Raw genomic sequence first — 54807 nt, forward strand, 5'->3', positions numbered from 1 at the left:
GGGAAAACGCCCGCGACGACATCGGCCACAGGGTGCCGCCGGGCGGTCCATCCCCCCGAGACACCGTCCTCCCGACGCCGCCGCATGGGACACGGCCACCTTCCCCGTCGGCGGCCGCGTCCCTTCTCTTTCGGAAGAACCCCGCCCCTCGCAACGGGGTTCGTTCCGTCCCATCCCTCTCCGGGAACCTCAACTTTAAGCTGCAATCCTCCTTGAGCCGGGCGATGCCTCGCCTGGATCTGTCCCTCAAACCTGACATGATGGCGCGGGGTAAGAGACCACCGCTACAAGGAAAAGCGACCGGACAAGACTGGACGCAGCGCATTCGATGAATGTGTTCGCAAAGTCCAGTTCCCTGCCTTCCGTGGGATCATTTAGGCAGGATCGGGAGGCAAGATCAATTGCGATTTTTACCCGCCCTTAAAGCGCCGCTGTTGACTCCGAACACGCCAAATGACTCATCCGCAAGGCGTTTTTGAGAATCGCTTTTGAATCAACGGCTTTGATTTTCAAGGGGATGGTTAGCTGGCGAAATGCGAGAAAAATAATAATTCGCTTGACTCGAAGTTGCCGCATTCCGCGACGGGCAGAGAGGCCGCCCGAGGGAGCCACCTTCCGCAAGATATTGATTTTAAATATTATTTTCTGTCATTGCCGCGTCACATGTCCCGGAATGGCGCTCGCGCCACAGATCACCGGCCGGTCAGCAGGCGCTCGAATCGGAAAAGCCCGGTCGCGATCGACCGGGCTCTCGAATTCGACTTTTGAAAGGCGGATCAGGCCGAAAGCGCGTTCACGCGGCTTGCGAGGCGCGACACCTTGCGCGAGGCCGTGTTGGCATGGAGAACACCCTTGCCGGCGGCACGCGCCAGTTCCGGCTGAGCGGCCTTGAGGGCGGCGGCGGCGGCGGCGTGATCGCCGGAGGCGATCGCCTCCTCGACCTTGCGGATGAAGCCGCGGACGCGCGAACGGCGGGACTTGTTGACGGCAGTGCGGCGGGCGATCTTGCGGGTCGCTTTTTTCGCCGAAGTTGTATTGGCCATGGATGCCTCTCTCGAAATCTAGCACGAATTGCTCCCCGCCGTGCCGGTCACCGCGACCTTGACTGCCAGCATGTCGGGAGCGAACCCGGAAGACCGTGCAAGGCCTTCCAAACTGTGGGGCGCGTATAGCGTCAAACGCCCGTTGCGTCAACGCGCTATTTTGACGAGTCCTGCCGTCGTCTCCTGGCAGCGGGGACAGAAGAAGGTCGAACGGCCGGACTGGACGAGGCGTCCGATCGTCGCGCCGCAGCCGGGCGTCGGGCAGGCGTCGCCCTCGCGGTCGTAGACGGAGAAACTGTGCTGGAAATAGCCGAGGGAACCATCGGCCTGGATATGGTCGCGCAGCGAGGAGCCGCCGGCGGCGATCGCCGCGTCGATCACCGCGCGGATCGCGGCGGTGAGGGCGTCCAGCGCCGGCAGGGGCCCGCCCGCCGCATCGACCAGCGTGCCGGCGGGGCGCAGCGGCGACAGCCGGGCGCGCCACAGCGCCTCGCAGACATAGATGTTGCCGAGGCCGGCGACGATGCGCTGGTCGAGCAGCGCCGCCTTCAGCGGCTGCGCCTTGCCGCGAAAGCGTGCCGCGAGATAGGCGGCGTCGAGCCGGTTGCCCGTCGGCTCCTCGCCGAGGCCTGCCAGGAAAGGATGCTCCGCCAGCCCGTCGCGCCGCGCCATCGTCATGAAGCCGAAGCGGCGCGGATCGTTGTAGACGACGCGTACCGGCCCGGCCGCCGTCTCGAGATGGAGGACGACATGGTCGTGCTTTCCGTCCTTCGAACGGGGATGGTGGAAATCGCCCGGAACATCCGCGCCGCCGCCGGCCTCGATGCGGAAGGAACCGGACATGCCGAGATGGGCGATGACGACGTCGCCGCCGGCAAGATCGATCAGAAGGTACTTCGCCCGGCGCGACAGCGCATCGATGCGCCGCCCCGAAAGGCGACCGGCGAAATCGTCGGGAAACGGAAAGCGCAGGTCCGCGCGCCGGATGTCGGCACGGGTGATCAGCGCCCCCTCCATGGTCGGCGCGAGGCCGCGCCGGACGGTCTCGACTTCGGGCAGTTCGGGCATCGGCGGATCTCCGGCGGCGGATGCGGCGTTTCCATCGGCCGCGTCCTGCAGTAAGAGGACGGTCGGCGAAGCAGGCGGGACCCATGCGGCCTTTCGCCCGTTTCCCGCGCCTGAGATAGCGTCTGGCCGCCGGCTTCGCTATGGTCGGGGCCAGGAAAAACGATGGAGCGAGCGAGATGACGGCACAGCGCAATTCCGCCGGAGACGGCATGGAGACCGCCTACGGCTTCCGTACCGTGGAGAGGGGCGAGAAGCAGCCGCTCGTCAACGAGGTGTTCCACAAGGTCGCCAAGCGCTATGACGTGATGAACGACGTGATGTCCGCGGGCCTGCACCGGCTCTGGAAGGACGCGATGGTGGCGAGCCTCGGCCCGCCGCGCCGCGCCGGCTACCGCACGCTCGATGTCGCCGGCGGCACCGGCGACATCGCCTTCCGCATCGTCGAGGCGTCCGGCCGCAACGCCCATGTCACCGTTCTCGACATCAACGGTTCGATGCTTTCGGTCGGCGCCGAGCGGGCGGAGAAGAAGGGGCTGTCCGACCATCTCGATTTCGTCGAGGCCAATGCCGAGGCGCTGCCCTTCGAGGCGGGCAGCTTCGACGCCTACACGATCGCCTTCGGCATCCGCAACGTGCCGCGCATCGACGTCGCGCTTGCGGAGGCCTATCGCGTGCTCAGGCGCGGCGGGCGGCTGCTCGTGCTCGAATTTTCCGAGGTCGACATGCCGCTCCTCGACAAGGTGTACGACGCCTGGTCGTTCAACGCGATCCCGCGCTTCGGCCGGATGATCACCGGCGACGGCGAGCCATACCGGTATCTGGTCGAGTCGATCCGCACCTTCCCGCGCCAGGAGGATTTCGCCGCGATGATCCGCGCCGCCGGCTTCTCGCGCGTCGGCTACACCAACTACACCGGCGGCATCGCGGCGCTGCATTCGGGCTGGAAACTGTAACCGCATGAGCACCTTCGGCGCCTATGTCCGCCTCTGGCGGATCGGCTACGTGCTGGTCCGCGAAGGGGTCGTCTCGGTCCTGCCGGCCGAGGAACTGCCGCCCTCCGCGCAGATCCTGCAGAAGGCGGCGGGCTTCCTGACGCGCGCGCGCGCCGGCGAGCGCAGCGACCGGCTGGCGCGCGCGGTCGAGCGGCTCGGGCCGTCCTATGTCAAGATCGGCCAGTTCCTTGCGACACGGCCCGATGTCGTCGGCGCCGAGATCGCCGTCGACCTTTCCGCGCTGCAGGACCGGATGGCGACCTTTCCCACCCTGCAGGCGCGCGCGATCGTCGAAAGCTCGCTCGGCCGCACCTGCGACGATCTCTATGAAAGCTTCGGCGAACCGATCGCCGCCGCCTCGATCGCGCAGGTGCATCCGGCGACGGTGCTTCGGGACGGGCGCCTGCAGAAGGTCGCCGTCAAGGTGGTGAGGCCCGGCGTGCGCCAGCGTTTCGCCAACGACATCGAGGCGATGTACCTCGTCGCCCGCACGCAGGAATGGCTGCTGCCGCACACGCGCCGCCTGCGGCCCGTCGAGGTGGTGCGCACGCTGGAGCAGACGACCAAGATCGAGATGGACCTCCGGCTGGAGGCGGCCGCCCTGTCCGAGCTTGCCGAGAATTCGGCCGACGATCCGGGTTTTCGCGTGCCGACGGTCGACTGGGAGCGCACCGGGCGCGACGTCATCACCATGGAGTGGATCGACGGCGTCAAGATGTCGGACATCGAAGGGCTGAAGCGGGCCGGCCACGACCTGACGGCGCTCGCCGACCAGCTCATCCAGTCCTTCCTCCGCCATACGCTGCGCGACGGCTTCTTCCATGCCGACATGCACCAGGGCAACCTCTTCGTCGACCCGCAGGGCACCATCGTCGCGGTCGACATGGGCATCGTCGGCAGGCTCGGCAAGAAGGAACGGCGCTTCCTCGCCGAGATCCTCTACGGCTTCATCACCCGCGATTACCTGCGCGTCGCCGAAGTGCATTTCGAGGCGGGCTACGTGCCCTCCCACCACGACATCGCCAGCTTCGCCCAGGCGATCCGCGCGATCGGGGAACCGATCCACGGCCAGCCGGCCGAGACGATCTCGATGGCGAAGCTGCTCACGCTGCTCTTCGAGGTCACCGAGCTCTTCGACATGGAGACGCGGCCCGAGCTCGTCATGCTGCAGAAGACCATGGTCGTGGTGGAAGGCGTGTCGCGCACGCTCAATCCGCGCTTCAACATGTGGAAGGCGTCCGAACCGGTGGTCGGAAGCTGGATCCGCGACAATCTCGGGCCGAAGCGCATCCTGACGGACCTGCGCGAGGGACTGACCGCAACGATGCGGCTGGCGGAAGCGGCTCCCGAGATCGCCATGAAGGCGGAGAAGGTCTCGCGCGAGCTGACGGCCATGTCCGAGACGGGCCTGCGCTTCGACCCGCAGACGGCCGAAGCGATCGGCCGCGCGGAAGCCCGCCACAGCCGCTCGGGCCGGTGGGCGCTCTGGATCATCGCGCTGACGCTTCTCTACATCGCCATCACGCTTTCCTGAGGGTCGACGCCATGACGCTTGCCGGCAAACGCATTTTGCTGATCCTCTCCGGCGGCATCGCGGCCTATAAGGGCCTCGACCTGATCCGCCGCCTGCGCGAGCGCGGCGCGAGCGTGCGGCCGGTGATGACGGCGGGGGCTCAGCAGTTCGTCACGCCGCTCGCCGTCGGAGCGCTCGCCGCGTCCCATGTCTATACCGACCTCTTCTCGCGCGAGGACGAGCAGGATGTCGGCCATATCCGCCTTGCGCGCGACTGCGACCTCGTGCTCATCGCGCCGGCGACCGCGGACCTGATGGCGAAGATGGCGACGGGTCTTGCCGACGACCTCGCCAGCGCCGTGCTTCTTGCGACGGACCGGCCGGTGCTCGCTGCGCCGGCGATGAATCCGCGCATGTGGTCGAACCCCGCGACGCGGCGCAACCATTTGACGCTTTCCGGCGACGGGATCCGCTTCGTCGGGCCGATGAGGGGGGAGATGGCGGAAAGCGGCGAGGCCGGCGAGGGCCGCATGGCCGAACCGATGGAGATCGTCGCCGCCGTCGAGGCGCTGCTTGCCGGCCCGTCCGCGCGGCCGCTCGCCGGGCGGCATGCGATCGTCACCTCCGGCCCGACGCACGAGCCGATCGACCCGGTGCGCTACATCGCCAACCGCTCGTCCGGCAAGCAGGGCCACGCGATCGCCGCGGCCCTCGCCGGGCTCGGCGCGCGCGTCACGCTGGTTTCCGGGCCGGTGACGATTGCCGATCCGCCGGGCGTCGCCGTCGTCCGGGTCGAGCGCGCGGTGGAGATGCGCGACGCCGTGCTCGCGGCGCTGCCCGCCGACATCGCGGTGATGGTCGCAGCCGTCGCCGACTGGCGCGTGGCGGACATGGCCGGCGGCAAGATCAAGAAGCGCCCGGGCGAGACCCCGCCGCCGCTGGCGCTGACGGAAAATCCCGACATCCTGAAGACGGTCGGGCACCATCCAGAGCGTCCCCGTCTCGTCATCGGCTTTGCCGCCGAGACCGACGACGTCGTCGCCAACGGACGGGCGAAGCTCGAACGCAAGGGCGCGGACTATATCGTCGCCAACGACGTCTCGCCCGAAACCGGCATCATGGGCGGCGACCGCACCGAGGTCACCGTGATCGGCCGGAACGGCGAGGAACACTGGCCAGCCATGGGCAAGGATGAAATGGCGCGCCGGCTTGCCGGCCTCGTCGCCGGCGTCTTCGACGGGACTTGAGCGCTTAGACGGAGCGGAGCGCGCTGCGCGCCTTCTCCCGCGCCTGGCCGCGCTCGGTGGCGAACAGGCGCACGTCGACGCCGTTCTCGCCGATGATCACGGCGGTTCCGTCGGGGATCTCGACCCAGGCGCCCTGGTCCTCGGTCAGCGGCTCCGAGACGAGGCAGTAGCCGCCGTCCGGTCCCATCGGCGCGGCATAGAGCGTCGGCGCCTTCCAGTCGGAGGCATAGCGGACCGCGTAGAGCTGCTCGCCGTCGGAAAAGGCGGAGGTGAAGCGCAGATGCACCGCACGGTCGAGCTGCGCCGCGAGCCGCTCGACGAAGGAGAGCGTTTCCGCGATCGCGCCGAGCGGATCGCTGTCGAGGCCGAACTGCAGCGCCAGCAGGAAGAGCAGCTCCGAATCGGTCGTGCCGACGCGCGAGGCATAGAGATCGTTGTCGAGCATGCTCTCCATCGGCCGGCGCAGATGCTCGAAATCGCCGATCTGGCCGTTGTGCATAAAGGACCAGCGGCCGTTGACGAAGGGATGGCAGTTGTCGCGCCGGGTGCTGCCGTTGGTGGCGGCGCGCACATGGGCGAGGAAGAGCGGCGAGCGGATCTGGCGGGCGAGGCTGCGCAGATTGCAGTCCGACCAGGCCGGCAGGATGTCGCGGTAAAGTCCCGGCTCGGGATGGTCGCCATACCAGGCGATGCCGAAGCCGTCGCCGTTGGTCGCCGTCTTCGCGTGGGTGGCGCAGTGGGACTGCTGGATCAGCGAATGGGCCGGCGAGGAAACGAGGTCCTCGAGATAGATCGGTTCTCCACGATAGGCGGCCCAGCGGCACATGACGTCGAACTCCGGCAGCAAAACGCATTCGCGGGATCGATCCGCGACGCACCCGCAAACAACGGCGATGGCGGCCGGACGGGTTCGGGAGCGAATCGAATGGGACCATCTTTACGAAAAATTGGGTAACAATGCGTTAATGCGCGCCGCTGACGCGAGGCTTGCCGCATGGAGGCGCCGACATGCGCGTCCCGCCGGCCGAAATGGAACGGACATTCTATCTCCCGGCGATGGAATCGCCTATGGTCGCCGGACGACCGAGGCATGGATCAGACGATGGGTGACGACGAGAGCGAGCTGCCGCAGGATTTCGACGCGCTGAAATCGGCGATCCTGACCCGCAGGCAGACCCTGCCCAAGCGGCTGCGGCAGGTCGCGGTCTATGCGCTCGACAATCCCGACGACGTCGCCTTCGGCACGGCGGCGAGCATCGCCGCCTCGGCCGATGTGCAGCCCTCGACGCTGGTGCGTTTCGCCCAGCATTTCGGCTTCGAGGGGTTTTCCAGCCTGCAGCAGCTGTTCCGCGCCCGGCTGCGTGACCGGACACCGGCTTATGACGAGCGGCTGAAGGCGCTTTCGGCCGACGGCGAAAGCGCCGACGAGAACGGCGCGATCCTCACCGGCTTCGTCGCCGCGGCCCACCGCTCGCTGGACGCCCTGTCGCAATCGGTGGACCCCGCCGATTTCGAGCGCGGCGTCGACATTCTCGCCCGGGCTGAAACGATCTACCTGATCGCCAAGCGCCGTTCCTATCCGATCGGCAGCTACATGGCCTATGCCTTCGGCAAGCTGAAGGTGAAGGCGCAGCTCGTCGGCACCGCCGCCGGCATCGACGACGACATGCTCGCGCTCGCCGGCAGGGGGGATGCCGCCTTCGCCGTCAGCTTCTCGCCTTACGCGCCGGAGAGCGCCCACCAGGCCCGCACGCTCGCCGCGCGGCGGATCCCGGTGGTCTCGCTGACGGACTCCGCCTTTTCGCCGCTCGCCGAATCCTCGAAGGTCTGGTTCGAGATCGCCGAGGCCGACCATGCCGGTTTCCGCTCGCTCTCGGCCAGCATGGCGTTTGCGATGGCGCTCACCGTGGCCGTGGCCGAGCGCCGGAGGCGGCTGCACGAGGCCATCGCGGCACAATAGAACATAAATTCCATATTGACATAAAACGGAATTTATGTTTCATATTCCCGCCACAACAAGACAGCAACGTCTGACGCGGGACGATGCCCGCCGGGAGGAATGCGTGAGCGACCATCACCCAACATCGCCGGAGAAGGCGCTCGACCTCGTCACCATCGGCCGCGCCTCCGTCGATCTCTACGGCCAGCAGATCGGCTCGCGGCTGGAGGACATCGCCAGCTTCGCCAAATCGGTCGGCGGCTGCCCGGCCAATATTTCCGTCGGCACGGCGCGTCTCGGGCTGAAATCGGCGCTCCTCACCCGCGTCGGCAAGGAGCAGATGGGCCGCTTCATCCTCGAGCAGCTCGCCCGCGAAGGCGTCGAGACGCGCGGCATCACCGTCGATCCCGAACGGCTGACGGCGCTCGCCATCCTGTCGGTCGAGAACGAGCATTCCTTTCCCCTGCTCTTCTATCGCGACAACTGCGCCGACAACGCCCTCGACGAGGGCGACGTCGATCCGGCCTTCATCGCCTCGGCACGGGCGGTGCTCGTCACCGGCACGCATTTCTCCAAGGCGAACACCGACCGTGCCCAGCGCAAGGCGATGCGGCTTGCCAGGGAGAATGGCGCCAGGATCATCCTCGACATCGACTATCGCCCAAACCTCTGGGGCCTTGCCGGCCATGACGCCGGCGACAACCGCTACATCGCCTCCGAGCGCGTCTCGGCCCATCTGAGGACCGTGCTTGCCGAATGCGACCTGATCGTCGGCACCGAGGAGGAGGTGCTGATCGCGTCGGGCGAGGCGGACCTGCTTGCCGCGCTGAAGACGATCCGCGCACTTTCGGCGGCGACGATCGTGCTGAAGCGCGGGCCGATGGGCTGCATCGTCTATGACGGGCCGATCTCCGACGATCTCGAGGACGGGATCGTCGGCAAGGGGTTCCCGATCGAGGTCTACAACGTGCTCGGCGCCGGCGACGCCTTCATGTCCGGGTTTCTCCGCGGCTGGCTGAAGGGCGAGCCACACGCGACGTCGGCCACCTGGGCCAATGCCTGCGGCGCCTTTGCCGTCTCCCGCCTGCTCTGCGCCCCGGAAATCCCGACCTGGACGGAACTGCAGTACTTCCTGACCCATGGCAGTCCGGAAAAGGCGCTGCGCAAGGACGCGGCGATCAACCACGTCCACTGGGCGACCACGCGCCGCCGGCAGATCCCGGAGCTGATGGCGCTCGCCATCGACCACCGCAGCCAGCTCGAGGAGCTTGCCGGCGGCGATCCGGCCGTGCTCGCCCGAATCCCTGCCTTCAAGGCGCTGGCGGTCAAGGCCGCGACGCGGATCGCCGCCGGGCGTCCCGGTTTCGGCATGCTGATCGACGACAAGTATGGCCGCGAGGCGCTCTATGTCGCCGGCGGCGAGAAGGATTTCTGGATCGGCAAGCCGATCGAGCTGCCGGGCTCGCGCCCGCTGCAGTTCGAATTCAGCCAGGATCTCGGCAGCAGGCTGATCGACTGGCCGGTCGACCACTGCATCAAGGTGCTGAGCTTCTTCCATCCGGACGACCCGGCCGACCTGAAGGCGACGCAGATCGCCAAGCTGCGCTCGGCCTATGAGGCGGCGCGCAAGGTCGGCCGCGAGATCCTGATCGAGATCATCGCCGGCAAGCACGGCCCCCTCGACGACGCGACGATTTCCCGTGCGCTGACTGAGCTTTACGATGCCGGCCTGAAACCCGACTGGTGGAAGCTGGAGCCGCAGGCAAGCCGCAAGGCGTGGGACGCGATCGACGCCGTCATCCTGGCGCGCGACCCCTTCTGCCGCGGCGTCGTGCTGCTCGGGCTGGAAGCCCCTTACGAAGCGCTGAAGGACGGCTTTGCCGCGGCGCGGACGTCGAAGACGGTGCGCGGCTTCGCCGTCGGCCGGACGATCTTCGCCGATGCCGCCAAGGCCTGGCTCGCCGGCGAGATCGGCGACGAGGCGGCGGTCGCCGACATGGCGCAGCGGTTCGGCGCGCTGGTCGAGCTGTGGCAGTCGCTCGGCGACGCGAAGGCCGCCTGAGGCGGGCGAGGAAAAAAACGGCGCGGGTGCCTTAAGCCTTGCGCATCGAGGAGGATGACATGTCGAAGCTGACCGTCCGCTTGACCATGGCGCAGGCCGTGGCGCGGTTCCTGACCCGCCAGATGACCGTGATCGACGGTAAGACCGTGCCGATCTTCGGCGGCGTCTTCGCCATCTTCGGCCATGGCAACGTCGCCGGTCTCGGCGAGGCGCTGCACGGCGTGCGCGACGAACTGCCGACCTATCGCGGCCAGAACGAGCAGGGCATGGCCAATGCGGCGATCGCCTTCGCCAAGGCGAGCTTCCGCCAGCGCTTCATGGCCTGCACCACCTCGATCGGCCCCGGGGCTCTGAACATGGTCACCTCGGCGGCGCTCGCCCATGTCAACCGCCTGCCGGTGCTGCTTTTGCCGGGCGACGTCTTCGCCAACCGCCGCCCGGACCCGGTGCTGCAGCAGATGGAGGATTTCGGCGACGGCACCATGACCGTCAACGACTGCTTCCGCCCCGTCTCTCGCTATTTCGACCGCATCACCCGGCCGGAGCAGATCATCCCGGCGCTGCGCCGCGCCATGCAGGTGCTGACCGACCCGGCTGAATGCGGACCGGTGACGCTGTCGCTCTGCCAGGACGTGCAGGCGGAGGCCTACGATTATCCGGAAAGCTTCTTCGAGGAGCGGCTCTGGACCGTGCGCCGGCCGGAGCCGGACGCGGGCGAACTGGCGCAGGCGATCGCGGCGATCCGCGCGGCCAGGCGCCCGGTCATCATCGCCGGCGGCGGCGTGCTTTATTCCCAGGCGAGCCCGGCGCTTGCCGCCTTCGCCGAGACGCACGGCATCCCGGTCATGGAGACCCAGGCCGGCAAGTCGTCCCTGCCCCACGACCATGCGCTGAACATGGGTTCGGTCGGCGTCACCGGCACGTCGGCCTCGAACCGGCTTGCGGAGGAGGCGGATCTCGTGCTCGCGGTCGGCACGCGCCTCCAGGATTTCACCACCGGTTCCTGGGCGCTGTTCAAGGACGAGGACGTGGCGATCGTCGGCCTCAACGTACAGGCCTTCGACGCCGGCAAGCACGAGGCCCTGCCGCTGGTCGCCGATGCGCGCGTCGGCCTCGAGGCGCTCAGTGCCGCGCTCGCCGGCCACAGGTTCGATCCGTCCTGGACGGGCAAGGCGACGGAGGGGAAGGCGGAGTGGATCGCCGCCGCCGACCGCGCCACCGCTGCCACCAATGCCGCCCTGCCCTCGGACGCGCAGGTGATCGGCGCCGTGCAGCGCGCCTGCGCCGGCCGCAAGACCACGCTCGTCTGCGCCTCGGGCGGCCTTCCGGGCGAGTTGCACAAGCTCTGGCAGGCCGTCGCGCCCGGCAGCTACCACATGGATTACGGCTTCTCGACCATGGGCTACGAGATCGCCGGCGGCCTCGGCGTCAAGCTGGCGAAGCCCGACGACGACGTCGTCGTCATGGTCGGCGACGGCAGCTACCTGATGCTGAATTCCGAGCTCGTCTCCGCCATCATGCTCGGCGCCAAGCTCACCGTGGTGCTGCTCGACAATTCCGGCTATGGCTGCATCAACCGGCTGCAGATGGCGACCGGCGGCGCCAACTTCAACAACCTGCTGAAGGACACGCAGAATGTGGAGCTGCCCGCGATCGACTATGCCGCCCATGCGGCGGCGCTCGGCGCGGTGACCCGCAAGGTTTCCTCGATCAGTGACCTGGAAGCGGCACTGCAGGAGATGGCCTCCGAGACGCGCAGCACCGTGATCGTCATCGACACGGACCCGCTGATCACCACCGATGCCGGCGGGCACTGGTGGGACGTCGCCGTGCCCGAAGTCTCGGTGCGACCCACCGTCAACGCGGCCCGCACGGCTTACGAGAAGGCGCTCGACGCGCAACGCTTCGGCTGAAACGACAACACGAAAACCGGAATGACGACCATGATCCGCTACGGCACCAACCCGATCGCCTGGAGCAATGACGACGACCAGACGATCGGCGCGCATCTGACGCTGGAGGACTGCCTGTCCGATTGCCGCACGATCGGCTTCGACGGTATCGAGAAAGGCCACAAGATGCCGACCGACCCGGAGACGCTGAAGCGGACACTCGCCGGCTACGGCCTCGTCTTCGTCTCCGGCTGGCATTCGACCAACCTTCTCGTCCATGACGTCGAGGCGGAGAAGAAGGCGATCCAGCCGCATCTCGACCTCCTCAAGCACAATGGCTGCACGGTCTGCATCGTCTGCGAGACCTCGAACGCCATCCACGGCAACGATGCCGCTTCACTTGTCGGCGACAAGCCGGTTCTGGAAGACGGGCGCTGGGAAAAATTCGGCGCCGACCTCGAGGCGATCGCCGCCTATTGCGCCGACCAGGGGATCGACCTCGTCTACCATCACCACATGGGCACGATCGTCGAGACCGGCGCGGAGATCGACCGGCTGATGGCCCATACCGGGCCTGCGACCAAGCTGCTGCTCGACACGGGCCATGCCTGGTTCGGCGGCTCGGACCCGGCGGAACTGGCGCAGAAATACATGCACCGCGTCCGCCACATCCATGCGAAGAACGTGCGGCCGGCGATCCGGAAGGAGGTCGAGGAGCAGGGCCTTTCCTTCCTCGAGGGAGTGCGCCGCGGCGTCTTTACCGTTCCGGGCGACAGCGAGGGCGGCGTCGATTTCCTGCCCGTGCTGACGGTCGCGGCCGAACACGGCTATGACGGCTGGCTGGTGATCGAGGCCGAGCAGGACCCAGCCGTGCGCAATCCGCTGAAGTACCAGTCGATGGGCCTCGCCGCGCTGAAGGCCTTCGCCCGCGAGGCCGGGCTCGACCGGGCCTGACGCCCGTCGACGACAACAGGAGACCCCGCCATGCCGAACCTTCTCGTCAAGCCCGCCGGCACGTCCGGCCGCGTGCACGACATCACGCCGGAGAGCGCCAGCTGGACCTATGTCGGCTTCGCCCTGGAACGGCTCGCCGCCGGTGCTGCGACCGGGGGATCGGAAGCGGCCCGCGAGACCTGCCTGGTGCTCGTCGCCGGCAAGGCGCGGATCGTGGTCGACGGCGTCGATCTCGGCGAACTCGGCGAGCGCATGACCCCGTTCGACGGCGCGCCGGCCGCGGTCTACGTGCCGCAGGGCAGCCGCTGGGAGGCGACCGCCGTGACCGATCTCGACCTCGCCGTCTGCACCGCGCCCGGCGCGGAGGGCTACGCGACCAAGGTGATCGCCCCCGGCACCCATCCGCAGATGACGCGCGGCAAGGCGACCAACACCCGCTACGTCACCAACATCATGCCGGAAGACGACGGCGCTGCCCATTCCCTCCTCGTCGTCGAGGTGATCACGCCCGGCGGGCACACCTCGTCCTATCCGCCGCACAAGCACGACGTCGACAACCTGCCGCATGAGAGCTTTCTCGAGGAGACCTATTACCACCGGCTGAACCCGCCGCAGGGTTTCGCCATGCAGCGCGTCTATACCGACGACCGGGCGCTCGACGAGACGATGGCGGTCGAGGACGGCGACGTGTCGCTGGTGCCAGAGGGATACCATCCCGTCGCCGCCATCCATGGCTACGACCTCTATTATCTCAACGTCATGGCCGGTCCCGCGCGCGCCTGGAAATTCCACAACGCCAAGGAACATGCCTGGCTTTTCACCGGCATCTGAGCCTGGCCTTGCGGCGGGCCGGGCGCCCGCCTAAAACCTGCCTGAAGAAACGGGAGGGCGAAGCCATGGCGACGGTCAGACTGTGGAGCGACAAGGACGCGGCGGCCGATCCGGCGGTCGCTTCCGTCTTCGAGGACATCCGCGCGACGCGGAAATCCGATTTCATCAACAATTTCTGGCGCGGTCTCGCCAACGATCCGGCGCTGCTGAAGCGCACCTGGGACGGGCTGAAGGCGGTGATGGCGACGGAAGGGGCGCTCGACCCGCTGGTGCGCGAGATGATCTATATCGCCGTGTCGACGGCAAACGGCTGCTCCTATTGCATCCACTCCCACACGGCGGCGGCCAAGGCACGCGGCATGACCGGGGCGCAGCATGCGGAGCTTCTCGCGGTGATCGGGCTCGCCGGCCAGACGAACCACCTGGTCACCGCGATGCAGATCCCCGTCGACCCGGAATTTGAGGTCTGACGGGGCAGAAGGTCTGGGTCAGTTGACCGGGTTCAGCGTCATCGAGGTGCCGGTCGCGGCAACGTTGAGGCCGAGCTGGCCGGTGACGCTCACCGTCTGGAGCTGGATCGAGCCGGCCGTGCCGCCGACGAGGATGTTGGCACCGATGCCGGCGCCGAGCGTCGCTTCCGCCGTTGCGCCCTGGTAGACGCCGCCGAGCGAGCCGCGATGGTAGCCGGCGGTCGGGGCGAGCACCGCCCAGAGCATACGGCCCTCGGTGGTGAAGCCGAGATCGACGCCCATCTTGCGGATCGCGCCGGTATAGGCGTCCTGAACGGGCCCGCGCGCGGTCTTGCGGAAGACGCAGTCCACTTCCTTGGCGGAGCCCAGCACATAGCCGGCACCGCCGCCGACGGCGCAATCGAGATAGCCGATGCGCACGCCATTGCGCTCGTCCGGCTCGCGGTCCCTGTAGGCGGGATCGGCGGCAAAGGCGTGGGTGGCGGCAAGGGTCATGGCGGCCGCGGCAAGGGCAAGGGTTTTCTTCATGATGCTCTCCTGATCGGGGCGGGCCTCGTGCGACGGGCCCTTGGGGTTCAACGACAGAGATAACGCATGGTGCGGCAAATCGATCCTGAGCGGGGGGCCTGCCGGCCGCGACGGAGGATCGACTGCCTGCCATTCCCGTCTCTTCACGGTCCTTTAAGACTTTTCAGCGGCGAGGCAGAACATCTCCGGCGGCCATTCCCGCCGCTCATGGGGCGATGACGAAACGCGATTTGCCTCGCGGTGCCCGAACCTCCATGATGCGGCGACGACAAGGGAGACGACCGTGAGCGACATGCAAGAATTTTCCTGGAGCGACCCGTTCCTGTTCGAGGACCAGCTTTCGGAGGAGGAGCGGATGATCCGCGACACGGCGGCCGCCTTCGCCGACGCCGAGCTGATGCCGCGGGTGGCCGATGCCTACATGGAGGAGGCGACCGATCCGGCACTCTTCCGGCTGATGGGCAAGGCCGGCCTCCTCGGCCTCACGCTGCCGGAGGACTACGGCGCGGCGGGCGCCAATTACGTCTCCTACGGGCTCGTCGCGCGCGAGATCGAACGGATCGATTCGGGCTACCGTTCGATGATGAGCGTGCAGAGCTCGCTGGTCGCCTATCCGATCTTCGCCTATGGCTCGGACGAACAGCGCAGGCGCTACCTGCCGGGCCTCGTCTCCGGCGAACTGATCGGCTGTTTCGGGCTCACCGAACCCGATGCCGGATCGGATCCCGGCGGCATGAAGACGCGGGCGGAAAAGATCGAGGGCGGCTACCGCCTGCGCGGCTCGAAAATGTGGATCTCCAACGCGCCGATCGCCGATGTCTTCGTCGTCTGGGCGAAATCCGAGGCGCATGACGGCAAGATCCGCGGCTTCGTGCTGGAAAAGGGCATGAAGGGGCTGAGCGCGCCGAAAATCGGCGGCAAGCTCAGCCTGCGCGCCTCGATCACCGGAGAGATCGTGCTCGACGGCGTCGAGGTGACGGAGGATGCGCTGCTGCCGGGCGTCTCCGGCCTCAAGGGTCCGTTCGGCTGCCTCAACCGGGCCCGCTACGGCATTTCCTGGGGGGTGATGGGAGCGGCGGAGGATTGCTGGCACCGTGCGCGGTCCTACGGCCTCGACCGCGTCCAGTTCGGCAAGCCGCTCGCCGGCACGCAGCTCTTCCAGAAGAAGCTCGCCGACATGCAGACGGAGATCGCGCTCGGCCTGCAGGCGTCGTTGCGCGTCGGCCGGCTGATGGACGAGCACCGCTTCGCCCCGGAGATGATCTCGCTCGTCAAGCGCAACAATTGCGGCAAGGCGCTCGACGTCGCGCGCCAGGCCCGCGACATGCATGGCGGCAACGGCATCCAGATCGAATACCACGTCATGCGCCACGCGCAGAACCTGGAGACGGTCAACACCTATGAGGGGACGCACGACGTGCACGCGCTGATCCTCGGCCGCGCCCAGACCGGGCTTCAGGCCTTCATGTAAGCGCGGGACGACCGTCAGACGAAAACGCCCGCGTCGACGACGCGGGCGTTTTCGAACTCGGTACCGGATATCGAATCAGCGCGCGGCGGCGAGACGAGCAACCGAATGGATGTCGGCGCGGGCAAGGCCGAGGTCGCTGAGTTCGCGGGCGGACATGCGGTTCAGCTCGTTGACGGTCTGACGATACTTGCGCCAGGCATTGAAAGAGCGGGCGACGTTCATGATGATCCCCTTTCCTGAGGGTGTCTGACGTCGGCTGCCTCTGTCGGCCCCGGCGTCGTTTCGATGGGTGGAAGATAGGGTTTTCCGCCCCGTCGCAACAGCGCCGATCCGTCAGGTCAGGCATGCGTTTCACGCAGCCGTCGCAGACGCCTTACTCGTCGTCGATGAGCACGCGGGCGGCCGCGCCGTCCATGTCCTCGTATTGCCCGGCCTTCAGCGCCCAGACGAAGGCGGCGAGCCCGAGACCGCCAAGGAAGAGGGCGATCGGCAGGAGATAGAGCAGCGTTTCCATCAGGGGGTCACCGGTCTCACGCGGAAAGGAAGGCGGAAGGGAAGACGGAAAATTCGCCGCCGTGCCGTGGCGCGTTCCATCGGGCCGAGGCGCAGCGCGTTGCCGATGACGATCAGCGACGAACCGGACATGGCGATCGCGGCGATCAGCGGCGTGACATGGCCGAGGATGGCGATCGGTACGGCGATGAGATTGTAGCCGATGGCAAGGGCGAAGTTCTGGCGGATCAGCCGGTCGGCCTGCCGCGCGATGCGGTGCGCGAAGGGAACGGCGGCGAGCCCCTCATGCAGGAAGATGAAATCGGCGGCGTTGCGGCCGATGTCGGCGGCGGAGGCCGGCGCCATCGACACATGCGCCGCCATCATCGCCGGCGCGTCGTTGAGCCCGTCGCCGACCATCAGCGGATGGCGGCCTTCTGCCTTCAGCGCGGCAAGGCGGGCGACCTTGTCGGCCGGCAGCACCCCCGCCCCCAGCCTCTCGATGCCAAGCGCCGCGGCCACGGCTTCGACGGCCGTCGCCCTGTCGCCCGAAAGGATCTCCACCGGCAGGCCCTGCCCGCGCAGCGCCGCCACCGCCTCGCCCGCCTGCGGCCGAAGCGCGTCGACGAAGTCGAAGCGCTGCATCACCACGCCGTCGCGCGACAGCACGGTGCCGCCCTCGCCCGCCTCCGACGGCGCCGCCCAGCTTGCGCGGCCGAGGCGCCAGAGGCTGCCGTCCTTCGCCGCCTCGACGCCGAGGCCTGAAAATTCCCGCGTCGCCTCCAGCGCCAGGCCGGCCGGCGCCTCCTCGGCGAAGGCGGTGGTGATCGCGCGCGAGAAGGGATGGCGCGAGGCGCGCGAAAGCGCGAGCGCCATGCCGCGGGTCCCGGCCGGGGCGGGGCTCGCCGCGGCGAGGACCGGATGGCCGGTGGTCAGCGTGCCGGTCTTGTCGAAGACGACGGCATCGATCTCGGCCAGCCGCTCCAGCGCCGATCCGTCCTTCATCATCACGCCCGCCTCGAACAGGCGCCTGGCGGCGACCACCTGCACGATCGGAACCGCGAGGCCGAGCGCGCAGGGGCAGGTGATGATCAGCACGGCGGTGGCGACTGTGATCGAATGATGCCAGTCGCCGGTGGCGACCATCCAGCCGACGAAGCTCGCCAGCGCCGTCAGGTGCACGACCGGCGAATAGAGCGCCGAGGCGCGGTCGGCGATCCGGCGATAGGTGCCCCGCCCCTCCTCGGCCGCGGCCATCAGTGCGACCATTTCGGCGAGGAAAGAGTCGCTTGCGGCGGCGGTGGCGCGAACGACGAGGGGCGCGGTCAGGTTGAGGGTGCCGGCCAGCACGGTGTTTCCCGGGCCGATCGCCTGCGGCGCGCTTTCACCGGTCGCAAGCGAGGCATCGAGATCGGAGACGCCCTCGACCACCGTCGCGTTCACGGGAATGCGGTCGCCGCGCGCGATGAACAGGTCCATGCCCGGCCGGATGTCGGGCAGCGGCAGGTAGTCGCGCGCGCCGTCCGGACCGATGCGCACGGCGCCGCGCGGCGACAGGCGCACGAGGCCGCTGACGGCGGCGCGCGCCCGGTCGCCCATCACATGGTCGAGGGTGCGCCCGATCAGCAGGAAGAAGAGCAGCGAGACGGAGGCATCGAAATAGGCATGCGCCCCATGAGTGATCGTCTCGTAGAGGCTGGTGAGATAGGCGAGCGACACACCGATGGCGATCGGCACGTCCATGTTCATCCGCCCGTTCTTCAGCGCGTTCCAGGCCGAGCGGAAATAGATGCGGCCGGCAAAGGCGATCACCGGGATCGCCACCAGCGCCGAGATCCAGTGGAAGAGATCGCGGGTGGCCCCGTCCGCCCCGGCCCAGACGGAGACGGAGAGCAGCATGATGTTGCCGGTGGCAAAGCCCGAGACGGCGACGGCGAGGATGAGCTCCGAGAGCGTCCGGTCCTTCGCGGATGCCGGATCGTCGGCAAGGTGCGAGGCATAGCCGAGGCTTGCCAGCCGCGCCACCATCGGGGGCACGGCCTCGCCGGTCCAGGCGACCCGCACCCGCTTCGTCGAAAGGTTGACGCGGGCCGAGCGGACGCCGTCGAGCGCGGCGAGCGCCCGCTCGATCGTGCGCATGCAGTCGGCGCAATGCATGGCGGGGACGGAAAGGTCGGTCTGGAGCAGCCCGTCGCCGAGCAGGCGGCTCGACAGGCGGACCTCCTCGGCCGAAGGGCCGGCCGGTTCCGCATCCGCGCCCAGGCCGGCAACGGCGGCACAGCAGCTCATTGCATCTCTCCATGGACGACGGTGATGCGCTTCACCTCGCGATAGGGGTCGGCGCGGCCGGCATCGGCGACGATCTCGACGCTCCAGGCACCGTCGCGCACCGGGTGATCGGCCTCGAACCGGCCGGCGCCGACGGGCGAGAGCGTCACCTGCCAGTCGGCCGCCTCGAAGGCGGGATGGCGGAAGGTCATGCTGACGCCGAGAAGCGGCACCGGCCGGCCGTCGCGATCGCTGAGGCCGTAGCCGATGCGGTCGCCGCCGAGCTCCAGCCTGCCGGTCCAGTCGAGGGCGATCTGGGCGTGTGCCCGCCGCATCTTCTCGTCGAAGGACTGGCCGGCGACATAGCTGTTGGCGACGACGAGGCCGCTCCAGGTCATGCCGGCCAGGCGCGCCATGGTCAGGTTGACGGCGATGACGACGCCGAAGAAGGCGATCATGATCATCAGCATATGCCGGCCGGTGAACGGGGCGGCGGGAGGGACGGATCGGGTCATGGCTGGGTCTCCGGGGCATTGAAGGTGGCGCGGTAGTCGGCCGCCTCGCCGGTCTTCGGGTCGCTGACATGGAAGGTGAGGTCGCGCGGGCTGCCGGCGAGGTTTTCCCGCGCGGTATGGACAAAGACCTTCAGCGTCTTCAGCCGGTCGGGTTCGAGCCGAAGCGTCACGGCGTTGTCGGCGTCGACGTCGCTGCCCGTCACCGCCATCCGCGCGCCGGGGAAGGCGGCGTCGAGGCGAAGCTCCACGTCGCGCGGCTCCGGCACCATGTTGAGCAGCTTGACGGTGTAGCCGTTGCGGATCGCCCCGTCGGACAGCACGACGAACTGGGGATTGCGATCATGCAGGATGCTGATTTCCAGCCGGTCGCGTAGCATCAGCGCCACGAGCATCGCGACGCCGATCGCCGCCCAGACGCCGAAATAGAGCGCCGTGCGGACGCGGAAGAGCTTCTTCAGGCTGAAATGGGCGAGCCTGCCGGAGAGGGTGCCGTCGGCATTGCGCACGCGCGCCGGATCGATCGGGACCGATCCGCCGCCGGTCGCGAGCGCCATGTTGGCGTTGTAGTCCGTCAGCGTCGCATAGCTGATCAGACCGCGCTCCCTGCCGATCTTTCCCATCACGTCGTCGCAGGCGTCGATGCAGAGCGCGCAGGTGATGCATTCGAGCTGCTGGCCGTCGCGGATGTCGATGCCCATCGGGCAGACGGCGACGCAGGCATTGCAGTCGACACAGTCGCCGACGCTCGCCCCGCTTGCCGCCGCGCGCTTGGCATGGCGGTTGCGCGGCTCGCCGCGCCAGTCGTTGTATGTGACGGTCAGCGAATTCTCGTCGAGCATCGCCGCCTGGATGCGCGGCCATGGGCACATGTAGGTGCAGACCTGCTCGCGCATCAGCCCGCCGAACGTGTAGGTGGTCGCCGTCAGGATGGCGATGGTGGCATAGGCGACGGGCGCGGCGCTCCCGGTGACGAGATCGGCGGCGAGCGTCGGGGCGTCGGCGAAATAGAAGACCCAGGCACCGCCGGTCAGCACCGCGATGACGAGCCAGATCGCGTGCTTTTCCAGCCGCAGGCGAAGCTTTTGCAGCGACCACGGCGCGGCATCCAGCTTGATGCGCGCATTGCGGTCGCCCTCGATGAAGCGCTCGACCACGAGGAACAGATCGACCCACACGGTCTGCGGACAGGTGTAGCCGCACCAGGCGCGGCCGACCGTCGAGGTGACGAGGAAGAGACCGATGCCGGCCATCACCAGAAGGCCGGCGACATAGATGAATTCCTGCGGCCAGATCTCGATGAAGAAGAAATAGAAGCGCCGGTTGGCGAGATCGACCAGCACCGCCTGGTCGGGGGCGAAGGGGCCGCGGTCGAAGCGCAGCCACGGCACGAGATAGTAGATGCCGAGCGTGATCGCCATGACGATCCACTTGAACCTGCGGAAGGCGCCTGCCGCCCGGCGGGGGAAGATCTTCCGGCGCTTTGCATAGAGCGGGCTGCGCCGCGCGGCGGAATTGACGGCCTCGGCGTCGAGCTTCGTGATCTCTGGTCCCGCGATCTCTGGCCCGGCGATCTCTGTTTGCTGCATGGGGAACTCCGGCGGCATTCGGCCGCGTTCGGACAGCGGCGATCATCTCGGCGCCACACTGCCGGACGGCGCGGGCCGCCGCCTTGATCGAGATCAAGCGACAACGCCGCCCTGGGCCTGATGGGCCCGGGCGGCGTCGCCCCCTCCCCGAACGCCGTTCCGGCACGGCCGCGCCGCGACCCTGGCTCTCGGAACGGCATCGGAACCGGATGCCTTTCGGTTCAGCGTTCGCCGCCGCCCAGCGAATGGACGAAGACGGCCAGCTCCTTGACGGTCGTCTCGCCGAGACGCTCCTGCCAGGCGGGCATGACGCCCATGTGCGGCGCCCGGATCTGCGCGGCGATCTCGGCCTCCGACGATCCGTAGAGCCAGATCGCATCGGTCAGGTCGGGAGCGCCGAACTCGCGGCTGCCCTTGCCGTCCTCGCCATGGCAGGCGGCACAGTTGGCGGCGAAGAGGTCCTTGCCGGGCGCGACCGACGCCGCGTTGGCGACGGTCCCGCTCAGGCTCTTGACGAAGGTCGCGACCTGGCGGATCTCCTCGCCCTTCAGCATGTCGGCAAAGGCCGGCATCACCGAATCGCGGGTCTCGGCGTCCTGCGCGAAGCGGATGCCGTGGGCGATCGTCTGGCGGATCTCCTCCGCCTTGCCGCCCCAGAGCCAGTCGTCGTCGTTGAGGTTCGGAAACCCCTTCGAGCCTTCGGCGCCGGAGCCGTGGCACTGGACGCAGTTGACCTTGAAGGCGGCGGAACCGGCCGAGACCGCCACGGTCCTCAGTCCCTCGTCCGCCAGGATCTCGTCGACCGGCCGGGCGGCGATCTCCGCCGAATAGGCCGCCCGCGCCGCATCCGCCGCCTTCATCTCCTCGCCGACGGCGGCACGGCTCGACCAGCCGAGCATGCCCGTGGTCGAGGAGGAGATCAACGGCCAGGCCGGATAGGCGATGCAGTAGCCGATCGCGAAGAGGATCGTGGCGTAGAAGGTCCACAGCCACCAGCGCGGCAGCGGATTGTTGAGCTCCCGGATGCCGTCCCATTCGTGTCCGGTGGTGGCCACGCCGGAGAGTTCGTCAATATGGTTCTCGCTCATCTCACTCGTCCTTCAACGGAATGCCGGCGGCATCGCGGCTCATGTCCTTGCTGCCGGGGCGGAAGGCGAAGGCGCAGGCGAGGACGAAGAAGATCGCCATGGCCAGAAGCCCCCAGCTGTCGGCGAAGGTGCGCATCATCTGGTAGTCCATTCCCGTCCTCCTACCGGTCGCCGCCGGTTTCGTCGTAGGTCTTGAAGTCGACCAGCGTGCCGAGCATCTGCAGGTAGGCGACGAGCGCATCCATCTCGGAGACCGTCTGCGGATTGCCGTCGAAATCGCCGGTCTTCACCTTGGCGTAGCGGGCCTCGAGGCCGCTCGTGTCGGCATCCGGGGTCGCCTGCGCCTCGAGGTCGGCCCTGGCATTGTCGATCATCTCCTGCGTGTAAGGCACGCCGACGCGGCTGTTCGCCGTCAGGTGGCCGGAGATGTTGGTGATCTCGAGCGGCGTCGTGGCGAGGAAGGCATAACTCGGCATGATCGATTCCGGCACGACGGAGCGCGGCTCGACGAGGTGCTGGACGTGCCAGGCGTTCGAATAGCGGTCGCCGACGCGGGCGAGGTCCGGGCCCGTCCGCTTCGAGCCCCACTGGAACGGATGGTCGTACATCGATTCCGCCGCGAGGCTGTAATGGCCGTAGCGCTCGACCTCGTCGCGGAAGGGCCGGATCATCTGGCTGTGGCAGACATAGCAGCCCTCACGGATATAGATGTTGCGGCCGGCGAGTTCGAGCGGCGTGTAGGGCCGCATGCCCTCCACCGTCTCGATTGTGTTCTGCAGGTAGAACAGCGGCGCGATCTCGACGATGCCGCCGACGGTGACGACGAGGAGGGAGCCGACGAGGAGCAGCGTGGCGTTGCGCTCGATGATGTGATGCTTGTCGAGGATCGACATGGGTTAAGCTCCTATTCGGCGGGCTGCAGGCGGGGGGCGGCCGGGGCGCCCATCGGCGCCTCGTCGCGTTGGTAGCCGAGGATGGTCATCGTGACGTTGAAGGCCATGACCAGGGCGCCGGCGAGGTAGAGGCCGCCGCCGAGCGCGCGGATCAGGTAGTAGGTATGCAGGGCCGCGACGCTTTCGGCGAAGGAATAGACGAGGAAGCCCTGCGCATCGTGCTCGCGCCACATCAGGCCCTGCTGGATGCCCGCGACCCACATCACCGCCGCGTAGACGACGATGCCGAGCGTCGCCAGCCAGAAGTGCCAGCCGACCATGCGCAGCGAATAGAGCCGCTCGCGGTTCCACAGTTTCGGCACGAGGAAGTAGAGCGCGCCGAAGGCGATCAGCCCGTTCCAGCCGAGCGCGCCCGAATGCACGTGGCCGATGGTCCAGTCGGTATAGTGGCTCAGCGAATTGACCGTCTTGATCGACATCATCGGGCCTTCGAAGGTCGACATGCCGTAAAACGCGATGGCCGCGACCATCATGCGCACGATCGGGTCGGTGCGCAGCTTGTCCCAGGCGCCCGACAGCGTCATCAGGCCGTTGATCATGCCGCCCCAGGAGGGCATCCACAGCATGATCGAGAACACCATGCCGAGCGTCTGCGCCCAGTCAGGCAGCGCGGTGAAGTGCAGGTGGTGGGGGCCTGCCCAGATGTAGAGGAAGATCAGCGCCCAGAAGTGGATGATCGAGAGGCGGTAGGAATAGATCGGCCGGTTCACCTGCTTCGGCACGAAATAATACATCATCCCGAGGAAGCCGGCCGTCAGGAAGAAGCCGACGGCGTTGTGGCCGTACCACCATTGCGTCAGCGCGTCCTGCACGCCCGAGAAGGCGGAGTAGCTTTTCGCACCGAAGAACGAGACGGGGACCGCCAGGTTGTTGACGACGTGCAGCATGGCGATGGTGACGATGAAGGACAGGTAGAACCAGTTCGCCACGTAGATGTGCGGTTCCTTGCGCTTCAGGATCGTGCCGAGGAAGACAACGAGATAGGCGACCCAGACGACGGTCAGCCACAGGTCGACATACCATTCGGGCTCGGCATATTCCCTGCCGGCCGTAACACCGAGCAGGTAGCCGGTCGCGGCCATGACGATGAAGAGCTGGTAGCCCCAGAAGACGAACCAGACGAGGTTGCCGCCGAAGAGCCGTGCCCGCGAGGTGTGCTGTACGACGTAGAAGGAGGTCGCCAGCAGCGCATTGCCGCAGAAGGCGAAGATCACGCCCGAGGTGTGCAGCGGCCGCATCCGGCCGAAATTGAACCAGGGCTCGATGTTGAGGTCGGGAAAGGCGAGCTGCAGCGCCACCACGACGCCGACGAGCAGGCCGACCACCGCCCAGACCATGGTCGCGATCACGCCGTAGCGGATCGGCTCGTCCATGTAGGCGGACGGATCGGCGACGGGGACGGTCGCGAAGTTCTCCCGGCGCAGGAGCACGACGACGGAGGCAAGCAGGACGAAGGCCAGCACCCACATATGGGCGGCGAAGACTTTTTCCGTCGCGAAACCGGCGGCGAGCACGGCAAGGAAACTGCCTATGCTCAAACTGATGATCGACTGTGCGTGTCGCATGAAGGAATCCCCGACTTTTCTGTGCCGGGAACACTTCGGCGATCAAGGCCGGTTCGGCCTTGATCTATGTCAAGGTTTTGCGCGCCGCTTTCGGACAGGCTGCCGTCATCGGATCTGTTTCGGGAGCGCGTTGATGGCGGTGGACGAGAGGAGAATGGAGGCCTGGCCGCATGGCTGCGAGATCGGGTGCCTCTCGCCGGAGGACCTCGCCGGGATGGACATCGGCGAGGCGATGGCGCTGATCCATGCCCGCAAGGTGTCACTGTGCGGCGAGCTCGAGAACATCGCCGATTCGCTGCCCGGCGGGATCGACGCGCTCGACTGCCTGGTGGCGGCAAGCCGCCTCCTGCCGCTGCTGCGCCGCGCCCATGCCTTCGAGGAGGCGCGGATCTTTCCGGCCTACGACGCGCTGACGGCCGGCGGGGGACCGGCCTCGACCGCGCGGCTGCGCGCCGAGCATATCGAGGACGAATGTTTCGCCGCAGACCTGACCGAGATCCTGCTCTCGGTCGGCCATGGCGGACGGGTGGAGAATGCCGAGACCTTCGGCTTCATGCTGCGCGGCTTCTTCGAAGGGCTTCGCCGGCACATCGCCTTCGAGAACGAGCACGTCGTGCCGATCATCCGCGACGCGGCGATCAGCCGCCGGAGCGCTGTCTGAGCCGATCGATGCTGTCGACGGTGATGTGGCGGTTCTGCGCAATGCCGATCACGCCCTCGACCTTGAGCTTGGTCAGCTGCCGGCTCACCGTCTCGATGGTCAGGCCGAGGAAATCGGCGATCTCCAGGCGCGACATCGGCAGGTCGAAGGAGGTGGCGCCCGAGGCGGCGCCCGCCTCCGGATCGATGTAGCTCGCGATCAGCAGGAGATAGCTCGCCACTTTCTCGAGCGCCGTCTTGCGCCCGAGCGTCAGCATCCAGCTGCGCGCCTCGTCGAGCTCCCGGAGCGTCTGCGCGTGCAGCCGGTGTTCGAGCTCGGGCGATTCGCGGATCAGCCGGTCGATCGTCCGCTTCGGGAAGGAACAGAGCACGACGCCGGTCGCCGCCTGCGCGGTGATCGCGCTTTCGGCCTGGAACGGCCGGCCGAGGAAATCGGGGGCGAACTGCAGGCCGACGATCTGCTCGCGCCCGTCCGGCAGGCTTTTCGTCAGCTTGACCACCCCGGAGAGGATGTTCGAATAGCCCTCAACCGTCTCCGCGTCGCCGACCAGTTCGCCGCCGCTGTCGACATGGTGCTTCGACGAGGTCTTGGCCAGCGCCACGAGCTGCTCGGGCGCCAGCGCCCCGCAGACGCCGCGATGGCGCGCCTCGCAGGCCATGCAGAGCACCGGTATGCCGGCCGTGTGAACGTCCTGTCTGCGGCTCATCACCATTCCACGTCTTTGCGCGACCGCGACCGGCAGGGGGCGCAGCCGCGGCGGGTTGATCGAAATCAAGGAGCAACCAGCACCTGTGCGCGACAATAGGCCAAATCCGCCGGAAGTGAAAAGCCCCATGAATGACGCACCCGCCCTGCCCCCGATCGAGACCGCGCCGCGCTACACCAGCTATCCGACCGCGCCGCACTTCCATTCGAGCGTCGGCCCGCAGACTTTGGCGGCCTGGATCGCGGCCATACCGCCGGTCGACGAGGTCAGCCTCTATCTCCACATCCCCTATTGCGACCAGCTCTGCTGGTTCTGTGCCTGCAACACCAAGCACACGACCCGCTACCATGTCGTCGAGACCTATCTCGCCAGCCTGAAGGCGGAAATCGCGGCGGTCGCGGCGCGGCTGCCGAAGCGCGTGCGCGTCTCCTCGGTCCATTACGGCGGCGGCTCGCCGACCATCCTGACGCCCGACGACCTCACGGACCTCGACCGGGCCCTGCGCGGCGCCTTCACCCTGACCGACGATGCCGAGGTCAGCATCGAGATCGACCCGCGCGACATGGACGAGGGCCGCTACGACGCGCTCGCCCGGATCGGCGCCACCCGCGCCAGCATCGGCGTTCAGGATTTCGACACGCGCGTGCAGGCGGCGATCAACCGCCACCAGAGCTTCGCGATGACGCGCGAGGCGGTCGTCGCCTGCCGGGCGCGCGGCATCGCCTCGGTCAATCTCGACCTCGTCTACGGCCTTCCCCTCCAGACGGTGACGAGCGTTTCGGCGACCGTCGCCGAGGCGCTGACGCTGAAGCCGGACCGCATCGCGCTTTTCGGCTATGCCCATGTTCCCTGGTTCAAGAAGCACCAGACGCAGATCCGCCCGGAATGGCTGCCCGGACCTGAGGACCGGCTCGACCAGTCGGCCGCGGCACGGACGCTGATCCTTGGCGAGGCCTACGATCCGGTCGGCCTCGACCATTTCGCCCTTCCGCCGGATTCGCTGTCGCTTGCCGCCCGCACCGGCCGGCTCAGGCGCAATTTCCAGGGCTATACGGCCGACCGGGCCACGACGCTGATCGGGCTCGGGGCATCCTCGGTCAGCCAGTTCCCGCAGGGCTACGCGCAGAACGCCACGGCGGCGGCCGTCTACGAGCGGATGATCGGCGCAGGCACGCTCGCGACCGCGCGCGGCATCGCGCTCACCGACGACGACCGCGTGCGCGGCTGGATCATCGAGCGGCTGATGTGCGATTTCGGCTTTTCAACGCGCGACGCGCTCGGGCAGTTCGGCGCGGCGGCGAAGTCCGTGCTCACGGAGGCCGAGAGGATCGCCGCCGCCGAGGGCGGCACCCGTTGCCTCTGGAACGACGGCGCCTTCCGCATCACCGCCGCGGGACGGCCCTTCGTGCGCCAGATCGCCGCCCGCTTCGACGCCTATCTCCGCGACGGACCCGCACGACATTCGCTCGCCGTCTGAGCCCTTGCCGCAAGAAACGGGGACGCCAGAGCCGTCATCGTTTCCCGCCGTTCTGCTGCTCGCGTTCGAGGCGCATGCGACGCAGCGCCTCGGTCTTGCGCGCCGTCTGCGCGCGGCTTTCCTCGATGGCGTCCTTTGCCGCCTTCTTGGAAAGGTCGAAATCGCCGCGCGGCGAGGCCCCGCGCGGCCTGCGGGCGGCCTTTTCGTCCTGATCCGTCACGATCCCTGACCCTCCTCACATCGTCGGCGTGCCGTTTTCGACATTCCGGATAGGCCGGCGGCTCGGGTCGGTCATTCAATTAGTTTAACGCGGCCTCGATTGCCGGCGCCGGACGGGAATACCGAACCAAACGGCCGCTCATGCGTTTCATAGGCGTCAAACAATTCCAACGAAGGAGGTCTCCCATGGACTGGAATCGCGTCGAAGGAAACTGGAAGCAGGTCAAGGGCAAGATCAAGGAACAGTGGGGCAAGCTCACCGACGACGATCTCGACCAGATCAACGGCCGCCGCGAGCAGCTCGAAGGCAAGATCCAGGAGCGCTACGGGATCGAGAAGGACCGCGTTACGCGCGATGTCGACAGCTGGTACGGCAATCAGTCCTGGCACTGACGCTCTCGGCTTTCCCCTTCATGGACCCCGCTTCGGCGGGGTTTTCTTTTGGCTTGATCTCTGCGGCGAAATAGAACAAAATAGGAACATTCGCAGGAGGCCGGGATGCGCAATCTGGAAGACGTGCTGAACAGGACCAAGGATATCGTGGCGCAGTCGCGCGCCTTTCGCGAGCGTCAGCGCCAGTTTCGCCTCGACGTGCAGCGGATCATCGATCCGCCGGTGACGAAGACCGGACAGTTCTATTTCGTCTTCGACCGCCCGGAAGAGCCGGTCCGGCATTGATGGCGGTCGTCGAGAGAAGGCCCTGCCGGCAGTCGGACGCGATGTGGCCCTGCCTCCCGGAGGCGTCCGCTGCCGGGTATGGCGAGGTGGATGCGCTCGTCCGCCGTCACGGGGGCGATTGGCGCGCGGCGATCGCACGCCTTGCCGACGAGCGCCGTCTGCTGCGCCAGCGGCTGGCGCTGGCAGAGATCGTCCTTGGGCTCGGGGATGCGGGCCTTGCAGGCCTTTCCGGACCCGCGGACAGACGCTGACGCAACACGGGCGTCAACGCGGTTCGCGCTGGAGGTTGAGGTAGGTTGGATCGAATTCGGCAATGTGCCGCAGCGCTGCCCAGTCGAGGATCTCGATCTGGTGGTTCGCCCAGGTGAGGACGCCGTCTCCGCGCAGGCTCTGCAGCGTCTTGTTGAGATGGACGACCGACATGCCGAGCACGTCGGCAAGCACGGTCTGGGACACCGGAAACTGGAAACTGTCGCCGACGACGCGCCCGACCACCGACAGGCGCATGAAGAGTTCGCAGACGAGATGGGCAAGCTGGGCCTTGCTCGAGCGCCGCCCCATCGCCACGATCCATTCCCGATGGATGGCGGCGTCCTTCAGCGTGTCGAGCCAGAGCATCCGCGTCAGGTGCGGCTCCGTTTCCGTCACCTTGCGCAGGTCGGCATGGTCGACGACGACGATGCTGCAGGCCGACAGGGCGAGGATGCCATGGTCCATGGTCTTAAGAAGAAAGGCATGGAGGTCGACGAAGTCGCCGGCGATCTGCAGGGCGGTGATCTGGCGCCGGCCGTCCTCCAGAAGCTTGTAGCGCGCGGCGAACCCGTCGATGATCAGCGTGCTGACGCCCGGGCGGGCGCCCTGCGAGACGATGTCGCTGCCGGAACCGATGGTCGAGGCACGGCAGCAGATCGCCCGCAGGATCGCCTTCTCCTCCTCCGAGAGAACGTCACGGCATTCGAGATTGGCGAACAGGCATTCGATCACGAAACGCTCCAGATCGTGCGGTTTGCGCCGCGCCGCCGCGAGGGGAGAGCGGCCGGCCGGGACGGGCCGACCACGGAAAGCCACGGCGGACGCGTCTAAAATCCCGATGAAATCTAGGAAGGGACGAGAGGAAGTCACGGACGGAGGCGCAAATTTTGTCGCCCGCGGCGTCAGGAGGGCATGGTGCCGTCATGATTGCAGAAGCAGAGATCGAAACGCAGCCGCACCACGACACGGGTGACGTGCGCCTCGTCGCGGACATGCACCTCGAGCGGCCGGTCGCTGCCCGGCGGTCCGTCATGGGCGATTTCGGTCAGCACGGTCTTGGCCTCGGCGATGGCGTCGCCGACATCGGCAAAGTCGAAGGGCTGCTCGATCGAGACGACGCCGTCCTGGTCGTGCACGTCGAAATAGAAGGTTGGCATACCGTCACCGCTCATTTCGGATTGCAGACACGAGACGCGCGCTCGCAGGCCATGCGCCCACAACGCTTGCGGGCGCAGATGGTTCAACGCCCCTGCCTCCCCCTCCAGCCGCGGCGAGGGCGTTCCGGCGACATAGGAGACGGGCGTGGCCGAAGAACACCGGCATGGCGGGAACAAAGTGCCGCCCGAGAAAGTTTTCAGGTCAACCGAAAGCCAAGGAAAGGAAGTGGACCATGCTTAAAGGTATTGCACTCTGGCTGATGGGCGTCCCGCTCGCCGTCATCGTTCTTCTTTACATGTTCGTTTTCTAATACGAACAGCAAAACGCGCCGGTCTTCGCATGAGGACGGCGCCGTTCCCGTCGGCTCTTCTCATTTAGGAAGAGCGACGGCTGCGTCACACGGTCGTCGCAGGCGCGTGACAGGGGTGGCGCACCTTATAAATTCGTCAATGCGGCCCGCGGCGTCGGTTGAACAACCTCCCCTGCCCGGACGAACGAGGGAGGTCATCCGGCCGGAGCACTGTCATGCAGAACCGATCATCCCTTCTGTCCCACCTTATCTGCGGCGCGCTCGGCTTCACCTTCACGCTGGCGGCGGCCAATGCCGGACTGGCGCGCCTGCTTGACGCCTGCATCATCGCCATGCAGTAGTGGATCCGCGCCTCCCCTTCGGGAAGGCCGGGCTTTCCGGAAACGCGCGACGGCATGCCATGATGCAGAATGCCGGTCCCTCATGCGGAACCGGAACACGGGTCGCGCATTCTTGCCGCTCCGAAATCCCTTCCATACGCAGCAAGGACGAACCCATGAAGATCAGGGCCGGTTTCACCATCGCCTATGAATGCCCGCAGGAGACCGTGATGATCCTGGCGCTGAACATCCATCCCTCGCGCCGGGCCGACCTGCTCACCGAGCAGGTGCTCACCTTTGACCCGCCGGTCGACGCGCGCGGTTATCTCGACGGTTTCGGCAACGCCTGCACCCGCATCATCGCCCCCGCCGGCATGACGACCATCTCGACGGAGTTCGAGATCTACGACGACGGCCTGCCGGAACCCTTGCCCGTCCACGCCGTGCAGCACGAGATCAAGGACCTGCCCGACGACATCCTCGTCTACCTGCTCGGCAGCCGCTACTGCGACACCGACCGGCTCGCCGATTTCGCCTGGAAGACGTTTGCCCATGTGACGCCCGGCTGGCCGCGCGTGCAGGCGATCCTCGATTTCGTCCACGGTCACATCACTTTCGACTACCAGAAGGCGAATGCGATGCGCTCCGCCCATGACGGCTTCCTGGAGAAGACGGGCGTCTGCCGGGACTTCGCCCATCTGGCGATCACGCTCTGCCGATGCATGAATATTCCGGCACGCTACTGCACCGGCTATCTTGGCGATATCGGCGTGCCGAAGGACCCCAATCCGATGGACTTCAGCGCCTGGTTCGAGGTCTATCTCGGCGGCAACTGGCACCAGGTCGATGCCCGCCACAACACGCCGCGCATCGGCCGCATCCTGATGGCGACCGGCCGCGACGCGACCGACGTTGCGCTGTCGACCGCCTTCGGCCCGGCGCTGCTCAAGCAGTTCGACATCGTCACCGACGAGATCGCCACAGAGGAAAGCGTCACGGCCTGAAGGGACGGCGGGAACAATGTCGTGATCGGCGCGTTGTTCGTCCCATCGGAGCCGTGACCCATCCCGGCCCCGGCGCCGCCCTGGCTCCCAAGGCAGGCGGCCCGATTGAGCCCGCCGGACCTCCTCCCCCGGCGGGCATCTTTTTGCCGGCGGGACGGCCATCGGAAGGGGATGCCCATGCAGGAAACGCTTGACGAGCTTGGCGCCCGGACGAATGCGCACAGGCAGCTCCTCGTCCACCTGGTTACGCTGCTCGCCGGCCAGCCCGGTGGCGCGCAGGCGCTCGAACGCCTCGCCGAAGAAACCGAATCCGTCGTCGATCACGAGGAAGACCCTGGCGTGACCACACCGTCCGCCTATGGCGTCCAGGCCCGGACGAACGCGGAAATGTGCCGCATCCTGAGAGACGGCCTCGAACGCAGCGCGCGCCAGGCCGACCCCACCTCCCCCCGCGAGGAATAACCGATCCCGGGGATGCCCCGGCAAAACGGCCGCCGGACCGATCGTCCGGCGGCCGTCGCTGTCGTGGCGATGTTCAGGCAGCCTTCTTCTTGCCCTTGGTGTTCGCGGATGTGCCGGCGAGATCGCTCAGGGCCATGTCCGTCGCCGATTCTTCGGCGAGCGTCGCCGCGAAGAGGTCGGCCGCCTCCTTCATGCCGAGCTGGGTGGCCCAGGCCTTCAGCGTTCCGTAGCGGGTGATCTCGTAATGCTCGACCGCCTGCGCCGAGGAAATCAGGCCGGCATCGAGCGCGGGAGACCCCTTGAATTCCTCGATGATCTCCTCGCCCTCGGCAATGATGCCCTGGATCGCCTCGCAGGTCTTGCCGCGCGCCGGCTTGCCGATCAGCTCGAACACCTGCTGCAGCCGCTCCACATGGGTTTCCGTCTCGCTCTTGTGCTTCTCGAAGGCGGCCTTCAGTTCCTGCGACTGGGCGGCCCGCGCCATTTTCGGCAGCGCCTTCAGGATCTGGCGCTCCGCGTAGTAGATGTCCTTGACCGTATCCAGGAAGAGGTCGTTCAACGTCTTTTCTGCCATGTCGCGTCTCCTTGGTTGCGAGGCAGGTTGAACCGGAGAAAGGACGATTCGTTCCGGCCGGCGCGTAAGAATCAGCACCCGCCCTGAAGCACGCCCGACGGGCGATCGTCTGGGACCGGACGTCAATCCGTGACGCGGCCGTCCTGCGGAGCAGCGAGCGGATCCTGTGAGGACCCGGCAACGGGAGGAGAGGCTCTCTCGATGGTCAGGACGCAGCCGTTCGCATCCCTGACCTCGGCGATGAACCCGATCGCGGCAGGACGGCAACGGCCTCCGCATCGGCCGGCAGCGTCTGCCGGGCATCGCCGCGACCGGGGACGCGCCGGTGACGGCCGGCCTGCGCGCCGAGGACATCGCCATGACCCTCTCGGCACGGACGGCACTGCCTTTGGTCTCGACCCTGTCGAGGAACCTGGACCGCAACGCCCGCTGCACGGCAGGATCGAGGACCAGTTCTTCCTGCTGGCGACCGGCGCGGAACAGGTGGACGGATCGAGCAGGCCCGGGCAAGCCGCACCGGTGCCGGCGCCCGCCCGCTGAGGAGGCCGGGCGAAAACCGCCTCAGCTCCGGAACGTATAGTCCTCGATCGACTGCGGCTTCATCTCGATCGAGAAGCCGGGAAGGGAGGGCGGCATGTAGGCGGCGTTCTCGATCCGGCAGGGGTCGAGGAAATGCTCGTGCAGGTGATCGACGAACTCGATGACGCGACCCTCCTTGGTGCCGGAGACGACGAGGTAGTCGATCATCGACAGGTGCTGCACATATTCGCACAAGCCCACGCCGCCGGCATGGGGCCAGACCGGCAACCCGTATTTCGCCGCCATCAGCAGCACCGCCAGCACCTCGTTCAGCCCGCCCATGCGGCAGGAATCGATCTGGACGATGTCGATCGCGCCATTGGCGATCATCTGCTTGAAGATGATGCGGTTCTGGCACATCTCGCCGGTCGCGACCTTGACCGGCGCGATCGCCTCGCGGATCGCGCGGTGGCCGAAGACGTCGTCCGGGCTCGTCGGCTCCTCGATGAAGAACGGCTTGTAGACGGAGAGTTCCTTCACCCAGTCGATCGCCTGGCTCACCTCCCAGACCTGGTTGGCGTCGATCATCATGTAGCGCTCGTCGCCGATCACCTCGCGGGCGATCCTGAGCCGGCGCTTGTCATCTTCCAGATCGCGCCCGACCTTCATCTTGATATGGGTGAAGCCCTCATCGACCGCTTCCTGGCAGAGCCGGCGCAGCTTCTCGTCGCCGTAACCGAGCCAGCCGGCCGAGGTCGTGTAGCAGGGATAGCCTTCCCGCTTCAGGATCTCGATCCGCTCCGCCTTGCCGGCCTCGGCCGCCTTCAGGATGGCGAGCGCCTCCTCGGGCGTCAGCGCGTCGGTCAGGTAGCGGAAGTCGACGATGGAGAGGATTTCTTCAGGGCTCATCTCGGCGACGAGCTGCCAGACCGGCTTGCCGGCCTCCTTGGCGAGCAGGTCCCAGACGGCGTTGACGACGGCGCCGACGGCGAGATGCATCGCGCCCTTGTCCGGGCCGATCCAGCGCAGCTGGCTGTCGCTCGTCACATGGCGCCAGAAGCGGCCGGGGTTTTCGCGCACCCAGCCGAGATCGAGCCCGACGACGAGATGGGCGAGCGCATCGATCGCGGCGCAGCAGATCTCGTTGCCGCGGCCGATGGTGAAGGTCAGGCCGTGGCCGGTGAGATCGGCCCGGTCGGTCGCAAGCACGACATAGGCCGCGGAATAATCCGGGTCGGGGTTCATCGCGTCCGAGCCGTCGAGGCTCTTCGAGGTCGGGAAGCGCAGGTCGATCGAGCGCAGGCCGGTGATCTTGGTCATGAATGCGTCCTCCTTGATCCTGTTCAGATGTCGGCGCGAAACGTCTGCTTCTGCGTGCCGAGCCCGTCGATGCCGAGCTCGACGACGTCTCCGGGCTTGAGATAGCGCGGCGGCTTGAAGCCCATGCCGACGCCGGGCGGCGTGCCGGTGGAGATGACGTCGCCCGGATGCAGCGACATGAACTGCGAGAGGTACGAGACGAGGAAGGCGACGCCGTAGACCATCGTCCTCGTCGTGCCGTCCTGCACCGTCTCGCCGTTGACCGTCAGCCACATCTTCAGGTTCTGCGGGTCGGCGACCTCGTCCTTCGTCACCAGCCAGGGACCGATCGGGCCGAAGGTGTCACAGGACTTGCCCTTGGTCCACTGGCCGGCCCGCTCGATCTGGAAGGCGCGCTCGGAGACGTCGTGCGAGACGCAATAGCCGGCGACATGGTCGAGCGCCTCGGCTTCCGTCACATATTTGGCTGTCTTGCCGATGACGACGCCGAGCTCGACCTCCCAGTCGGTCTTCTCCGAGCCGCGCGGGATCAGAACGTCGTCGTTCGGGCCGACAATCGCGGACGTCGCCTTCATGAAGATGACCGGCTCCGGCGGCACCGCCATGCCGCTCTCGGCGGCGTGGTCGGAATAATTGAGCCCGATGCAGATGAATTTTCCGGTACCGGCGACACAGGCACCGATGCGGCCATCCTCCAGCACCGGCAGGCTCGCGGGGTCGAGCGCCGCGAGTGTCACCAGTCCCTCGGGCGAGATCGCCGTGCCGCCGATATCGGACACGTGAGCGGAGAGGTCGCGGATCGTGCCGTCGCTGTGAAGGAGAGCGGGCTTTTCCTGGCCGGGTTGGCCGACGCGCATCAGTTTCATCGAAAACGTCCTGTTGGAATGTCAGATGGTCCAGCCGCCGTCGATGGCATAGGCCTGGCCGGTCGTATAGGTGGCGGTGGCGAGATAGACGGCGAGGTCGGCGATTTCCTCCGGCGTGCCGATGCGGCCGATCGGCTGGCGGGCGATGAAGGCAGCGCGCGCCGCCTCGAAATCGCCCTGGGCGCGCAACCGGTCCTGCAACGACGGGCTTTCGACCGTGCCGGGGCAGATGGCGTTGCAGCGGATGCCCTGCGCCACGTAATCGGCGGCGACCGACTTGGTCAGGCCGATCACGGCGGCCTTGGTGATCGTGTAGGCGGCCCGGTTCGGCACGCCCTTGATGCTGGAGGCGACGGAGGCCATGTTGACGATGGCGCCGTCCTTCTTCTCCAGCATCGTCGGCAGCACGGCGCGGATCATCCGTACCATGGCGCGCACATTGAGGTCGAAGGCGAAATCGAGATCGCGCTCGCTCATCTCGAGGATCGTGCCGGCGTGGACGAAGCCGGCGCAGTTGAACAGCACGTCGAACGGGCCGGTCTCGGCGACGACGGATGTCACGGCCTCGTCCTTCAGCACGTCGAGCACGCGCGTGGTGACTGCCACCTCGCCGTCGAGGCTTTTCAGCGCGTCGGCATTGATGTCGGTGGCGACGACGCTGGCACCGGCGCGGGCGAAGGCGAGCGCAGAGGCGCGGCCGATGCCCTGCGCGGCGGCGGTGACGAGGACATTTTTGCCGTGAAGCGGGAGGGACATGGAATGCTCCTTGTGACGTGCGTCAGGCGGCCGGGCGACGCTCGACGACATAGATGTGGTCCGCGGCGAGCACGACGGCGCCGGCCTGGTTGATCACTTCGGTGCGCTCGATCACCCGGCCGAAGCCGGCACGCTTCGGATCGTCCTCCTTGGCCGTGATCGTCACCCGCGTGCGGATCGTGTCGCCGATGAAGACCGGCCTGACGAAGCGCATGCGGTCATAGCCGTAGGAGAAGGCGACCGGGTTGACGACGCTCGCCGTCAGGCCGACGCCGATCGAAAACACCATCGTGCCATGGGCGATGCGCTGGCCGAAGGGCGTCGTCTTCATGAACTCGGCATCCATGTGATGGGGGAAGAAATCGCCGGTATGGCCGGCATGGACGACGAAATCCGTCTCGGTGATCGTCCGGCCGAACGTCTCCCGGCTGTCGCCGATCGCATAGTCCTCGAAATACTTCGTCTGTTCCATGGTTCGTCCTGTCAGGGGCGCTTCGCGAGCGGCGTTGCCGGAGACGCGCTGGAGGCATAGGCCGCCTCGACGAGCGCCATGGTCATCCACGCATCCTCGACGGAGGAGACGAGGGTCGTGTCCTCGCCGGAGGCAAAACGTTGAAGATTGGCCATACGGCCGGTGAAGGCATCGGGGAACCAGGTTCCCGTCAGCGGCACGGAAATCCAGCCGGCCCCGCCTCTCGGGTGGATCTCCAAGATGTCCGGCTCGCCGCGCGGATAATCGAGATTGACGCCGAGTTGCAGATAGGCAGCACCCTCCGTGCCGGAGATGGTGAAGCCGCAGGCCTGGTGCCGCCGACCGAAGCGGTGGTCGTGGTTGATCGAGAGGGCGCAGCGGACGCTTTCGCCATAGTCGAGGATCGCCGTCGTGCGGGTCTGGGCCATCGTGTGGGCGGGATGGCCGATTGACTTGGCATGCACGCCGTTCGGATCGCCGAGCAGTTCGCGGATGACATCGAGATAGTGGATCGAGTGCATGGCGATCTCGATGCGCGGCAGGCCTTCGAGGAAGGACCAGAGATGCCAGGGCGTATCAAGCACGAGATGCACGTCGACATCGACGACCTCGCCGAGCAGGCCTTTGCCGATCGCGTCCTTCAGCGCCAGCATCATCGGCGCGAAGCGGAGCTGGAAATTGACGGCGGCCTTGAGGTTTTTCCGCCGGCAGATGTCGAGAATCTCCGTGGCGGCGACAAGATCCGCGCCCATCGGCTTCTGGATCAGCACGGCGGCGCCGTCCGGTAGGCTTTCAAGCACTTTCGCGTGCGCCGCCGGCGGCGTTGCGAGATCGAAGACGGCGCCTTCGACGGCAACGGCCTCCTCGACGGACGCATAGGCCGTGACACCCCAGGTCTTCGCCAGCGCCTTCGCCTTGACATGGTCCGGATCGTAAAGCCCGGCGACCGGAAAGCCGCCCTTGCGATAGGCGGGGACATGCGCGTCGCCGACGATCGAACCGGCGCCGAAAATGACGATCGGGCGCGGGCGCGACGGCACAGGCCAGGACTGGATAAGGGAGGTGGGGTCGACATCAGGCATGGAAGAACACCTCTTCCATCGACGCCCACCATTCGCCCTCCTTCCGCGTCTCCAGCGGCGACTGGCAGGGCATGCAGACGGCCCACCATTCCTGCGTTTTCGGGTCGGCCGCCATCTTCGCCATATCGGCGGCGTAGTCCGCGCCGTGATATTCGAAGAAGGAGAAGAGCAGGTTTTCCGGCTCCTTCAGGAAGATGGAATAGTTTTTGATGTTGCAGGCGGAGATCATCGCCAGCACTTCGGGCCAGACGGCGGCGTGCAGGCGCTTGTAGTCCTCGATCTTTTCCGGCTTCAGGCCGATCACCATGCCGATGCGCTGCATCCTGCCCTCCCTCACCGGATCTCGCGGCTGAATTCGGCGATCGCGCGGCTGCCGATCGCGTCCCAGTCCCACTCGATGCCGAGGCCCGGCGTCATCGGCGCCAGCGCCATGCCGCCTTCTATCGCCAGCCGCGAGGTGGTGATGTCATCGAGCTGCGGAATATATTCGACATATTTTCCGTTCTGCACGGCGCAGGTGAGGCTGACATGCAGCTCCATCAGGAAATGCGGGCAGACGGGGATGTCGAAGGCTTCCGCCGCATGCGCCACCTTCAGCCAAGGGGTGATGCCGCCGATGCGGCCGGCATCGACCTGCACGATCGAGCACCCGCCCTTCTGCATGTATTCGCGAAAATGCCGGATCGAATAGAGCGATTCACCGATGGCGATCGGGGTCGAGGTCGATCGATTGAGCCGCACATGGCCGTCGATGTCATCGGCCGGCAGCGGTTCCTCCAGCCAGGCGAGGTCGAGCTCGCTGAGCCGCTCGGCCCGGCGGATCGCCTCGTCGACGGCAAAGCCCTGGTTGGCGTCGGTCATGATCTCGTAGCCGTCGCCGACCGCCTTCCTCACCGCCGACAGCCTGGCATAGTCCTCGGAGCCATGCGGCTTGCCGATCTTCACCTTGGAACCGCGAAACCCCTTCGATTGCGCGTCCAGCGCATCCTCGACCAGCGCTTCGGCCGGGATGTGCAGCCAGCCTCCCTCGGTGGTGTAGAGCGGGCAGCGGTCCTTCGCGCCGCCGGCAAGCTTCCACAGCGGCAGCGTCTGCTTTCGCGCACGCAAATCCCAAAGGGCCGTGTCGATGGCGGCAAGGGCGATGGCGGTGATCGCACCGATCGTCGTCGCGTGGGTCAGAAACTCCAGCTCGTGCCAGATCGCCTCGATGCAATCGGCGTCGCGGCCGATCAGGCGCGGCGCCAGATGATCGGCGAGAAGCCGCATCACGGAGGAGCCGCCGGTGCCGATCGTGTAGCTGTAGCCGGTGCCCACAGCCCCGTCCGAATCCGTAATGGTGACGAGCGGCGTTTCCTGGCTGACAAAGCTCTGGATGGCGTCGGTGCGCTCGACCTTCGGGCGAAGGTCGACCATGGCGAGCTCGATGCGTTCGATCCGTGCCATGTCAGGCCCTCAAGGTTGCGCCGCTGTCGCGGTCGAAGAGATGGGCCTGCGACAGATCGAAGCAGAACGGCAAGGTCTCGCCCGGGGTCAGCCGGCGCGGGTTGAGCATGCGGCCGACCCATTCGGCGCCGCCGAACGAGGAGAAGACGAGCGTCTCGTTGCCGAGCGGCTCGGTCAGGATCACCGGCAGGTCGAGTGTGTGGACGTCGGCCTCGTGGCCGGAATGGATGCCGTGGCCGGCGGGGTAAAGATCGTCGGGGCGCAGGCCGAAGGTGACCTTCCGTCCGGCGGAAACACGATCGCGGAAACGGGCCGGCAGCGGCAGGCGGTCGCCATTGGCAAAGACCAGTTCACCGCCCGAGACCTCGGCATCCTTCAGGTTCATCGGCGGCGAACCGATGAAGCCGGCGACGAATTTCGACTTCGGCCGCTGGAACACATCCTCCGGCGTGCCGACCTGCTCAATATGGCCGTCGCGCATGATGACGATGCGGTCGGCGAGCGTCATCGCCTCGACCTGGTCATGGGTGACGTAGATGACGGTCGACTGCACTTTTGCGTGGAGTTTCTTGATCTCGACGCGCATCTGCGTCCTGAGCTTGGCATCGAGGTTCGACAGCGGCTCGTCGAAGAGGAAGACGTCCGGATCGCGCACGATCGCCCGGCCCATGGCGACGCGCTGGCGCTGACCGCCGGAGAGCTGCGACGGGCGCCGGTCGAGGAGATGGGTGAGGTCGAGCGTCTTTGCCGCCTCCTCGACCTGCGGCGCGATCTGCTGCGGCGTCTGCCCGGCGATCTTCAGCGAGAAGCCCATGTTTTCGCGGACCGTCATGTGCGGATAGAGCGCATAGGACTGGAAGACCATGGCGAGGTTTCTCGCGCGCGGCGGCAGGTCGTTGACGATGCGACCGCCGATCCTCAGGTTTCCGCCGGAGATCGGCTCCAGCCCGGCGATCATCCGGAGCGTCGTCGACTTGCCGCAGCCGGACGGGCCGACCAGCGCGATGAACTCGCGGTCGGCGACCTCCAGATCGATGCCATGGACCACTTCGACCGCGCCGTAACGCTTGACCAGCTTTTCGAGGGTGACGGTTGCCATGGACTATCCTTTGACGGCGCCGGAAGTGAGCCCGGACACGAGATGCTTCTGCACGACGAAGGTGAGCACGAGGGCGGGGATGATCATGACCACGGCGAGCGCGCACATGCCGCGCCAGTCGATGGTGAACTCCGCCGTATAATCGAGCAGGCCCACGGGCAGGGTCTTGGAATTGACGGAACGGGTGAGCTGCGAAGCGAGCGCGAACTCGTTCCAGGAGGTGAGGAAGGCGAAGATGCCGGCGGACGCGATGCCGGGGCCGGCGAGCGGAAACTCCACCTGCCAGAAGGCCTGCCAGCGGGTGCAGCCGTCGATCTGCGCGGCCTCGGCGAGATCCTTCGGCACCTGGCGGAAGAAGCCGTCGATCAGCCAGATGGTGAAGGGCACGTTCAGCGCCACATAGGCCGCGATCAGGCCGAAATGCGTGTCGATGATGCCGAGCTTCGAATAGACGAAGAAGAGCGGCAGCGACAGGGCGATGCCGGGCACCGTGCGTGTCAGCATCAGGCCGAGGAAGATCGAGGACTTGGCGCGGAAGCGGAACCTTGCGAAGGCATAACCGCCGGCCATGCCGATCGCGAGCGCGATCGCCGTCGAGGTGACGGAGACGATCAGCGAATTGCGGAAATATTCGATGATCGGGATGCCGCCCTGGCCGACGCCGGAGAACATCGCGACATAGGCGTCGAGGGAGAGATCCTGCGGCACCCAGACCGGCGGCTTCGCCATGATCTCGACCGTCGGGCGGAAGGAGGCGAGCACGATCCAGAGCCCCGGCAGGCAGATGACGGTCATCGCCAGGAACAGGCCGATCTTGTGAGCGGCCGACAGGAGGATGCCGTTGATGCGGGCCTTCGCGTTCTCGTTCATCGTCGCTCTCCCCTTACCATTCGGCCGCGATCTGGGTCCGCGCCGCCGAGAGCTTGCGGAAGAAATAGACGGTGAAGAGGATGGAGAGCAGGATCGCCACATAGGCCATGGCATTGGCGAGCCCCATGCGGGCATCGGCATAGGCGGTGCGCGACACGAGCGTCCAGAGCAGCTCGGTGCGCTTGGCCGGGCCGCCATCGGTCATGATCTTGACGATGTCATAGGCGCGCGCCACGTCGAGCGAGCGGATGGTCATGGCGATATAGGCAAACGGCATGATGAACGGCCAGGTGACGTAGCGGAAGGTCTGAAAGGGCGTGCAGCCGTCGACGCGCGCCGCCTCGATCGGCTCCTTCGGCATGGCGAGCAGGCCGGCGAGGATGAGGATGGCGAAGACCGAGGTCGACGACCAGACTTCCGCGACGAGGATGGCGATGAAGGCGAGGGTGCCGTCGATCAGCCACGGGATCGCCTGCGTCATCAATCCCAGCGATTGCAGCGCGTTGTTCACCAGGCCGATATTGTCGTTGAACATGAATTTGAACTGGAAGCCGACGAGGATCGGCGAGAACATCATCGGGAACATCATGATGGTGCGCAGGATGCGCTGGCCGCGCGTCGCCTTCTCGACCAGCATCGCAAGGCCGAGGCCGAGCAGCATCTCCACGTTCAACGCCACGGTGAGCAGCAGCACGGTCCGGCCGAAGGCCGTCCAGAACTCGATGTCGGCGAGGATGCGCGCATAGTTGCGGAAGCCGACAAACGTGTAGAGCGAGGCCGGCTGCGTCAGCCGGAAGGGCGTGAAGCTCGAATAGAGCGACAGGATCAGCGGAATGATCACCACCGCCGCCAGCACCAGGATGGCGGGCAGCAGAAGCAGAAAGGGTGCCGGCGGTCTCCAGCCTTTCATATCGGCTTCTCCTGAACTTTCACGAATGCGGGGGACGATGGCGCCCGTCGGGGCAGGCCTCGTCCGGAACGCCAGACGGCGTGAAGGGCAGCGCCGGTCGGAACCGGCGCCGCCCGGGGGACAGTCTCAAAGCGCGCCGGCGTCCTCGAGGATCTGCGTCGCCTTGGCGGCGGCGGCATCCAGCGCTTCCTTCGAGGTCTTGTCGCCGAGGATGGCGGCCTGAAGCTCCGGATAGACGGCGTTGGAGATCTCGATCCAGGACGGCGTCTGCGGCACGGCGAAGGCGTGCTTGGCGGCTTCCTGGAACGCCGTCAGCACTTCCTTCTTGTAGGGATCGCCGGCGGCCTGCGCGACATCCCAGTCCCAGACGGCGGTGCGGGTCGGCAGCGGGCCGGCGGCGGCTTCCAGCTTCTGGCTGTCCTCGTTGGTGAGGAACCAGACGAGCGAGGCGGCCGCCTCCTTGGCGGCGCAGCTCTCGGTTACCGAGAAGCCGTGATGGCCGGACCAGCCGGTGCGCTTGCCCGACGATCCCGCCGGCTGCACCTTGACGCCGACATTGCCGGCGACCTTGGAGGACTTCGGGTCGTTGAAGAAGGTCGCCCATCCGGGCCAGTCGAGATTGAGCGCGATCGTGCCCGAAGCAAAACCCTGGCCGAGATCGTCCCAGAGATAGTTGGTGGTGCCGGCCGGAACCGCCTTCGCCTTGTAGAGGTTGACGAACCAGTCGAGCGCGCGCACGCCGGCTTCGGAGTTGAAGGCGGGCCTGCCGTCCGCGTCGAGATACTCGCCGCCCTCGGCGACCAGCATCTCGTAGAAGCGGCCATTGATCGCCTCTTCCTTGCCGGCGAACTGGGTGCCGTAGAAATCCGGCGGGCTGGCGAAGAAGGTCGCCTGGTCGGTCACCTGCTGCCAGGTGTCCGGCGGCGCGAGATCGTAGCCGTATTTCTCCTTGAAGGCGGCCTTCTTGGCGTCATCTTCGTAGAGGCTCTTCTGGTAGTAGAGCGCCGAGACGTCGAACTGGGCGCGCGGCAGCATGACGAGCTTGCCGTCGAGCGTCGAGGCCGCGATGTTGGCCGGCACGAAGGCGTCGATCTCCTCCTTCGGCAGCAGCGCCGAGAGGTCGGTGTAGATATCCGGGTATTGCGGCGCGAAGGACGAATGGTTCGAGGCGACGCACCAGGTGATGTTGCCGGTGGCGATGTCCGACTTGATCTCCTTGTCGAGCTCGAAGTGGTTCTTCTTCGACAGCACGTTCACCTTCGCCCCGGTCGCCTTCTCCCAGTCGGCGATGCGCGCGTAGAGCGCCTCATACTGCTGCCCGCCGATGAGTTTCGCATCGACGGTGACGCCTTCGAATTTTCCCGGCAGATCCGCAGCCATCGCGGACCCCGCCAGCACGCAGAGCACTGCACCGGCCGCGACGCCCGCTCGCAATCTCGACATGTTATCCTCCCGTTTCACAGCCCTCACCCATAAGAGCTTCATTCATATACAAACCAATTATTCATTCATCGTCAAGCCTTCCGCCGTATTTCCCGCCATTTCCCCATTGTCAGCCGCACATTCTGCGCCTATGAATTTCATCATTCACTGGAGGGGCCCACGTGTCGGAAGACGAAAGCGATCGCTACCGCGCGCCGGCGCTCGACAAGGGGCTCGACATCCTGGAGCTTCTCGCCGCCGTCGACGGCGGCCTGACCCAGGCGGAGATCGCCAAGCGGCTCGACCGCAGCCCGAACGAGTTCTATCGCATGCTCGACCGGCTGGTGAGACGCGGCTACGTCACCCGCATCGACGGCGATCGCTTCTCCCTGACATTGAAGCTCTTCGGGCTGGCGCAACTGCATGCGCCGGTCCGCCGGCTCGTCTCCTTCGCCGTGCCGCTGATGCGGGAACTGGCCGAATCCTCGCGCCAGGCCAACCAGCTCGTCGTCTTCGACCGGGGGAATGCCGTGGTCATCGCCCAGCAGGAAGCGCCGGGCTACTGGGGCATTTCCATCCGCGTCGGCTCGCGCATCAGCCTGTTCGACACCGGCTCCGGCCATGTCCTGCTCGCCTTCCGCTCGGCGCGCGAGCGCGAGCGCATGGTCGCGGAAAACGGCAACGGCCTGGAGAGCCGGATGACCCCGGATTTTCTCGCCCGGCTGGAACTGATCCGCTCGCGCGGCTACGAGATGATGCCGAGCGCCCAGACCGCCGGCGTCATCAACCTCTCCTCCCCCGTGCTCGGCGCCGACACCATGGCGATCGCGGCGCTGACGGTGCCCTACATCACCCTGATCAACACGCCCGTCGCCCCGGACATCTCGACGACGATCCAGCTCCTCGGCGAGACGACGCGGCGGCTTTCCGAAATGGCCGGCGCCGGACTGACGGACGAACGGACGTAAAAATTCGTATTTGAACGGGCGATTTTCCTGTGGCAGGGTCGTCGCCATCCCGAGGAGCGCTGATGATCATCGACACCCACCTGCATCTCATCTATCGCGACCGGCTCGCCTATCCCTGGCTTGCCGGCGTGCCGGCGCTTGATGCCGACTTCCCCTACGAGACCTATGCGGGCGAGGCGCGGCGCCTCGGCATCGGCGCGGCATTGCACATGGAGGTCGACGTGGCGGAGGCGGACATCGCTGGCGAGACGGCGATGGTGAAGGGTCTGGCCGGGGCTCCCGGCAGCCTGCTCGCCGGCGCGATCGTCGCCTGCCGGCCCGAATCGCCTGCCTTTGCCGGCGAACTCGACAGCGCCCTCGCCGATCCCTTCGTGCGCGGCTTTCGCCGGGTGCTGCATGTGATGCCCGACGACCTCTCGGAAGGCGCGCTCTTCCGCGAGAACATCCGCCGGCTCGCAGGAACCCGCCTCGCCTTCGATCTCTGCGTGCTGCCGCACCAGATCGACAGGGCGATCGCGCTCGCCGATCTCGCGCCGGACGTCTCCTTCGTCCTCGACCATTGCGGCGTGCCGGACATCAGGGGCGGCGGCTTCGGCGCCTGGGAGGGCCCGCTGGCCGCGATCGCAAAACGTCCGAACGTCACGGTCAAGCTGTCCGGCATCCCCGCCTATGGCGCGGACACCTGGACGCTCGAGGATCTGAAACCCTATTTCGCCCATGTGGCGGAGCGTTTCGGCTTTTCCCGCATGGTCTGGGGCAGCGACTGGCCGGTCTGCACGCTGGGCGGCGGACTGTCGACCTGGATCGGCGCGACGCACGCGTTGCTGTCCGGTGTCAGCCGGGAGGAGAAGGCGGGAATTCTCGCCGGCAACGCGGCGCGGCTCTGGCGGATCGACCGGCCGGCGTGACGGCGCCGCAGCCGCAGACGCGGCGGAAGCGCTTTCCGCCACGCTGCCCGGGGCAGCAGCCGACGGGAGGCGGATCGGCCCGCTCGAAAGCCCTTATCGAAAGCTTTCGAGGAACAGGTCGTTGAGATCGGCGATCGCCTGTCGCGCCGGCTCCCGGCCCGTGACGGCGCGGTTGATGCGCTGCGACGCCGCCTCCTGGAACGGCATGTAACCGTCATGGCGCGGCCGCAGCCAGGCGCCCTCCAGCGTGGCGCGGGTGTTGCGGTAGAAGCCGAGCGTGGCGGCGTTCGCGGCGTCGTCCTCCCAGCCCGCCGCATGGCCCGGCTGGCCGCCGGAGCGCCAGTAGCGATCCTTCTGCACGCCTGCGCCGGCGATCCAGTAGGCGACGTCGATCGCCGCGTCGCGATGGGCGGAGAAGGCGGAGACGGCGATCCCCGTGCCGCCGAGCGCGGAGCCGATCGGCCCGTGCGTGCCCGCCACCGGCATGTCGGCAAAGGCGATCCGGTGCGCGCGGAATCCGTCGAGCGCGTAGCTGACATAGCCGTAGACCAGCGGCGCCAGGATGGCGGACGAACCGGCCTCGCCCATCCGGTCGAGCACGGCGATCGGGTCCATGTCGAGGCAGGCGGGATCGCAGAGGCTTGCCAGTTCGCGGATCATCTCGATCGCCCGCGCACCGATATCGGCGTCGGCGAAGGGTGCATCCGGCGTGACCGAGCAGGGACGTCCGAGATTGCCGCAGAGCGTGAACAGGCACATCAGCGAATGGGGCGGGCGCAGCGGCAGGAGAACCGCGCCGGTCCCCGCCAGCGCCATGACCGCGTCCCACGTCGCCGGCGGTGCATCGAGCCGGTCGGGGCGAAAGGCGAGCACCTGGGTCGCCGCGTCGATCGGGAAGGCCCATTGCCGGCCCTGCCAGTTGTAGCTCGGGAAGGAGGCGCCGACGGTGCCCTGCGCCAGCGCGGCAAAGTCCGCCGCGCGCTCGGCGCGATCGAGCGGCGCGAGGCAGTTCTCCGCGGTGATCTGCCCGACATGCGGATGGTCGATGACGATCAGGTCGTAGCGGCGCGCCAGTTCCTCGACCGGAAAACTCTCGAAATCCTGCAGCGAGCGCTTGTCCCAGTCGATCGCAACCCCGGTCAACGCCCGCCAGTCCGCCGAGCAGGCGACCATCGGATCAAAGCCGCGCGGATGGCTCCAGGTCATGCCCTTCAGCGTGATCGACATCAGGCGAACTCCGCGCGGATCTTCGCCGTGTGCTCGCCGACCTTCGGCGCGGCCCGTCCGGAGACGGGCCGGCGGCCGTCGACGCGGACGGGGCAGCGGGTGGTGTCGATCGTCACGCCGTCGTCGCGGGTCACCGTCTGCAGCATGTCGAGCAGGCGGAAGCCCTCGCTCGCCATCAGGTCCGGCCATTCGAGCACGCGCGAACACCAGATGTCGGCGGGTTCGAGGATCGACAGCCAGTGATCGACGGTTTCCGAGGCGATCCTTTCGGCGATCAGGCGCTTGATCGCGTCGCGCTCGGTGAACCAGGCGCGGCTGTCGTCGCGATAGGGGGCGAGCGCGGCGATGCCCAGCAGATCCTGCAGCCGGCCGAGCGGGGTCATGGCGATCGCCAGATAGCCGTCCTTGGCCGGATAGACGCCGTAGGGCGCGGAGAGATAGGCATGCGCGCTGCGGAAATCCGAGCGCCTCGGCTTGCGCCCGCCGTCGTTCAGATGGGTGGTCAGCACCTCAAACTGGAAGTCGACGAGGCTTTCGAGCAGGCTCGTCTGGATATGGGCGCCGCGACCGGAAATGCCGCGCCGGACGAGCGCGGCGAGGATGCCCTGGCAGGCATTGGCGCCGGCGAGCATGTCGGCGACGGCGAGGCCGAAGGGCACCGGCCCCTGCCCCTCGTCGCCGTTCAGCCACATCAGGCCGGAGCGCGCCTGGGCGAGCAGGTCCTGCCCCGGCCGCGCCACCCAGGGGCCCTCCTCGCCGTAGCCGCTGATCGAGGCATAGACGATCGACGGATTGATCGCCGTCACCGCCTCGTAGCCAAGGCCGAGCCGCTCGATGACGCCGGGGCGGAAATTCTGGATCAGCACGTCGGCCTTGGCGATCAGCCGTCGCAGGAAGGAAAGGTCGTCGGCGCTCTTCAGATCGAGGCCGAGGCTCTCCTTGCCGCGGTTGATGGCGTGGAACAGGGTCGAATCGCCGCCAAGCTCGGTGTCGCTCAGATAGAGACGGCGGGACAGGTCGCCGCCATCCGGACGCTCGATCTTGATCACCCGGGCGCCGAGGTCGAGCAGCCGCAGCGAGCAATAGGGCCCGGACAGAAACTGGCTCATGTCGACCACGGTCAGGCCGGCGAGCAGCCCGGCATCATCCTGCATTCCGATATCCTCCCGAGGCCCTGCGGGCGGCCCCATCCTGCCGAAACATTCTTATTTAAATTACCCGTTCATATATGGGATGTTCGGCAGGGTCTTGTCAACGGCCGCGACGCGACGTTCGGGACGCGAGGGACCGATCGCGCGGGTGGCATGCGCGACGTCGCGGAACCGGACATGTCGGGAAGGACGGGGGCACGGCCAGACGGCGCGGCCCGCCGTCGAGAAGGCGGCGGGGCACGGCCGGCCCCGCCACCGCCCCGGGGGCTCTCAGAACAGCGTCTTCACCTTGTCGGCGATCGCATGGCCGAGGCGGATGTTTGTCTCGGCGGAGAAATGGATGCCGTCGACGCCATCCGTCTGGACGTGGTCGCCGGCGGCGAGGAACTCGACCTTCATGAAATCGGCCAGCGCCTTGTAGAGCCTTGCCAGTTCCTTCGACTTCTCGTAACCGCCGTCGAACATGCCCTCGAACCAGGGATCGGGCATGGGGGCGAGCGGCGGCGGTGCCACCACCAGCACCTTCGGCGCCGGATAGGGCGTGCCGATGCCGCCGGCCGAGCCCAGAACCTGGCCGACGAGCTTGCCCATGCCGTTGGCGATCTCGTAGGGCGTGCGGTGGAAATAGGATTTCGTGTCGTTGGTGCCGAGCAGGAGGATGACGAGGTCGAGCGGCAGATGGCTCGCGAGCGCCGCCGGCAGGTAGGCGCTGCCGTTGAGCCGCGGATCGTTCGGATCGTCGAGGCTGGTGGTGCGGGCGCTGAGCCCCTCCTCGACGATATGGTAGCCGTCGCCGAGCCGGGCCGCCATGGCGCCGGTCCAGCGCTGTTCGAAAGGATATCTGAGCGTCGGGGCGGATTCCGCAACCGGAATCCAGCCCCAGGTGAGCGAGTCGCCAAAACACATGATCGCGCGCTTGTCGGCCATTTCGGTCCTCCTTCTAATGGCTGGTGAAACTTATCGCTTGGCGCTGAGGCCGTAGAAGATCGCCGCGAACAGGATGATCAGTCCCTGCGCGACCAGCTTGCCCGCATCGCCGACACCGAACATCGTCATCACGACGAAGAGGAAGGCGAAGCAGAGCACGCCGAAGAACGGCCCCCAGACGCCGCCCTCGCCGCGGCCGAAGACCACGCCGCCGAGAATGGTGGCGGCAACGGAGAGGATCGGCAGGTCGAGGCCGACGCGCACGCTGCCGACCGCGATCGACGCGGTCTGGACCAGGGCGGCGACCGCCGCGATCAGCCCCGCCAGCGTGTGCGCGAGGATGACGGTGCGCTCGACCGGCACGCCGGAGACGTGGGCGGCCTGCATGTTCTCGCCGACCGCGGTGACGAAGCGGCCGAACACGGCCTGCGACAGGAACAGCGCCATCGCCGCCGTCAGCACCACCCAGAAGATCACCGGCGTCGGCAGGCCGAGGAGGCGCGTGTTGAACAGTTCGCCGAAGACGGCCGGCACGTCGCCCGGCGGCTTGCCGCTCGACAGGTACTGGACGAAGCCGACGAGCACGATGCTCAGCGCCAGCGTGACGATGACCGCCGAGACCCGGCGCTTCGCCACCATCACCCCGTTGAAGAGACCGATGACGAGGCCGATCAGAAGGGCGACCCCGACGAAGAAGGCGAGCGAGGCGCCGGCGAAGACGCCCGACGAGATGCAGTAGTTGATCAGGAGGATGACGCCGCCGCCGGAGAGATCGATCGACTTCACCCGCATCACCAGCAACTGCCCGAGCACGAGGATGCCGAGCGGCACGACTTGGCGGACGAAGACGCCGATGACGTTCAGATTGAACATCTGCGGCCGCGCGGCGAACAGGATGACGAGCAGCAGCGCCAGCAGGTAGTAGGAGGGCGGCACCCTGGCAAGACGCCGGAGGACGGGGGACTGGACGAGCAACGACATCGCTTACAACCCGATCTTCTTGCGCGACTGGAGGCCGACGACGGCCATCAGCAGCACGCCCTTGACCGCGGTCTGGACGAAGGGCGTGACATTGGTGAGGTTCATGCCGTTCGACAGGAGCGCCAGCACCACGACGCCGATCACCGTGCCGTGCAGGCTGCCGACGCCGCCGGAGAGCTGCGTGCCGCCGATCGCCACCGCCGTGATCGCGTCGAGCTCCATCAAAAGGCCGACATTCGGATCGCCCGAGACGATGCGGCCGGCGAGGAATACGCCGGCAAGGGCGGCGAAGAGCGAGGAGATCACATAGGCGAGCAGGATGTTGCGGCTCGCGGGGATGCCGAAATTGCGCGCCGCGTCGGAACTTCCCGAGGCGATGCCGCCGCCGATGGCGAAGAGATGCAGGCCGTAGCGCGAGCCGTAGAGCAGTTTCCACGCGACGAGCAGGGTGGCGATGCCCCAGAGGATCGGCAGGGGAATGCCAGCGACGGAGCCGTCGACCGACCAGCGCACCAGATCGGGCACCGAGCCTCCCGACACCGGCCGCAGCACCCTGGTGATGCCGAGCACGACATATTGCATCGAGAGCGTGGCGATGATCGGGTGGACGTTGAGGCGCGTAACGCAGAGGCCGTTGACGGCACCGATCAGCGCAGCGAGCGCGAAGACGCCGGGAAGCGTGACGATGCCGGGCAGATCGAGCGCCAGGATCGCCGTGGTGAAGCTGACGACCGAGCCGACCGACAGATCCAGCCCGCCGACGAGCACGACGAACATCTGGCCGACCGCCGTGATCAGCAGCGGCATGGCCTGGGCGACGAGATTGGCGAGGTTGCTCCACTGGCCGAACTGGCTCGTGGTGGCGCCGAGCCAGAGCGCCATCGCCAGGGCGACAGCGAGGGGCAGCGCCCAGAGGCCCTGGCGGTGGCCGCGCCCCGCGAGGAGCTTTTGAAACCTACCGGACTTCGCTGTGGTCATCGACCTTCCCCGTCTTCATGCGCCAAGCGCGGCGTCGAGGATGGCGTGCTCGCTCGCCTCCGCCGCCGGCATTTCCGAAACCACGGTGTTGCCGTGGACGACGTAGAGCCGGTCGCAGAGGCCGATCAGTTCCACGGTCTCGCGCGACAGCACGAGGACGGCGCCGCCGGCACGGGCGAAATCGCGCAGGATCCGGTAGATCTCCGCCTTGGCGCCGATGTCGACCCCGCGCGTCGGCTCCTCGATCAGCAGAAGATCCGCATCGGTGGCGAGCGCGCGGCCGAGCAGCACCTTCTGCTGGTTCCCGCCCGACAGCGCGCCGACCATCGTCGAGGGCCCCGCGGCCTTGACGCCGAGCCGGCGCATCGTGTCCGCGATCACGCCGCCGTAGCGGCACGCCCGGGCCGTCGCCGGCCTTGCGGCATGCAGCGCCATCGCGATGTTCTGGCCGACGGAGAGACCGAGGAACAGGCCCTCGTCCTTGCGGTCCTCCGGCACGAAGGCGCCGCCAAGCGCCTGAAGCCGCCGAACGCCGCTCTCCTTCGGAAAAGGCAGGTTCAGGACCATGCCGCGGCGCGAGACGCTGCCCTCGACCGGCGCGAACTGGCCGACGAGCGCGCGCAGCACCTTCTGCTGCCCCTGCCCCTCGAGCCCCGCCAGCCCGACGATCTCGCCCTTGCGCAGCTTAAGGGAGAGGGGCGTCGCGCCGGGCTCCAGCCGCAGCCCGTCGATCGAAAGCGCGATCTCGCCCGTTCCCTCGCCGCGACGCGGATAGAGGTCCTCCAGCTCCCGGCCGACCATCATCGCGATCAGCGAGGAGGGCGTCATCTCGGACAGCGGCCGGGTGCCGACCCGCTGGCCGTCCTTCAGCACGGTGACCACGTCGCAAATGGCGAAGATCTCGTCCATGCGATGCGAAATGTAGACGATCGCCTTGCCGGCATCGCGCAAGGCCCGGATGTGGCGGTTGAGGATCTCGACATCGGCGGCGTTCAGCGCCGCCGTCGGTTCGTCGAGGATGAAGACGCTCGCGTCCGCGTCGATGCCGTGGGCGATCTCGACGAACTGCCGCTCGGCGATCGAGAGTTCCGAGACGAGCGTGTCGGGATTAAGCGCTAGGCCCAGCTTTGCCAGCGCCCCTTGTGTCTCTTCACGCATGCGATGCCGGTCGATGGTGCCGAAGCGGCCGATCGGCTCGCGGCCGAGGAACATATTCTCGGCGATCGTCATGTTCGGCAGGAGCGACAGTTCCTGGAAGACCGTCGAGATGCCCGCCTCGAGCGCCGCCCGCGGATTGGCGAAGGAGACCGCCGCGCCGAGGCGGCAGATGTCGCCGCTGTCGGGCTGGTGCACGCCGGCGAGGATCTTCATCAGCGTCGATTTTCCTGCGCCGTTCTCGCCCATCAGCGCATGGACGGTGCCGGGGGACAGCGACAGCGAGACGTCCTTCAGCGCGACGCTCGCGCCGAAGGCCTTGGATATGCCGGACATGGTGACGAGATCGGTCATCGTTCCTCCGCGTGCCGCGGGAGGCGGACAGCGCCCGCCTCCTCACGACGATGCCCTACTGCTTGGCGTAGAACGTCTTCAGCTGCTCCTCGGAAAGCTCCGACGGCCACCAGACATTGGCGGAGAGATCGTCGCGGTAATAGGTCTTGACCTTTTCGAGATCCCAGCCCGGCGGGTTGTAGTCGTAGTGCTTCTTCAGTTCCTTGCCCTCGAGCAGGGCGACGGCGGCGCGCACGCCGGCGGCCCCTTGCGCGGGACTGTATTCCGAGGAGACCGACTTGAAGCCGTCGGCGATCCACTGGCCGAAGAAGCCGTTGTTGCCCTCGCCCGAGATCGGCGGGATCGCCGCGCCGAACTGCTTGAACACGTCGACGCAGGCACGCGTCATGTCGGCGCCGGAGGACCAGATTCCGTCGACGTTCGGATCGTTGAGGTAGAGCGTCTCGCAGACCTTCTTCGCCTTGTCGTACTGCCAGTCGCCATGCTCCTCGGCGACGATCTTGATCTCGCTGCCCTCGAGCGACTGCTGAAGCCCCTTGTAACGGTTGGTGTCCTCCGGATGGCCGGCAAGGCCGCGCAGCACCCAGATGTTGCCCTTGCCGCCCAGTTCCTTGACGAGGAAGTCGCCCATGACCTTGCCGAAATGCTCCGCGCCGCCCTGGATTTCGGTGGTGTAGGCGTCGGAATCGATGCGGCCGGTGTGCAGCACGACCGGAATGCCGGCGGCGACCGCCTTCTCGATGCTGGCATTGGCGGACGTCGTCGTCACCGGCTGGACGATGATCGCGTCGACCTTCTGGGCGATCAGGTCCTCGATGTCGGCGACCTGCTTCTTCTGGTCGAAGCCGGCGTCGAGCAGGACGAACTTGGAAATCCGCTGGTCGCGGTCGGCGGCGGCCTGCGCCTCATGGGCGACCTGGACGGTCCAGGTGTTGGCGTTGACGCCGAAACTGCTCATGCCGATGACCCAGGGCGCGTCCTTCCTGTACTTGCCCGCCTCGACCGAGGGATTGTCGCCCTCGCGCACAGTGAGCCCGTCCATGAGCTTGACGTCCTCGGCGCCGACCGGCGTGGCGAAGACCACGCCCGCGAGCAGCACCGAGATGCCGATGTTCCTGATGATGCTTCTCATACCTTCTCCTCCAAAAGCAGGCATCCGACCGGGAAGACGAGACGCGCAAGGCATGAAGCGGCGGCGGCCCGCGGCATCTGCCCGGCGCCCGAATGCGGCCTGAAACGGTCTCGAAACTCTCCTCCGGCCAACAGAAAATCACCGGCGATCCGGCCTGTCAATAGTTATTCAGACTGAATGAATAATCTGCCATCCTTGCAAATCGCACGGTCCGGTGCGACATCTCGGTGCGGAAGGGAGCCCTTCCGGCGATGGAGGATCATCAGCGTGCGGACCGTCCTGTGCTTCGGCGATTCCAATACCCACGGCCAGATTCCGGGGCGCGGGCCGCTGGAACGCTACCGCCGCGACGAGCGCTGGGGCGGCGTGCTGGAACGGGCGCTCGGGCCCGGCTGGCAGGTGATCGAGGAGGGGCTCAGCGGCCGCACCACCGTGCATGACGACCCGATCGAGGGCGCGCTGAAGAACGGCCGGACCTATCTGCGCCCCTGCCTGCAGAGCCACGCGCCGCTCGACCTGATCATCCTCATGCTTGGCACCAACGACCTGAAGCGCCGCTTCAACATGCCGCCCTCGGAGGTGGCGATGGGGATCGGCTGCCTCGTCCACGACATCCGCGAGCTGTCGCCGGGCCCGGCCGGCCACGATCCCGAGATCATGATCGTCGCGCCGCCGCCGATGCTGCCCGACCTCAAGGAATGGGAGCAGATCTTTTCCGGCGCGCAGGAGAAATCCCACCGCCTCGCCCTCGAATTCGAGGTGATGGCCGATTCGCTCGAGGTGCACTTCTTCGATGCCGGCACGGTCTGCCAGTGTTCGCCGGCCGACGGCTTTCACATCGATGCGCAGGCGCATGTCAGGCTCGGCGAGGCCCTGGCGCAGGAAGTGCTGGCGATCGGGTGGCCGGATGCGTGAGACCACGGCCATGGCACCCCTTTGCGGGAAGGATCGCCACCATGCCTGACATGCGCTTCGCCCCGCCGAACCCGCTGCGCATCGCCGATCGCGCCAGCGGCCTCAATTCGCTGAGCGTGCGCAGCTACAACGAGCGCCTCGTCCTGTCGCTGCTCCTCCAGACGGAGGCGACGACGCGGCTGGAGATCGGCGAGAAGACCGGGCTCTCCGCCCAGACGATCTCGGTCATCGTCCGCTCGCTGGAACAGGAGGGGCTGGTCATGCGCGGCGAGGCGCAGAAGGGCCGCGTCGGCCCGCCGACGACGCCCCTGAAGCTCAACCCGGACGGCGCCTGTTCACTCGGCGTCAGCGTCGGCCATCGCAACACCCATGTCGTGGTCGTCGATTTCGTCGGCACCGTGCAGTACCAGCGGGTGATCCCGCACCGCGCCGCCGGCGCCTTCGACCGGCCGGAGGACCTGGCACGCGCCCTGCACGGCGCGGTCGACAGCCTGCCGGAGGCGCGGCGCAGCCGCATCGCCGGGATTGGCCTCGCCCTGCCGACGCCACCGATGGCGAACGGCCCCGACCATGCGGCGCTGCACCGCTACCTCGAAGGGGAGCTGGCGCTTCCCGTCTTCGTGCAGAACGACATCACGGCCGCCGCTGGCGGCGAGAGCCTGTTCGGCGCGGCCAGGCGGCTTCAGGATTTCCTGTTCTTCTATCTCGGCGCCCGCCTGCACAGCCGGCTGGTGCTGAACCACCAGATCTACAACGGCAATTCACCGATCAGCTACGATGTCGGCGTGCTGGCGCTGGAGCGGCGTCTCCCCGACGCGGTCGCCGCCGGGGCGCAGCTCTGGACGCAGGCCGGCCGGTGGCCCGATCTCGGCCCGCCCTTCGAGGCGTGGCGCAGCGCCTGCGCCGAACAGCTCCTCGGCCTGATCCGCGCGCTGCTGCAGTTCATCGAACTGAAGACGGTGGTCCTCTCCTCCTTCGTTCCGGCCGCCATCTGCGCCGATCTCTGCAGGCTGATCCGTGCCGAGCTTCCAGCCCTCGACGCCGTCGTCGGCGG

At 67.1% G+C, this 54807-nt stretch carries 57 protein-coding genes (1 of these 57 only partly in view); 21 read left to right on the forward strand and 36 right to left on the reverse strand.

Annotated elements, in window-relative coordinates; translation table 11 throughout:
• Positions 1-776 precede the first annotated feature (776 nt).
• The gene (gene rpsT / locus ACEVQ6_RS02295) at positions 777-1043 is read right to left on the reverse strand and encodes a 30S ribosomal protein S20 (RefSeq protein WP_374887261.1); all 267 of its coding nucleotides are present in this window, start codon (positions 1041-1043) and stop codon (positions 777-779) included.
• Positions 1044-1190: 147 nt separating this feature from the next.
• On the reverse strand, positions 1191-2111 hold the full coding sequence (gene mutM, locus ACEVQ6_RS02300; RefSeq protein WP_374887262.1) for a bifunctional DNA-formamidopyrimidine glycosylase/DNA-(apurinic or apyrimidinic site) lyase: 921 nt from the start codon (positions 2109-2111) through the stop codon (positions 1191-1193).
• A gap of 176 nt (positions 2112-2287) precedes the next feature.
• Here mutM and ubiE point away from each other — a divergent pair, with 176 nt between their 5' ends.
• From ubiE to coaBC, 3 genes are read left to right on the forward strand one after another with little or no spacing between them, the layout of a single operon-like run.
• Positions 2288-3064, forward strand: coding sequence for a bifunctional demethylmenaquinone methyltransferase/2-methoxy-6-polyprenyl-1,4-benzoquinol methylase UbiE (gene ubiE / locus ACEVQ6_RS02305; protein ID WP_374887263.1), 777 nt, complete (start codon positions 2288-2290; stop codon positions 3062-3064).
• A gap of 4 nt (positions 3065-3068) precedes the next feature.
• A complete protein-coding gene (gene ubiB / locus ACEVQ6_RS02310; protein WP_374887264.1) occupies positions 3069-4637 on the forward strand; it encodes a 2-polyprenylphenol 6-hydroxylase in 1569 nt (522 codons plus the stop codon).
• 11 nt (positions 4638-4648) lie between these two features.
• Positions 4649-5863: a bifunctional phosphopantothenoylcysteine decarboxylase/phosphopantothenate--cysteine ligase CoaBC gene (coaBC, locus tag ACEVQ6_RS02315; RefSeq protein ID WP_374887265.1), complete on the forward strand. Its 1215-nt coding sequence runs from the start codon at positions 4649-4651 to the stop codon at positions 5861-5863.
• Positions 5864-5867: 4 nt separating this feature from the next.
• Here coaBC and ACEVQ6_RS02320 read toward each other — a convergent pair whose 3' ends face one another.
• Positions 5868-6689 (reverse strand): class II glutamine amidotransferase, encoded by an 822-nt coding sequence (locus tag ACEVQ6_RS02320; protein ID WP_374887266.1) that lies wholly within the window; start codon positions 6687-6689, stop codon positions 5868-5870.
• A gap of 264 nt (positions 6690-6953) precedes the next feature.
• On the opposite strand from ACEVQ6_RS02320, the gene ACEVQ6_RS02325 reads away from it, so the two are divergent.
• From ACEVQ6_RS02325 to ACEVQ6_RS02350, 6 genes are all read left to right on the forward strand, one after another.
• Complete coding sequence (locus ACEVQ6_RS02325) at positions 6954-7823, forward strand: MurR/RpiR family transcriptional regulator (RefSeq protein WP_374887267.1); 870 nt, start codon at positions 6954-6956, stop codon at positions 7821-7823.
• A 103-nt stretch (positions 7824-7926) separates the two neighbouring features.
• Entirely contained in the window at positions 7927-9864 is a 1938-nt protein-coding gene (locus ACEVQ6_RS02330; RefSeq protein WP_374887268.1) for a bifunctional 5-dehydro-2-deoxygluconokinase/5-dehydro-2-deoxyphosphogluconate aldolase, read from the forward strand.
• 59 nt (positions 9865-9923) lie between these two features.
• A complete protein-coding gene (gene iolD, locus ACEVQ6_RS02335) occupies positions 9924-11777 on the forward strand; it encodes a 3D-(3,5/4)-trihydroxycyclohexane-1,2-dione acylhydrolase (decyclizing) (RefSeq protein ID WP_374887269.1) in 1854 nt (617 codons plus the stop codon).
• 30 nt (positions 11778-11807) lie between these two features.
• Entirely contained in the window at positions 11808-12710 is a 903-nt protein-coding gene (gene iolE, locus ACEVQ6_RS02340) for a myo-inosose-2 dehydratase (protein WP_374887364.1), read from the forward strand.
• 30 nt (positions 12711-12740) lie between these two features.
• Positions 12741-13541 carry a 5-deoxy-glucuronate isomerase gene (gene iolB, locus ACEVQ6_RS02345; protein WP_374887270.1) on the forward strand — a complete coding sequence of 267 codons (801 nt, stop codon included), beginning with the start codon at positions 12741-12743 and terminating at the stop codon, positions 13539-13541.
• Positions 13542-13606: 65 nt separating this feature from the next.
• Positions 13607-14011, forward strand: a complete 405-nt coding sequence (locus tag ACEVQ6_RS02350) for a carboxymuconolactone decarboxylase family protein (protein ID WP_374887271.1) — start codon at positions 13607-13609, stop codon at positions 14009-14011.
• Between the two features lie 18 nt (positions 14012-14029).
• Here the strand turns inward: ACEVQ6_RS02350 and ACEVQ6_RS02355 are convergent, their stop codons facing one another.
• Positions 14030-14539: a DUF992 domain-containing protein gene (locus ACEVQ6_RS02355; RefSeq protein WP_374887272.1), complete on the reverse strand. Its 510-nt coding sequence runs from the start codon at positions 14537-14539 to the stop codon at positions 14030-14032.
• 292 nt (positions 14540-14831) lie between these two features.
• Here ACEVQ6_RS02355 and ACEVQ6_RS02360 point away from each other — a divergent pair, with 292 nt between their 5' ends.
• Complete coding sequence (locus ACEVQ6_RS02360; RefSeq protein ID WP_374887365.1) at positions 14832-16010, forward strand: acyl-CoA dehydrogenase; 1179 nt, start codon at positions 14832-14834, stop codon at positions 16008-16010.
• A gap of 75 nt (positions 16011-16085) precedes the next feature.
• On the opposite strand, the gene ACEVQ6_RS02365 is transcribed toward ACEVQ6_RS02360, so the two are convergent.
• The 9 genes from ACEVQ6_RS02365 to ccoN all read right to left on the reverse strand — a co-directional run bounded on the left by ACEVQ6_RS02365 (position 16086) and on the right by ccoN (position 24477).
• A complete protein-coding gene (locus ACEVQ6_RS02365) occupies positions 16086-16232 on the reverse strand; it encodes a DUF1127 domain-containing protein (RefSeq protein WP_374887273.1) in 147 nt (48 codons plus the stop codon).
• 151 nt (positions 16233-16383) lie between these two features.
• Positions 16384-16524, reverse strand: a complete 141-nt coding sequence (gene ccoS, locus ACEVQ6_RS02370) for a cbb3-type cytochrome oxidase assembly protein CcoS (RefSeq protein WP_374887274.1) — start codon at positions 16522-16524, stop codon at positions 16384-16386.
• The gene (locus tag ACEVQ6_RS02375) at positions 16524-18791 is read right to left on the reverse strand and encodes a heavy metal translocating P-type ATPase (protein ID WP_374887275.1); all 2268 of its coding nucleotides are present in this window, start codon (positions 18789-18791) and stop codon (positions 16524-16526) included. The genes ccoS and ACEVQ6_RS02375 overlap by 1 nt, the downstream gene beginning before the upstream one ends.
• The gene (locus ACEVQ6_RS02380) at positions 18788-19285 is read right to left on the reverse strand and encodes a FixH family protein (protein WP_374887276.1); all 498 of its coding nucleotides are present in this window, start codon (positions 19283-19285) and stop codon (positions 18788-18790) included. Before ACEVQ6_RS02380 ends, ACEVQ6_RS02375 begins: the two co-directional genes overlap by 4 nt.
• Positions 19282-20871: a cytochrome c oxidase accessory protein CcoG gene (gene ccoG / locus ACEVQ6_RS02385; RefSeq protein WP_374887277.1), complete on the reverse strand. Its 1590-nt coding sequence runs from the start codon at positions 20869-20871 to the stop codon at positions 19282-19284. The genes ACEVQ6_RS02380 and ccoG overlap by 4 nt, the downstream gene beginning before the upstream one ends.
• Before the next feature lie 221 nt (positions 20872-21092).
• Positions 21093-21959 (reverse strand): cytochrome-c oxidase, cbb3-type subunit III, encoded by an 867-nt coding sequence (gene ccoP, locus ACEVQ6_RS02390; protein ID WP_374887278.1) that lies wholly within the window; start codon positions 21957-21959, stop codon positions 21093-21095.
• A 1-nt stretch (position 21960) separates the two neighbouring features.
• Entirely contained in the window at positions 21961-22110 is a 150-nt protein-coding gene (locus ACEVQ6_RS02395; RefSeq protein WP_374887279.1) for a cbb3-type cytochrome c oxidase subunit 3, read from the reverse strand.
• Between the two features lie 10 nt (positions 22111-22120).
• Complete coding sequence (ccoO, locus tag ACEVQ6_RS02400; protein ID WP_374887280.1) at positions 22121-22852, reverse strand: cytochrome-c oxidase, cbb3-type subunit II; 732 nt, start codon at positions 22850-22852, stop codon at positions 22121-22123.
• An 11-nt stretch (positions 22853-22863) separates the two neighbouring features.
• Complete coding sequence (ccoN, locus tag ACEVQ6_RS02405; RefSeq protein ID WP_374887281.1) at positions 22864-24477, reverse strand: cytochrome-c oxidase, cbb3-type subunit I; 1614 nt, start codon at positions 24475-24477, stop codon at positions 22864-22866.
• Positions 24478-24610: 133 nt separating this feature from the next.
• Here ccoN and ACEVQ6_RS02410 point away from each other — a divergent pair, with 133 nt between their 5' ends.
• A complete protein-coding gene (locus tag ACEVQ6_RS02410; RefSeq protein ID WP_374887282.1) occupies positions 24611-25138 on the forward strand; it encodes a hemerythrin domain-containing protein in 528 nt (175 codons plus the stop codon).
• Here ACEVQ6_RS02410 and ACEVQ6_RS02415 read toward each other — a convergent pair.
• Entirely contained in the window at positions 25116-25844 is a 729-nt protein-coding gene (locus ACEVQ6_RS02415) for a Crp/Fnr family transcriptional regulator (protein ID WP_374887283.1), read from the reverse strand. The two genes, ACEVQ6_RS02410 and ACEVQ6_RS02415, sit on opposite strands and share 23 nt — an antisense overlap.
• Before the next feature lie 127 nt (positions 25845-25971).
• Here ACEVQ6_RS02415 and hemN point away from each other — a divergent pair, with 127 nt between their 5' ends.
• The gene (gene hemN / locus ACEVQ6_RS02420) at positions 25972-27321 is read left to right on the forward strand and encodes an oxygen-independent coproporphyrinogen III oxidase (protein WP_374887284.1); all 1350 of its coding nucleotides are present in this window, start codon (positions 25972-25974) and stop codon (positions 27319-27321) included.
• A 34-nt stretch (positions 27322-27355) separates the two neighbouring features.
• Here the strand turns inward: hemN and ACEVQ6_RS02425 are convergent, their stop codons facing one another.
• Positions 27356-27541 (reverse strand): hypothetical protein, encoded by a 186-nt coding sequence (locus ACEVQ6_RS02425; protein ID WP_374887285.1) that lies wholly within the window; start codon positions 27539-27541, stop codon positions 27356-27358.
• A gap of 185 nt (positions 27542-27726) precedes the next feature.
• Here ACEVQ6_RS02425 and ACEVQ6_RS02430 point away from each other — a divergent pair, with 185 nt between their 5' ends.
• Together ACEVQ6_RS02430 and ACEVQ6_RS02435 are read left to right on the forward strand one after the other, a co-directional pair.
• Positions 27727-27933, forward strand: a complete 207-nt coding sequence (locus ACEVQ6_RS02430; protein ID WP_374887286.1) for a CsbD family protein — start codon at positions 27727-27729, stop codon at positions 27931-27933.
• Between the two features lie 105 nt (positions 27934-28038).
• Positions 28039-28218 (forward strand): hypothetical protein, encoded by a 180-nt coding sequence (locus tag ACEVQ6_RS02435; protein ID WP_374887287.1) that lies wholly within the window; start codon positions 28039-28041, stop codon positions 28216-28218.
• Between the two features lie 264 nt (positions 28219-28482).
• Here the strand turns inward: ACEVQ6_RS02435 and ACEVQ6_RS02440 are convergent, their stop codons facing one another.
• Both ACEVQ6_RS02440 and ACEVQ6_RS02445 read right to left on the reverse strand, forming a co-directional pair.
• Complete coding sequence (locus ACEVQ6_RS02440) at positions 28483-29202, reverse strand: Crp/Fnr family transcriptional regulator (protein ID WP_374887288.1); 720 nt, start codon at positions 29200-29202, stop codon at positions 28483-28485.
• 170 nt (positions 29203-29372) lie between these two features.
• Positions 29373-29627, reverse strand: coding sequence for a DUF6894 family protein (locus tag ACEVQ6_RS02445; protein ID WP_374887289.1), 255 nt, complete (start codon positions 29625-29627; stop codon positions 29373-29375).
• 526 nt (positions 29628-30153) lie between these two features.
• Between ACEVQ6_RS02445 and ACEVQ6_RS02450 the strand changes: the two genes are divergently transcribed.
• The 3 genes from ACEVQ6_RS02450 to ACEVQ6_RS02460 all read left to right on the forward strand — a co-directional run bounded on the left by ACEVQ6_RS02450 (position 30154) and on the right by ACEVQ6_RS02460 (position 31724).
• On the forward strand, positions 30154-30279 hold the full coding sequence (locus ACEVQ6_RS02450) for a hypothetical protein (protein WP_374887290.1): 126 nt from the start codon (positions 30154-30156) through the stop codon (positions 30277-30279).
• A 155-nt stretch (positions 30280-30434) separates the two neighbouring features.
• Positions 30435-31262 (forward strand): transglutaminase-like domain-containing protein, encoded by an 828-nt coding sequence (locus ACEVQ6_RS02455; protein ID WP_374887291.1) that lies wholly within the window; start codon positions 30435-30437, stop codon positions 31260-31262.
• A 177-nt stretch (positions 31263-31439) separates the two neighbouring features.
• Positions 31440-31724: a hypothetical protein gene (locus ACEVQ6_RS02460; protein WP_374887292.1), complete on the forward strand. Its 285-nt coding sequence runs from the start codon at positions 31440-31442 to the stop codon at positions 31722-31724.
• 73 nt (positions 31725-31797) lie between these two features.
• Here ACEVQ6_RS02460 and ACEVQ6_RS02465 read toward each other — a convergent pair whose 3' ends face one another.
• From ACEVQ6_RS02465 to ACEVQ6_RS02520, 12 genes are all read right to left on the reverse strand, one after another.
• On the reverse strand, positions 31798-32298 hold the full coding sequence (locus ACEVQ6_RS02465; RefSeq protein WP_374887293.1) for a YciE/YciF ferroxidase family protein: 501 nt from the start codon (positions 32296-32298) through the stop codon (positions 31798-31800).
• Positions 32299-32859: 561 nt separating this feature from the next.
• Positions 32860-34137: an L-fuconate dehydratase gene (locus tag ACEVQ6_RS02470; RefSeq protein WP_374887294.1), complete on the reverse strand. Its 1278-nt coding sequence runs from the start codon at positions 34135-34137 to the stop codon at positions 32860-32862.
• 23 nt (positions 34138-34160) lie between these two features.
• Positions 34161-35003, reverse strand: a complete 843-nt coding sequence (locus ACEVQ6_RS02475) for a fumarylacetoacetate hydrolase family protein (RefSeq protein ID WP_374887295.1) — start codon at positions 35001-35003, stop codon at positions 34161-34163.
• 21 nt (positions 35004-35024) lie between these two features.
• Positions 35025-35759, reverse strand: coding sequence for an SDR family oxidoreductase (locus tag ACEVQ6_RS02480; protein WP_374887296.1), 735 nt, complete (start codon positions 35757-35759; stop codon positions 35025-35027).
• A 22-nt stretch (positions 35760-35781) separates the two neighbouring features.
• Complete coding sequence (locus ACEVQ6_RS02485; RefSeq protein ID WP_374887297.1) at positions 35782-36231, reverse strand: MaoC/PaaZ C-terminal domain-containing protein; 450 nt, start codon at positions 36229-36231, stop codon at positions 35782-35784.
• A gap of 11 nt (positions 36232-36242) precedes the next feature.
• Complete coding sequence (locus ACEVQ6_RS02490) at positions 36243-37313, reverse strand: Gfo/Idh/MocA family protein (protein WP_374887298.1); 1071 nt, start codon at positions 37311-37313, stop codon at positions 36243-36245.
• Complete coding sequence (locus ACEVQ6_RS02495; RefSeq protein WP_374887299.1) at positions 37306-37635, reverse strand: L-rhamnose mutarotase; 330 nt, start codon at positions 37633-37635, stop codon at positions 37306-37308. Before ACEVQ6_RS02495 ends, ACEVQ6_RS02490 begins: the two co-directional genes overlap by 8 nt.
• Positions 37636-37646: 11 nt before the next feature.
• On the reverse strand, positions 37647-38756 hold the full coding sequence (locus ACEVQ6_RS02500) for a mandelate racemase/muconate lactonizing enzyme family protein (protein ID WP_374887300.1): 1110 nt from the start codon (positions 38754-38756) through the stop codon (positions 37647-37649).
• A 1-nt stretch (position 38757) separates the two neighbouring features.
• Entirely contained in the window at positions 38758-39855 is a 1098-nt protein-coding gene (locus ACEVQ6_RS02505) for an ABC transporter ATP-binding protein (protein WP_374887301.1), read from the reverse strand.
• Between the two features lie 3 nt (positions 39856-39858).
• Positions 39859-40725, reverse strand: coding sequence for a carbohydrate ABC transporter permease (locus ACEVQ6_RS02510; RefSeq protein ID WP_374887302.1), 867 nt, complete (start codon positions 40723-40725; stop codon positions 39859-39861).
• A 13-nt stretch (positions 40726-40738) separates the two neighbouring features.
• On the reverse strand, positions 40739-41635 hold the full coding sequence (locus ACEVQ6_RS02515; RefSeq protein ID WP_374887303.1) for a carbohydrate ABC transporter permease: 897 nt from the start codon (positions 41633-41635) through the stop codon (positions 40739-40741).
• A gap of 126 nt (positions 41636-41761) precedes the next feature.
• Positions 41762-43078: a type 2 periplasmic-binding domain-containing protein gene (locus ACEVQ6_RS02520; protein WP_374887304.1), complete on the reverse strand. Its 1317-nt coding sequence runs from the start codon at positions 43076-43078 to the stop codon at positions 41762-41764.
• A gap of 161 nt (positions 43079-43239) precedes the next feature.
• Between ACEVQ6_RS02520 and ACEVQ6_RS02525 the strand changes: the two genes are divergently transcribed.
• Both ACEVQ6_RS02525 and ACEVQ6_RS02530 read left to right on the forward strand, forming a co-directional pair.
• On the forward strand, positions 43240-44025 hold the full coding sequence (locus tag ACEVQ6_RS02525; protein WP_374887305.1) for an IclR family transcriptional regulator: 786 nt from the start codon (positions 43240-43242) through the stop codon (positions 44023-44025).
• Between the two features lie 62 nt (positions 44026-44087).
• The gene (locus ACEVQ6_RS02530) at positions 44088-44933 is read left to right on the forward strand and encodes an amidohydrolase family protein (protein WP_374887306.1); all 846 of its coding nucleotides are present in this window, start codon (positions 44088-44090) and stop codon (positions 44931-44933) included.
• Between the two features lie 93 nt (positions 44934-45026).
• Here the strand turns inward: ACEVQ6_RS02530 and ACEVQ6_RS02535 are convergent, their stop codons facing one another.
• The 7 genes from ACEVQ6_RS02535 to ACEVQ6_RS02565 form a co-directional block, all read right to left on the reverse strand.
• The gene (locus ACEVQ6_RS02535; protein WP_374887307.1) at positions 45027-46160 is read right to left on the reverse strand and encodes a type 2 periplasmic-binding domain-containing protein; all 1134 of its coding nucleotides are present in this window, start codon (positions 46158-46160) and stop codon (positions 45027-45029) included.
• Positions 46160-47314, reverse strand: coding sequence for a CaiB/BaiF CoA transferase family protein (locus ACEVQ6_RS02540; protein ID WP_374887308.1), 1155 nt, complete (start codon positions 47312-47314; stop codon positions 46160-46162). Before ACEVQ6_RS02540 ends, ACEVQ6_RS02535 begins: the two co-directional genes overlap by 1 nt.
• A gap of 267 nt (positions 47315-47581) precedes the next feature.
• A complete protein-coding gene (locus ACEVQ6_RS02545; protein WP_374887309.1) occupies positions 47582-48238 on the reverse strand; it encodes an SGNH/GDSL hydrolase family protein in 657 nt (218 codons plus the stop codon).
• Between the two features lie 30 nt (positions 48239-48268).
• Entirely contained in the window at positions 48269-49219 is a 951-nt protein-coding gene (locus tag ACEVQ6_RS02550) for an ABC transporter permease (protein ID WP_374887310.1), read from the reverse strand.
• A 3-nt stretch (positions 49220-49222) separates the two neighbouring features.
• On the reverse strand, positions 49223-50197 hold the full coding sequence (locus ACEVQ6_RS02555; RefSeq protein ID WP_374887311.1) for an ABC transporter permease: 975 nt from the start codon (positions 50195-50197) through the stop codon (positions 49223-49225).
• 15 nt (positions 50198-50212) lie between these two features.
• Positions 50213-51706: a sugar ABC transporter ATP-binding protein gene (locus ACEVQ6_RS02560; RefSeq protein ID WP_374887312.1), complete on the reverse strand. Its 1494-nt coding sequence runs from the start codon at positions 51704-51706 to the stop codon at positions 50213-50215.
• Between the two features lie 55 nt (positions 51707-51761).
• Positions 51762-52838: an ABC transporter substrate-binding protein gene (locus tag ACEVQ6_RS02565; RefSeq protein ID WP_374887313.1), complete on the reverse strand. Its 1077-nt coding sequence runs from the start codon at positions 52836-52838 to the stop codon at positions 51762-51764.
• Between the two features lie 267 nt (positions 52839-53105).
• Between ACEVQ6_RS02565 and ACEVQ6_RS02570 the strand changes: the two genes are divergently transcribed.
• Both ACEVQ6_RS02570 and ACEVQ6_RS02575 read left to right on the forward strand, forming a co-directional pair.
• Positions 53106-53753: an SGNH/GDSL hydrolase family protein gene (locus tag ACEVQ6_RS02570; protein ID WP_374887314.1), complete on the forward strand. Its 648-nt coding sequence runs from the start codon at positions 53106-53108 to the stop codon at positions 53751-53753.
• Between the two features lie 50 nt (positions 53754-53803).
• On the forward strand, positions 53804-54807 hold the 5' portion of the coding sequence (locus ACEVQ6_RS02575) for an ROK family transcriptional regulator (RefSeq protein WP_374887366.1). It continues 70 nt past the right edge of the window; the window shows 1004 of its 1074 coding nt (coding positions 1-1004); it begins with the start codon at positions 53804-53806; its stop codon lies off the right edge, out of view.

This window comes from Ensifer soli (genome assembly GCF_041928815.1).
Classification (GTDB): Bacteria; Pseudomonadota; Alphaproteobacteria; order Rhizobiales; family Rhizobiaceae; genus JBHFEI01.

Bases quoted from the DNA above. Each gene is read 5' to 3' on its own strand.
- ACEVQ6_RS02395 (WP_374887279.1), bottom strand. From the start codon at position 22,110: ATGGACTACCAGATGATGCGCACCTTCGCCGACAGCTGGGGGCTTCTG.
- ACEVQ6_RS02555 (WP_374887311.1), bottom strand. From the start codon at position 50,197: ATGACCACAGCGAAGTCCGGTAGGTTTCAAAAGCTCCTCGCGGGGCGC.
- iolD (WP_374887269.1), top strand. From the start codon at position 9,924: ATGTCGAAGCTGACCGTCCGCTTGACCATGGCGCAGGCCGTGGCGCGG.
- ACEVQ6_RS02560 (WP_374887312.1), bottom strand. From the start codon at position 51,706: ATGACCGATCTCGTCACCATGTCCGGCATATCCAAGGCCTTCGGCGCG.
- ACEVQ6_RS02365 (WP_374887273.1), bottom strand. From the start codon at position 16,232: ATGAACGTCGCCCGCTCTTTCAATGCCTGGCGCAAGTATCGTCAGACC.
- ACEVQ6_RS02505 (WP_374887301.1), bottom strand. From the start codon at position 39,855: ATGGCAACCGTCACCCTCGAAAAGCTGGTCAAGCGTTACGGCGCGGTC.
- ACEVQ6_RS02320 (WP_374887266.1), bottom strand. From the start codon at position 6,689: ATGTGCCGCTGGGCCGCCTATCGTGGAGAACCGATCTATCTCGAGGAC.
- ACEVQ6_RS02510 (WP_374887302.1), bottom strand. From the start codon at position 40,725: ATGAACGAGAACGCGAAGGCCCGCATCAACGGCATCCTCCTGTCGGCC.
- ACEVQ6_RS02410 (WP_374887282.1), top strand. From the start codon at position 24,611: ATGGCGGTGGACGAGAGGAGAATGGAGGCCTGGCCGCATGGCTGCGAG.
- ACEVQ6_RS02545 (WP_374887309.1), bottom strand. From the start codon at position 48,238: ATGGCCGACAAGCGCGCGATCATGTGTTTTGGCGACTCGCTCACCTGG.
- ACEVQ6_RS02540 (WP_374887308.1), bottom strand. From the start codon at position 47,314: ATGCAGGATGATGCCGGGCTGCTCGCCGGCCTGACCGTGGTCGACATG.
- ACEVQ6_RS02460 (WP_374887292.1), top strand. From the start codon at position 31,440: ATGCAGGAAACGCTTGACGAGCTTGGCGCCCGGACGAATGCGCACAGG.
- ccoN (WP_374887281.1), bottom strand. From the start codon at position 24,477: ATGCGACACGCACAGTCGATCATCAGTTTGAGCATAGGCAGTTTCCTT.
- iolB (WP_374887270.1), top strand. From the start codon at position 12,741: ATGCCGAACCTTCTCGTCAAGCCCGCCGGCACGTCCGGCCGCGTGCAC.
- ccoP (WP_374887278.1), bottom strand. From the start codon at position 21,959: ATGAGCGAGAACCATATTGACGAACTCTCCGGCGTGGCCACCACCGGA.
- ACEVQ6_RS02550 (WP_374887310.1), bottom strand. From the start codon at position 49,219: ATGTCGTTGCTCGTCCAGTCCCCCGTCCTCCGGCGTCTTGCCAGGGTG.
- ACEVQ6_RS02475 (WP_374887295.1), bottom strand. From the start codon at position 35,003: ATGAAACTGATGCGCGTCGGCCAACCCGGCCAGGAAAAGCCCGCTCTC.
- ACEVQ6_RS02415 (WP_374887283.1), bottom strand. From the start codon at position 25,844: ATGAGCCGCAGACAGGACGTTCACACGGCCGGCATACCGGTGCTCTGC.
- ACEVQ6_RS02360 (WP_374887365.1), top strand. From the start codon at position 14,832: ATGCAAGAATTTTCCTGGAGCGACCCGTTCCTGTTCGAGGACCAGCTT.
- ubiE (WP_374887263.1), top strand. From the start codon at position 2,288: ATGACGGCACAGCGCAATTCCGCCGGAGACGGCATGGAGACCGCCTAC.
- ACEVQ6_RS02430 (WP_374887286.1), top strand. From the start codon at position 27,727: ATGGACTGGAATCGCGTCGAAGGAAACTGGAAGCAGGTCAAGGGCAAG.
- ACEVQ6_RS02480 (WP_374887296.1), bottom strand. From the start codon at position 35,759: ATGTCCCTCCCGCTTCACGGCAAAAATGTCCTCGTCACCGCCGCCGCG.
- ACEVQ6_RS02350 (WP_374887271.1), top strand. From the start codon at position 13,607: ATGGCGACGGTCAGACTGTGGAGCGACAAGGACGCGGCGGCCGATCCG.
- ccoS (WP_374887274.1), bottom strand. From the start codon at position 16,524: ATGGAAACGCTGCTCTATCTCCTGCCGATCGCCCTCTTCCTTGGCGGT.
- ccoO (WP_374887280.1), bottom strand. From the start codon at position 22,852: ATGTCGATCCTCGACAAGCATCACATCATCGAGCGCAACGCCACGCTG.
- ACEVQ6_RS02435 (WP_374887287.1), top strand. From the start codon at position 28,039: ATGCGCAATCTGGAAGACGTGCTGAACAGGACCAAGGATATCGTGGCG.
- ACEVQ6_RS02445 (WP_374887289.1), bottom strand. From the start codon at position 29,627: ATGCCAACCTTCTATTTCGACGTGCACGACCAGGACGGCGTCGTCTCG.
- iolE (WP_374887364.1), top strand. From the start codon at position 11,808: ATGATCCGCTACGGCACCAACCCGATCGCCTGGAGCAATGACGACGAC.
- ACEVQ6_RS02490 (WP_374887298.1), bottom strand. From the start codon at position 37,313: ATGCCTGATGTCGACCCCACCTCCCTTATCCAGTCCTGGCCTGTGCCG.
- ccoG (WP_374887277.1), bottom strand. From the start codon at position 20,871: ATGCAGCAAACAGAGATCGCCGGGCCAGAGATCGCGGGACCAGAGATC.
- ACEVQ6_RS02325 (WP_374887267.1), top strand. From the start codon at position 6,954: ATGGATCAGACGATGGGTGACGACGAGAGCGAGCTGCCGCAGGATTTC.
- ACEVQ6_RS02485 (WP_374887297.1), bottom strand. From the start codon at position 36,231: ATGGAACAGACGAAGTATTTCGAGGACTATGCGATCGGCGACAGCCGG.
- ACEVQ6_RS02380 (WP_374887276.1), bottom strand. From the start codon at position 19,285: ATGACCCGATCCGTCCCTCCCGCCGCCCCGTTCACCGGCCGGCATATG.
- ACEVQ6_RS02450 (WP_374887290.1), top strand. From the start codon at position 30,154: ATGCAGAACCGATCATCCCTTCTGTCCCACCTTATCTGCGGCGCGCTC.
- ACEVQ6_RS02375 (WP_374887275.1), bottom strand. From the start codon at position 18,791: ATGAGCTGCTGTGCCGCCGTTGCCGGCCTGGGCGCGGATGCGGAACCG.
- ACEVQ6_RS02520 (WP_374887304.1), bottom strand. From the start codon at position 43,078: ATGTCGAGATTGCGAGCGGGCGTCGCGGCCGGTGCAGTGCTCTGCGTG.
- ACEVQ6_RS02500 (WP_374887300.1), bottom strand. From the start codon at position 38,756: ATGGCACGGATCGAACGCATCGAGCTCGCCATGGTCGACCTTCGCCCG.
- ACEVQ6_RS02530 (WP_374887306.1), top strand. From the start codon at position 44,088: ATGATCATCGACACCCACCTGCATCTCATCTATCGCGACCGGCTCGCC.
- mutM (WP_374887262.1), bottom strand. From the start codon at position 2,111: ATGCCCGAACTGCCCGAAGTCGAGACCGTCCGGCGCGGCCTCGCGCCG.
- ACEVQ6_RS02455 (WP_374887291.1), top strand. From the start codon at position 30,435: ATGAAGATCAGGGCCGGTTTCACCATCGCCTATGAATGCCCGCAGGAG.
- coaBC (WP_374887265.1), top strand. From the start codon at position 4,649: ATGACGCTTGCCGGCAAACGCATTTTGCTGATCCTCTCCGGCGGCATC.
- ACEVQ6_RS02495 (WP_374887299.1), bottom strand. From the start codon at position 37,635: ATGCAGCGCATCGGCATGGTGATCGGCCTGAAGCCGGAAAAGATCGAG.
- ACEVQ6_RS02565 (WP_374887313.1), bottom strand. From the start codon at position 52,838: ATGAGAAGCATCATCAGGAACATCGGCATCTCGGTGCTGCTCGCGGGC.
- hemN (WP_374887284.1), top strand. From the start codon at position 25,972: ATGAATGACGCACCCGCCCTGCCCCCGATCGAGACCGCGCCGCGCTAC.
- ACEVQ6_RS02470 (WP_374887294.1), bottom strand. From the start codon at position 34,137: ATGACCAAGATCACCGGCCTGCGCTCGATCGACCTGCGCTTCCCGACC.
- ACEVQ6_RS02515 (WP_374887303.1), bottom strand. From the start codon at position 41,635: ATGAAAGGCTGGAGACCGCCGGCACCCTTTCTGCTTCTGCTGCCCGCC.
- ACEVQ6_RS02465 (WP_374887293.1), bottom strand. From the start codon at position 32,298: ATGGCAGAAAAGACGTTGAACGACCTCTTCCTGGATACGGTCAAGGAC.
- ACEVQ6_RS02355 (WP_374887272.1), bottom strand. From the start codon at position 14,539: ATGAAGAAAACCCTTGCCCTTGCCGCGGCCGCCATGACCCTTGCCGCC.
- ubiB (WP_374887264.1), top strand. From the start codon at position 3,069: ATGAGCACCTTCGGCGCCTATGTCCGCCTCTGGCGGATCGGCTACGTG.
- rpsT (WP_374887261.1), bottom strand. From the start codon at position 1,043: ATGGCCAATACAACTTCGGCGAAAAAAGCGACCCGCAAGATCGCCCGC.
- ACEVQ6_RS02535 (WP_374887307.1), bottom strand. From the start codon at position 46,160: ATGTCGATCACGCTGAAGGGCATGACCTGGAGCCATCCGCGCGGCTTT.